The 55,200-nt window shown below is 62.6% G+C and carries 54 protein-coding genes and 3 tRNA genes (1 of these 57 only partly in view); 31 read left to right on the top strand and 26 right to left on the bottom strand.

Features of this window, described 5'->3' with window-relative positions; all coding sequences use genetic code 11:
- Together panC and panB are read right to left on the bottom strand one after the other, a co-directional pair.
- On the bottom strand, positions 1–114 hold the 5' end (the start) of the coding sequence (gene panC, locus ACSQ3Z_RS36745; protein WP_436175948.1) for a pantoate--beta-alanine ligase. The gene continues 738 nt to the left of window position 1, outside the view; the window shows 114 of its 852 coding nt (coding positions 1–114); its start codon is at positions 112–114; the stop codon falls past the left edge of the window.
- A complete protein-coding gene (gene panB / locus ACSQ3Z_RS36740; protein WP_436175947.1) occupies positions 111–938 on the bottom strand; it encodes a 3-methyl-2-oxobutanoate hydroxymethyltransferase in 828 nt (275 codons plus the stop codon). Before panB ends, panC begins: the two co-directional genes overlap by 4 nt.
- Positions 939–1,176: 238 nt before the next feature.
- Between panB and ACSQ3Z_RS36735 the strand changes: the two genes are divergently transcribed.
- The 3 genes from ACSQ3Z_RS36735 to ACSQ3Z_RS36725 all read left to right on the top strand — a co-directional run bounded on the left by ACSQ3Z_RS36735 (position 1,177) and on the right by ACSQ3Z_RS36725 (position 2,698).
- Positions 1,177–1,575 carry an NADH:ubiquinone oxidoreductase subunit NDUFA12 gene (locus ACSQ3Z_RS36735; protein WP_120015177.1) on the top strand — a complete coding sequence of 133 codons (399 nt, stop codon included), beginning with the start codon at positions 1,177–1,179 and terminating at the stop codon, positions 1,573–1,575.
- A gap of 123 nt (positions 1,576–1,698) precedes the next feature.
- A complete protein-coding gene (locus tag ACSQ3Z_RS36730) occupies positions 1,699–2,235 on the top strand; it encodes a DUF2155 domain-containing protein (RefSeq protein WP_436175946.1) in 537 nt (178 codons plus the stop codon).
- A 79-nt stretch (positions 2,236–2,314) separates the two neighbouring features.
- A complete protein-coding gene (locus tag ACSQ3Z_RS36725; RefSeq protein ID WP_436175945.1) occupies positions 2,315–2,698 on the top strand; it encodes a hypothetical protein in 384 nt (127 codons plus the stop codon).
- Between the two features lie 12 nt (positions 2,699–2,710).
- Here ACSQ3Z_RS36725 and aat read toward each other — a convergent pair whose 3' ends face one another.
- From aat to ACSQ3Z_RS36695, 6 genes are all read right to left on the bottom strand, one after another.
- Complete coding sequence (aat, locus tag ACSQ3Z_RS36720) at positions 2,711–3,328, bottom strand: leucyl/phenylalanyl-tRNA--protein transferase (RefSeq protein ID WP_436175944.1); 618 nt, start codon at positions 3,326–3,328, stop codon at positions 2,711–2,713.
- Between the two features lie 14 nt (positions 3,329–3,342).
- Entirely contained in the window at positions 3,343–4,701 is a 1,359-nt protein-coding gene (accC, locus tag ACSQ3Z_RS36715) for an acetyl-CoA carboxylase biotin carboxylase subunit (RefSeq protein ID WP_120015180.1), read from the bottom strand.
- Between the two features lie 18 nt (positions 4,702–4,719).
- Positions 4,720–5,178 (bottom strand): acetyl-CoA carboxylase biotin carboxyl carrier protein, encoded by a 459-nt coding sequence (gene accB / locus ACSQ3Z_RS36710; protein ID WP_436175943.1) that lies wholly within the window; start codon positions 5,176–5,178, stop codon positions 4,720–4,722.
- Positions 5,179–5,204: 26 nt separating this feature from the next.
- A complete protein-coding gene (gene aroQ / locus ACSQ3Z_RS36705; RefSeq protein WP_404279272.1) occupies positions 5,205–5,639 on the bottom strand; it encodes a type II 3-dehydroquinate dehydratase in 435 nt (144 codons plus the stop codon).
- A gap of 136 nt (positions 5,640–5,775) precedes the next feature.
- The gene (locus tag ACSQ3Z_RS36700) at positions 5,776–6,579 is read right to left on the bottom strand and encodes a DsbA family protein (protein WP_436175999.1); all 804 of its coding nucleotides are present in this window, start codon (positions 6,577–6,579) and stop codon (positions 5,776–5,778) included.
- 58 nt (positions 6,580–6,637) lie between these two features.
- On the bottom strand, positions 6,638–8,029 hold the full coding sequence (locus ACSQ3Z_RS36695; protein WP_436175942.1) for a M48 family metalloprotease: 1,392 nt from the start codon (positions 8,027–8,029) through the stop codon (positions 6,638–6,640).
- A gap of 172 nt (positions 8,030–8,201) precedes the next feature.
- Between ACSQ3Z_RS36695 and ACSQ3Z_RS36690 the strand changes: the two genes are divergently transcribed.
- Entirely contained in the window at positions 8,202–9,350 is a 1,149-nt protein-coding gene (locus ACSQ3Z_RS36690) for a pyridoxal phosphate-dependent aminotransferase (RefSeq protein ID WP_436175941.1), read from the top strand.
- Positions 9,351–9,360: 10 nt separating this feature from the next.
- Positions 9,361–10,290 carry a glutaminase gene (locus ACSQ3Z_RS36685; protein WP_436175940.1) on the top strand — a complete coding sequence of 310 codons (930 nt, stop codon included), beginning with the start codon at positions 9,361–9,363 and terminating at the stop codon, positions 10,288–10,290.
- 336 nt (positions 10,291–10,626) lie between these two features.
- On the opposite strand, the gene ACSQ3Z_RS36680 is transcribed toward ACSQ3Z_RS36685, so the two are convergent.
- Entirely contained in the window at positions 10,627–13,554 is a 2,928-nt protein-coding gene (locus tag ACSQ3Z_RS36680; RefSeq protein WP_436175939.1) for an Rne/Rng family ribonuclease, read from the bottom strand.
- Positions 13,555–14,204: 650 nt separating this feature from the next.
- On the opposite strand from ACSQ3Z_RS36680, the gene ACSQ3Z_RS36675 reads away from it, so the two are divergent.
- The 7 genes from ACSQ3Z_RS36675 (at position 14,205) to ACSQ3Z_RS36645 (ending at position 22,008) form a co-directional block, all read left to right on the top strand.
- Positions 14,205–15,461 carry an N-acetylmuramoyl-L-alanine amidase gene (locus ACSQ3Z_RS36675; RefSeq protein ID WP_436175938.1) on the top strand — a complete coding sequence of 419 codons (1,257 nt, stop codon included), beginning with the start codon at positions 14,205–14,207 and terminating at the stop codon, positions 15,459–15,461.
- 211 nt (positions 15,462–15,672) lie between these two features.
- Complete coding sequence (locus tag ACSQ3Z_RS36670) at positions 15,673–18,129, top strand: penicillin-binding protein 1A (RefSeq protein WP_436175937.1); 2,457 nt, start codon at positions 15,673–15,675, stop codon at positions 18,127–18,129.
- Positions 18,130–18,254: 125 nt separating this feature from the next.
- Positions 18,255–19,386 (top strand): peptide chain release factor 2 gene (gene prfB, locus ACSQ3Z_RS36665; RefSeq protein ID WP_436175936.1). Its coding sequence is split into 2 segments (ribosomal slippage): positions 18,255–18,320 and positions 18,322–19,386, totalling 1,131 coding nucleotides; the frame shifts between segments, so codons are not numbered across the junction.
- A 166-nt stretch (positions 19,387–19,552) separates the two neighbouring features.
- Entirely contained in the window at positions 19,553–19,954 is a 402-nt protein-coding gene (locus ACSQ3Z_RS36660; protein WP_436175935.1) for a GFA family protein, read from the top strand.
- 340 nt (positions 19,955–20,294) lie between these two features.
- Positions 20,295–20,672: a hypothetical protein gene (locus ACSQ3Z_RS36655; protein ID WP_436175934.1), complete on the top strand. Its 378-nt coding sequence runs from the start codon at positions 20,295–20,297 to the stop codon at positions 20,670–20,672.
- A 155-nt stretch (positions 20,673–20,827) separates the two neighbouring features.
- A complete protein-coding gene (locus tag ACSQ3Z_RS36650; protein ID WP_192177521.1) occupies positions 20,828–21,196 on the top strand; it encodes a GFA family protein in 369 nt (122 codons plus the stop codon).
- Positions 21,197–21,357: 161 nt separating this feature from the next.
- Positions 21,358–22,008 (top strand): OmpA family protein, encoded by a 651-nt coding sequence (locus tag ACSQ3Z_RS36645; protein WP_436175933.1) that lies wholly within the window; start codon positions 21,358–21,360, stop codon positions 22,006–22,008.
- A 107-nt stretch (positions 22,009–22,115) separates the two neighbouring features.
- Here ACSQ3Z_RS36645 and ACSQ3Z_RS36640 read toward each other — a convergent pair whose 3' ends face one another.
- Together ACSQ3Z_RS36640 and ACSQ3Z_RS36635 are read right to left on the bottom strand one after the other, a co-directional pair.
- Entirely contained in the window at positions 22,116–23,681 is a 1,566-nt protein-coding gene (locus tag ACSQ3Z_RS36640) for a DEAD/DEAH box helicase (RefSeq protein WP_436175932.1), read from the bottom strand.
- A 191-nt stretch (positions 23,682–23,872) separates the two neighbouring features.
- Entirely contained in the window at positions 23,873–24,646 is a 774-nt protein-coding gene (locus tag ACSQ3Z_RS36635; RefSeq protein WP_436175931.1) for an NAD kinase, read from the bottom strand.
- 270 nt (positions 24,647–24,916) lie between these two features.
- Between ACSQ3Z_RS36635 and ACSQ3Z_RS36630 the strand changes: the two genes are divergently transcribed.
- A complete protein-coding gene (locus tag ACSQ3Z_RS36630) occupies positions 24,917–25,066 on the top strand; it encodes a hypothetical protein (RefSeq protein WP_436175930.1) in 150 nt (49 codons plus the stop codon).
- 148 nt (positions 25,067–25,214) lie between these two features.
- On the opposite strand, the gene ACSQ3Z_RS36625 is transcribed toward ACSQ3Z_RS36630, so the two are convergent.
- From ACSQ3Z_RS36625 to ACSQ3Z_RS36605, 5 genes are all read right to left on the bottom strand, one after another.
- Entirely contained in the window at positions 25,215–25,979 is a 765-nt protein-coding gene (locus ACSQ3Z_RS36625; RefSeq protein ID WP_436175929.1) for an O-methyltransferase, read from the bottom strand.
- 86 nt (positions 25,980–26,065) lie between these two features.
- On the bottom strand, positions 26,066–26,656 hold the full coding sequence (locus ACSQ3Z_RS36620) for a CatB-related O-acetyltransferase (RefSeq protein WP_436175928.1): 591 nt from the start codon (positions 26,654–26,656) through the stop codon (positions 26,066–26,068).
- A 127-nt stretch (positions 26,657–26,783) separates the two neighbouring features.
- Complete coding sequence (locus ACSQ3Z_RS36615; protein ID WP_436175927.1) at positions 26,784–27,563, bottom strand: glycosyltransferase family 25 protein; 780 nt, start codon at positions 27,561–27,563, stop codon at positions 26,784–26,786.
- 39 nt (positions 27,564–27,602) lie between these two features.
- Positions 27,603–28,541 (bottom strand): hypothetical protein, encoded by a 939-nt coding sequence (locus ACSQ3Z_RS36610; RefSeq protein ID WP_436175926.1) that lies wholly within the window; start codon positions 28,539–28,541, stop codon positions 27,603–27,605.
- A gap of 144 nt (positions 28,542–28,685) precedes the next feature.
- Positions 28,686–31,670 carry a caspase family protein gene (locus ACSQ3Z_RS36605; protein WP_436175925.1) on the bottom strand — a complete coding sequence of 995 codons (2,985 nt, stop codon included), beginning with the start codon at positions 31,668–31,670 and terminating at the stop codon, positions 28,686–28,688.
- Positions 31,671–31,977: 307 nt separating this feature from the next.
- Between ACSQ3Z_RS36605 and ACSQ3Z_RS36600 the strand changes: the two genes are divergently transcribed.
- The 6 genes from ACSQ3Z_RS36600 (at position 31,978) to ACSQ3Z_RS36575 (ending at position 38,127) form a co-directional block, all read left to right on the top strand.
- Positions 31,978–33,069 (top strand): ABC transporter ATP-binding protein, encoded by a 1,092-nt coding sequence (locus tag ACSQ3Z_RS36600; RefSeq protein ID WP_436175924.1) that lies wholly within the window; start codon positions 31,978–31,980, stop codon positions 33,067–33,069.
- 5 nt (positions 33,070–33,074) lie between these two features.
- On the top strand, positions 33,075–33,995 hold the full coding sequence (locus ACSQ3Z_RS36595; protein ID WP_436175923.1) for an ABC transporter permease: 921 nt from the start codon (positions 33,075–33,077) through the stop codon (positions 33,993–33,995).
- Positions 33,988–34,788, top strand: coding sequence for an ABC transporter permease (locus tag ACSQ3Z_RS36590; protein WP_436175922.1), 801 nt, complete (start codon positions 33,988–33,990; stop codon positions 34,786–34,788). Before ACSQ3Z_RS36595 ends, ACSQ3Z_RS36590 begins: the two co-directional genes overlap by 8 nt.
- Before the next feature lie 40 nt (positions 34,789–34,828).
- Positions 34,829–35,863 (top strand): ABC transporter substrate-binding protein, encoded by a 1,035-nt coding sequence (locus tag ACSQ3Z_RS36585; RefSeq protein WP_436175921.1) that lies wholly within the window; start codon positions 34,829–34,831, stop codon positions 35,861–35,863.
- Positions 35,864–35,956: 93 nt separating this feature from the next.
- A complete protein-coding gene (locus ACSQ3Z_RS36580; protein WP_436175920.1) occupies positions 35,957–37,384 on the top strand; it encodes an amidase in 1,428 nt (475 codons plus the stop codon).
- A 41-nt stretch (positions 37,385–37,425) separates the two neighbouring features.
- Entirely contained in the window at positions 37,426–38,127 is a 702-nt protein-coding gene (locus ACSQ3Z_RS36575) for a TetR/AcrR family transcriptional regulator (protein ID WP_436175919.1), read from the top strand.
- A gap of 19 nt (positions 38,128–38,146) precedes the next feature.
- Here the strand turns inward: ACSQ3Z_RS36575 and ACSQ3Z_RS36570 are convergent, their stop codons facing one another.
- Entirely contained in the window at positions 38,147–38,908 is a 762-nt protein-coding gene (locus ACSQ3Z_RS36570; protein WP_436175918.1) for an MBL fold metallo-hydrolase, read from the bottom strand.
- Positions 38,909–39,079: 171 nt separating this feature from the next.
- Here ACSQ3Z_RS36570 and ACSQ3Z_RS36565 point away from each other — a divergent pair, with 171 nt between their 5' ends.
- Positions 39,080–39,694: a TetR/AcrR family transcriptional regulator gene (locus ACSQ3Z_RS36565; RefSeq protein ID WP_436175917.1), complete on the top strand. Its 615-nt coding sequence runs from the start codon at positions 39,080–39,082 to the stop codon at positions 39,692–39,694.
- 260 nt (positions 39,695–39,954) lie between these two features.
- On the opposite strand, the gene ACSQ3Z_RS36560 is transcribed toward ACSQ3Z_RS36565, so the two are convergent.
- Positions 39,955–41,304, bottom strand: a complete 1,350-nt coding sequence (locus tag ACSQ3Z_RS36560; RefSeq protein WP_436175916.1) for a hypothetical protein — start codon at positions 41,302–41,304, stop codon at positions 39,955–39,957.
- Between the two features lie 127 nt (positions 41,305–41,431).
- Here ACSQ3Z_RS36560 and ACSQ3Z_RS36555 point away from each other — a divergent pair, with 127 nt between their 5' ends.
- Positions 41,432–41,776 carry a hypothetical protein gene (locus tag ACSQ3Z_RS36555; RefSeq protein WP_436175915.1) on the top strand — a complete coding sequence of 115 codons (345 nt, stop codon included), beginning with the start codon at positions 41,432–41,434 and terminating at the stop codon, positions 41,774–41,776.
- Between the two features lie 686 nt (positions 41,777–42,462).
- Here the strand turns inward: ACSQ3Z_RS36555 and ACSQ3Z_RS36550 are convergent.
- From ACSQ3Z_RS36550 to ACSQ3Z_RS36535, 4 genes are all read right to left on the bottom strand, one after another.
- The gene (locus ACSQ3Z_RS36550; protein WP_436175914.1) at positions 42,463–43,062 is read right to left on the bottom strand and encodes a cupin domain-containing protein; all 600 of its coding nucleotides are present in this window, start codon (positions 43,060–43,062) and stop codon (positions 42,463–42,465) included.
- A 274-nt stretch (positions 43,063–43,336) separates the two neighbouring features.
- Positions 43,337–44,026: a gamma-glutamylcyclotransferase gene (locus ACSQ3Z_RS36545; protein WP_436175913.1), complete on the bottom strand. Its 690-nt coding sequence runs from the start codon at positions 44,024–44,026 to the stop codon at positions 43,337–43,339.
- Positions 44,027–44,322: 296 nt separating this feature from the next.
- Positions 44,323–44,610: a hypothetical protein gene (locus ACSQ3Z_RS36540; protein WP_436175912.1), complete on the bottom strand. Its 288-nt coding sequence runs from the start codon at positions 44,608–44,610 to the stop codon at positions 44,323–44,325.
- A 99-nt stretch (positions 44,611–44,709) separates the two neighbouring features.
- A tRNA-Thr gene (locus tag ACSQ3Z_RS36535) sits at positions 44,710–44,785 on the bottom strand.
- A 157-nt stretch (positions 44,786–44,942) separates the two neighbouring features.
- On the opposite strand from ACSQ3Z_RS36535, the gene ACSQ3Z_RS36530 reads away from it, so the two are divergent.
- From ACSQ3Z_RS36530 to ACSQ3Z_RS36520, 3 genes are all read left to right on the top strand, one after another.
- Positions 44,943–45,110, top strand: coding sequence for a hypothetical protein (locus ACSQ3Z_RS36530; RefSeq protein WP_436175911.1), 168 nt, complete (start codon positions 44,943–44,945; stop codon positions 45,108–45,110).
- 231 nt (positions 45,111–45,341) lie between these two features.
- On the top strand, positions 45,342–45,650 hold the full coding sequence (locus tag ACSQ3Z_RS36525) for a BA14K family protein (protein ID WP_436175910.1): 309 nt from the start codon (positions 45,342–45,344) through the stop codon (positions 45,648–45,650).
- A gap of 171 nt (positions 45,651–45,821) precedes the next feature.
- Positions 45,822–46,178 carry a hypothetical protein gene (locus ACSQ3Z_RS36520; protein WP_436175909.1) on the top strand — a complete coding sequence of 119 codons (357 nt, stop codon included), beginning with the start codon at positions 45,822–45,824 and terminating at the stop codon, positions 46,176–46,178.
- Positions 46,179–46,261: 83 nt separating this feature from the next.
- Here ACSQ3Z_RS36520 and ACSQ3Z_RS36515 read toward each other — a convergent pair whose 3' ends face one another.
- Both ACSQ3Z_RS36515 and bhcR read right to left on the bottom strand, forming a co-directional pair.
- Positions 46,262–46,747, bottom strand: a complete 486-nt coding sequence (locus ACSQ3Z_RS36515) for a YbaK/EbsC family protein (RefSeq protein ID WP_436175908.1) — start codon at positions 46,745–46,747, stop codon at positions 46,262–46,264.
- A 65-nt stretch (positions 46,748–46,812) separates the two neighbouring features.
- Positions 46,813–47,697: an HTH-type transcriptional regulator BhcR gene (bhcR, locus tag ACSQ3Z_RS36510; protein WP_436175907.1), complete on the bottom strand. Its 885-nt coding sequence runs from the start codon at positions 47,695–47,697 to the stop codon at positions 46,813–46,815.
- 204 nt (positions 47,698–47,901) lie between these two features.
- Between bhcR and gcl the strand changes: the two genes are divergently transcribed.
- Genes gcl through ACSQ3Z_RS36495 form a run of 3 tightly spaced genes read left to right on the top strand, consistent with a single transcriptional unit; the run spans position 47,902 to position 51,451 of the window.
- On the top strand, positions 47,902–49,683 hold the full coding sequence (gene gcl, locus ACSQ3Z_RS36505) for a glyoxylate carboligase (RefSeq protein WP_436175906.1): 1,782 nt from the start codon (positions 47,902–47,904) through the stop codon (positions 49,681–49,683).
- A 27-nt stretch (positions 49,684–49,710) separates the two neighbouring features.
- Positions 49,711–50,508, top strand: a complete 798-nt coding sequence (gene hyi / locus ACSQ3Z_RS36500; RefSeq protein WP_436175905.1) for a hydroxypyruvate isomerase — start codon at positions 49,711–49,713, stop codon at positions 50,506–50,508.
- Between the two features lie 55 nt (positions 50,509–50,563).
- Entirely contained in the window at positions 50,564–51,451 is an 888-nt protein-coding gene (locus ACSQ3Z_RS36495) for a 2-hydroxy-3-oxopropionate reductase (RefSeq protein ID WP_436175904.1), read from the top strand.
- Between the two features lie 33 nt (positions 51,452–51,484).
- Here the strand turns inward: ACSQ3Z_RS36495 and ACSQ3Z_RS36490 are convergent, their stop codons facing one another.
- Positions 51,485–52,342, bottom strand: a complete 858-nt coding sequence (locus ACSQ3Z_RS36490; protein ID WP_436175903.1) for a TrmH family RNA methyltransferase — start codon at positions 52,340–52,342, stop codon at positions 51,485–51,487.
- Positions 52,343–52,553: 211 nt separating this feature from the next.
- Between ACSQ3Z_RS36490 and ACSQ3Z_RS36485 the strand changes: the two genes are divergently transcribed.
- The 3 genes from ACSQ3Z_RS36485 to ACSQ3Z_RS36475 all read left to right on the top strand — a co-directional run bounded on the left by ACSQ3Z_RS36485 (position 52,554) and on the right by ACSQ3Z_RS36475 (position 53,896).
- Positions 52,554–52,638 (top strand) — tRNA-Tyr (locus ACSQ3Z_RS36485).
- 27 nt (positions 52,639–52,665) lie between these two features.
- Positions 52,666–52,739 (top strand) — tRNA-Gly (locus ACSQ3Z_RS36480).
- A 350-nt stretch (positions 52,740–53,089) separates the two neighbouring features.
- Positions 53,090–53,896: a sulfotransferase family 2 domain-containing protein gene (locus ACSQ3Z_RS36475; RefSeq protein WP_436175902.1), complete on the top strand. Its 807-nt coding sequence runs from the start codon at positions 53,090–53,092 to the stop codon at positions 53,894–53,896.
- A 3-nt stretch (positions 53,897–53,899) separates the two neighbouring features.
- On the opposite strand, the gene ACSQ3Z_RS36470 is transcribed toward ACSQ3Z_RS36475, so the two are convergent.
- Positions 53,900–54,787 carry a DMT family transporter gene (locus ACSQ3Z_RS36470; RefSeq protein WP_436175901.1) on the bottom strand — a complete coding sequence of 296 codons (888 nt, stop codon included), beginning with the start codon at positions 54,785–54,787 and terminating at the stop codon, positions 53,900–53,902.
- A 284-nt stretch (positions 54,788–55,071) separates the two neighbouring features.
- Here ACSQ3Z_RS36470 and ACSQ3Z_RS36465 point away from each other — a divergent pair.
- The coding region (locus tag ACSQ3Z_RS36465) for a GTP-binding protein (protein ID WP_245513479.1) at positions 55,072–55,200 on the top strand (129 nt) is incomplete at its 3' end.

Genomic DNA, 55,200 nt, shown 5'->3' with positions numbered 1-55,200 from the left:
CTCATGCAGCGCGCCCATGGTCGGCACCATGGCGATGCGCAGGCCGCCCTGTCGCCAGGCGCGGATTTGCGCGCGCAGGGCGGCGACGCTGTCGGTGACGATCGGCCGGCTCATGCCTTGTCCTTGCCTGACGTGGCGGGGAAAACGTGATCCGGGCCGGGAAATGCGCGGCTGCGCACCTCGGCGGCATAGCGTGCCGCCGCATCGGAGACGACACCGCGCAGCGCGGCATATTCCTTGACGAATTTCGGCACGCGGTCGACGGTCAGGCCGACCATGTCGTCGATGACCAGGATCTGGCCGTCGCAGTCGGCGCTGGCGCCGATGCCGATGGTTGGAATGGAGAGGCGCCGCGTGAGTTCGGCGGCGACGGTCTCGACCGTGCCCTCGATGACAACAGAAAAGGCCCCCGCTTTCTCCACCGCCTCGGCGTCGCGAAACAGGGCCGTCACATTCTCCTCGGTCCGGCCCTTGATCTTGTAGCCGCCGTCCTTTTCCACCGATTGCGGCTGCAGGCCGATATGGCCCATGACAGGAATGCCGGCCGCGACAATTGCCGCGATCTGTTCGGCGATATCGGTGCCACCTTCCAGCTTGACCGCCTGGCAGCCGGTCTCGTCGACGACCTGTCGTGCCGAGGCCAAGGCCTGCGCGGCGGAGGTCTCATAGCTGCCGGCCGGCATGTCGACGACCACGCAGGCTTTGGCCGAGCCGCGCATCACGGCTTGTCCATGGGCGATCATCATCTCCAGCGAAGCGCCGAGCGTGGTTTTGTGGCCATGCAGCACCATGGCGACGCTGTCGCCGACCAGGAGCAGGTCGACATGGTCGTCGAGCAGGCGGGCGACGGGGTAGGTATAGGCGGTCAGGCAGACGATCGGCACGCCGCCCTTGCGGCGGCGAATGTCGTCAGGGCCGATCCGGACATCGGCGGACATTTCTGGGGCCAATCCTCACCTCCCTCAGCCGGCACCGGGCCGGCCGCCCGCTGCCGGGCGAGCCGAGCTTTAGAAAGACAAGCGGTGCTTGGCAAGCCGGGCTTCCGCCAACCGTTCGGCTGCATCGATTTAGCGCACGGACCATTTGCGTCGCGCGCGCCGCAAAACCCTTGCCTTCGCGAAGGCCGGACGCCATAAGCAGGAAACAGGCGCCGCCGCTGCCGCCGCGAGGATCTGGATGAAAACTTTCCTTCTGCAGTTTTTCACCTGGTGGAACAGCCAGACGCTCGGAACCCGTTTCCACACCTGGCGTCACGGCAAGCAGGTCGGACAGGACGAGGCCGGCAACGTTTATTACGAGGGCGGTGTCGATTCGGAAGGCCGCACCCGCCGCTGGGTCATCTACCGCGACTATTCGGAAGCTTCGGCCATCCCGCCGGGCTGGCACGGCTGGATCCATCACCGCGTCGATACCGCGCCGCCGAGCGAAGACTACCGGCCGCGCGAGTGGCAGAAACCGCATCAGCCGAACCTCACCGGCAGTGCCGCGGCCTACAGGCCGAAGGGTTCGGTGCTGACCAATCAGCATCGCCCGCAAGTGACCGGCGACTACGACGCCTGGACGCCCGGTTCGTAATCGGCCATCACCGCCGCTCGGTCCTTTGTCGCCACAATTGACGTTTAGCTGCTTGCTGATCTGAAAACGGCGACTAGCCTTGGCGATTGAGAATCACCCGGGCGCAACCACCGGTATCCCTGCATGAGCATCTTCAGCCGAATCTCGATGGCCGGACTGGCGGCGGCCGCTCTTGCCGCCAGCACGACGTTTGCCTCGGCGCAGACGCCGGCAGCGCCGGCAGCGCCTGCGGTGGCCGAGCGCATCACCAATCCCGTCGCCGAATTCGCCGGCATCGACAAGATCACCGGCCGCATCATCACTTTCGATGTCTATATCGACGAGACGGTGCAGTTCGGCGCACTGCAGGTGACGCCGCGCATCTGCTATTCGCAGCCGGAGACCGAAGAGCCGAAGACCGATTCCTTCGTCGAGGTCGACGAGATCACGCTCGACCGCAAGATCCGCCGTATCTTCACCGGCTGGATGTTCGCCGAAAGCCCCGGCCTGAACGCCGTGGAGCACGCCGTCTATGACGTCTGGCTGAAAGCCTGCAAGCAGAAGTCGGACGTACCGCCACCCGACGCCGCCAAGAGCGGTGCGCCACAGGTCGATACGTCCAAGCCCAAGGCCGCCGCTGCTCCGGCCACGACCGAGTCGGGCACCGACAGCGCCAACTGATCTCCAATACCCTAACTGATCTCTGGGAACCGCTGCGCTCGCCACACGTTGGCAAAGAACGCGCATGGAGGATCCCGCGATGTCAGCAACCAAGCATATGACGGTCAACAAGAAGGAATTGCTTGACCTTGAGAAGGGGTTTTGGACCGGCGATGCGGCCTACTATGCCGCCAATGCCGATGCCGAATGCCTCGTCGCCTTTCCTGAGATGGCGCAGGCGATCAGCAACGCCGATCTCGCCAAAACCGCCAGCAAACCAAACCGCTGGCGCGATCTTGACATCGACGTCAAGGGGATGGTCGAACCGGGCAGCGACATCGTCATGCTCACCTATGAGGCCCACGCCACAAGAGAGAACGGCGAAGCCTATGCGGCCTTGGTCAGCACCGGCTACGTGCATCGCAGCAATGGCTGGAAGATGATGTTCCATTCGCAGACGCCGATGGAGACTGCGAAAGGCTGACGAAACAGCCCATCACGGAAAAAAGGTCGCCTCGCCCTTCAGCGCGTCGGCCAGCATCTTTTCGTACTTGCCGCGCGGCACGTCAACGGCGCCGAAGCGCTTGAGGTGTTCGGTGGTGAATTGCGTATCAAGCAGCGCAAAACCGCGCGCCTTCAACCGCTCAACGAGATAGAAAAGGCAGGTCTTGGACGCATCCGTCTCCCTGGCGAACATGCTCTCGCCGAAGAACACGCGGCCCAGCGAGACGCCGTAGAGGCCGCCGACCAGCCGCTCCTCGCGCCATGCCTCAACCGAATGGCAATGGCCCAGCCGATGCAGTTCGACATAGGCTTCGCGGATCGGCGCGTTGATCCAGGTCGAGCGGCGCTCCTCCCGCTTCTCCGCGCAGCCGTCGATCGTCGCCTCGAAATCGAAGTCGAAGCGGATGTCGAACGGGTGCTTGCGGATCGTCTTCTTCAGGCTCTTCGGCGTGTGGAAGCCGTCGAGCGGGATGATGCCACGTGTCTCCGGCCGCACCCAGAACACTTCGGGGTCGCTGGCGCTTTCGGCCATCGGAAACACGCCGGACGCATAGGCCTTCAGCAAAAGGTCGGTCGGGATGCGATAGCCGGGCGCGTAAGGGCGGGTCATCGCCGCATTATAGCTTACGAGTTCGCGACCTCATCACCCTTGGCCAGGTATTTCTCCAGCCAGTGGATGTCGTAGTCGCCATTGGCGATGTCGGCATTGCCGACCAGGTCGCGGAACAGCGGCAGCGTCGTCTTGATGCCGTCGACGACGAATTCGTCGAGGGCGCGGCGCAGCCGCATCATGCATTCGACGCGGTTGCGGCCGTGCACGATCAGCTTGCCGATCAGGCTGTCGTAGTAGGGCGGGATCTTGTAGCCCGAGTAGACGCCGGAATCGACACGGATGCCGAGCCCGCCCGGCGTGTGGAAATGGGTGATCGTGCCGGGCGAGGGCGTGAAGGTGCGCGGGTCCTCGGCATTGATGCGGCATTCGATGGCGTGGCCGTTGAACTTGATGTCCTCCTGGCGCACCGAAAGCCCGCCGCCCGAGGCGACGCGGATCTGCTCATGCACGAGGTCGATGCCGGTAATCGCCTCGGTCACCGGATGCTCGACCTGCAGGCGCGTGTTCATCTCGATGAAATAGAACTCGCCGTTCTCGTAAAGGAATTCGATGGTGCCGGCGCCGGAATAGCCGAGATCGGCGACGGCGCTGGCGCAGATACCGCCGATGCGTGCGCGCTCCTCGGCATTGAGCGCCGGCGAATTGGCTTCTTCCCAGACCTTCTGATGGCGGCGCTGCAAGGAACAGTCGCGCTCGCCGAAATGCACGCCGCGGCCGGCGCCGTCGCCGAACACCTGCAATTCGATATGGCGCGGCTTTTCCAGGTATTTCTCGATGTATACGGCGTCGTCGCCGAAGGCAGCACCGGCTTCCGAGCGCGCCGTCTGCAGCGCAACTTCCAGGTCGGCCTCGGTACGCGCCACCTTCATGCCGCGACCGCCGCCGCCGGCCGACGCCTTGATGATCACGGGATAGCCGATCCCTGCGGCAATGCGCTTGGCTTCCTTCTCTTCCGTGACTGCGCCGTCAGAGCCGGGCACGACCGGGATGCCGAGACGCTTGGCGGTGCGCTTGGCCTCGATCTTGTCGCCCATGATGCGGATATGGTCGCCCGACGGGCCGATGAAGGTGATGTTGTGGGCGGCGAGTATGTCGGCGAACTTGGCGTTCTCCGACAGGAAGCCGTAGCCCGGATGCACCGCATCGGCGCCGGTGATCTCGCACGCGGCGACGATCTGATGGATGTTGAGATAGCTGTCGCGCGACGGCGGCGGGCCGATGCAGACGCTCTCGTCGGCGAGCCTGACATGCATGGCGTCGGCGTCAGCGGTCGAATGCACCACCACCGTCTGGATGCCGAGCTCCTTGCAGGCGCGCAGCACCCGGAGGGCGATTTCGCCGCGATTGGCGATGAGGATCTTCTGGAACATTTTTGGCTGTTCCCGGCTCTACTCGATCACGACGAGCGGCATGCCGTATTCGACCGGCTGGGCGTCTTCGAACAGGATCGCCGTCACCGTGCCGGCGCGGGGCGAAGGGATCTGGTTCATCGTCTTCATCGCCTCGATGATCAAAAGCGTCTGGCCTTCCTTGACCTTCTGGCCGATCTCGATGAACGCCTTGGCGTCGGGCGAGGGCGCCAAGTAGGCGGTGCCGACCATGGGAGAGGGTACAGCGTTCTTGGAGATTTCGGCCGCAGCCGGTGCGGCGCTGGCCGCCGGCTGTGCTGCCGCCGGGGCATAGCTGGGCTGGGGTGCAGCGATCGCATGGACGGCGGGTGCCTGCCGCGACACGCGCACCTTCAGATCGCCCAGCTCGACCTCGATCTCGGTGAGGTTGGTGTCGTTCAGTATGCCCGCCAGGTCGCGGATCAGCTGCTGGTCAACACCGGTCTTCTTTATCGACATTTTCGAGCCTTCTGTTTGTTGGCCGGTCACAGGCGTGCCGCCAGCGCCTGCAGCGCGAGCGTGTAGCCGAGCGGCCCGAATCCGCAGATCATGCCGACGGCGACCGGCGAGACCATGGAGACGTGGCGGAACGGTTCCCGCGCGTGGATGTTGGAAAGATGCACTTCGGCGACCGGCAGCGGCGCGATGGAGCGGATGGCGTCGTGGATGGCAATCGAGGTATGGCTGTAGGCGCCCGGATTGATGACGATGCCGGCTGCCTTGTCGCCAGCTTCCTGGATCCAGTCGACGAGGTCGCCCTCATGGTTCGACTGACGGAAATCGATCTCGAGCCCAAGTGCTGCACCGGCCTGCTTGCAGTCGTCGGCGATGGCGGCAAGCGTCTTTCCGCCATAGATCCCCGGCTCGCGCTTGCCGAGCGCGTTGAGATTGGGACCGTTCAGAACGAAAACCGTTTTCAAGAATGCCGACCTTTCCCGGCGCCGGCCTCAGCCGGCGCGCTGGGCCCCTCTATAATGGGCATAGACGCCTGCGAAAAGAGCGCAAGTGCGTTCTTTTGCTGTCCACAGCAGGCGGGAAACCGCCTGCCGCCATGGATCAGAGCGCGGCCTTCGCCGCCTCGATCTTTTCGGCCAGAACGTCCTGCCCGAGTGCCCCGAACACAACCTCGTTGCCGACCACATACGAAGGCGTGCCGGTGATCGCCAGCTTGGTGGCGAGATCGTAGGTCTTGGAGATCGCCTCGTGGATGCTCGGGTCCTTCATCTTCTCGCGCAGCGCAGCCTCGTCGGCACCGAGCGACAGCGCAACCTTGATGGCCGCGGCCTCGGTGGCGCGACCCGGGCCGCCGAGCAGGGCGTTGTGGAATTCGCCGTACTTCTCCGGCTTCATCAGGTGGAAGGCCATGGAGACGACGCTGGCCTTCTGCGAATCCGGACCCAGGATCGGGAATTCCTTGAGCACGAAGCGCAGGTCCGGGTCGGCTTTCGTCAGCGCTTGCATGTCGTCGATGGCGCGTTTGCAGAAGCCGCAATTGTAATCGTAGAACTCGACGATCGTGACCTTGCCGTTCGGATTGCCGACGACGCCGTCGAAGGTGGAGTTGAAGATCTCGTCCTTGGCATTCTTGATGACGCCGAGCGCGGCGATCCGCTGTTCTTCCTTCTGCTTGGCTTCGAGCGCGTCCTGCACTTCGAGCAGAACCTCAGGGTTCTTCAGCAGATAGTCGCGGATGATGCCCTCGACCTCGGCCCGGTCGATCTTGGTGTCCGAGGACGCTACCTGCACGACCTGCGCCGCATCGGCCTTGGCCGCCTGCGGGCTGCCGGCGACGAAGCCGAAAGCCAGCATGGCGAGAGCGGCTGCCACTCCCGTCGTGCCGAGCAGAATTGCCTTGTTCATCATCCCTTATCCTCTTGCCTGTTCCGTCCGCTTTTGTCGCAGTATGCCGCCGGAAGGTTCACTTCTTGATTTTGCCTGATGGCGTGTAGTTTATGATATCCTGAGCGCGAAGCCAGCCCGGCTCGCCGCGCTTCAATTTCTGCTGCGCGCGCATGGCGAAGATCTTCGCGTTCCTGTAGTCGCCGGAATAGAAATGACCTTCGGCGGTCGCGAGTTCGGCGGCCGGAATGTTGCCGAGCTCGCCATAGGCCTGGGCCAGATAGCGATACCCTTCGGCGTTTTCCTTGTCGCGCCCGAGGCCGTTGTTGATCTGCACCACCGCCTTCTTCAGCGATTCGGGTGTGCCGACCGCCATCAACGCCTGGCCATAGGAGACCGGCAGCAGCCCGGACCGCGCCGGATCGAGGCTGACCGCCCTGGCGTAGGCGTCCGCTGCATCCTTCGGCTTGTTCGCCTTCATCAGGATGTCGCCGCGCAGTTCCTGGAAATAGGGGTTTTTCGGCTGTTCCTTGATCAGCGCGTTGGTCTTGGCGAGGCTTGCGGCCAGATTGCCGTAGAGATAGGCGAGCTGCGCCTCGCCATAGCGCGAGGCAAGACTGCCCGGATTCTTGCGCATCAGCCGCGTTGCGGCGGCCTGACCGCCCATATAGGCGGCGATCTTGACGCGCATCATGTCGTGGCGCTGCTGCAGCGCCGGCGTATCGACCTTGTCGACATAGGGGCTCTGCTTGACCAGCACTTCGAGATTGGCGATGCGCTCCTGCGGCATCGGATGGCTGATCCGGTAGGGATCGACTTGCGCGCCGGACAGGGACAGCGCGCTCTGGAAGCGGCCGAAGGTCTTCAGCATGCCCATGCCGGACTGGCCGGTGGCGTTGAGATAGGTGATCGCCGAGCGGTCGGCGGTCGTCTCTTCGGTGCGCTGATAGGCGAGGATGCTGCGCTGCGCCATCTCGCCGCCGCCCGCGGCAACACCCATGCCGGCGCCGGCGAGGCCGCGGCTGTTGGTGGTGGCGCCGGCCACGATGGCGCCGGCGCCAAGCAGGGTGGCGATGATCGCCATCGTCTTGGCGCGCTCGAGCTGCTCGCGCAATTTCTGCTGGTGGCCGCCGGCGATATGGCCGGCCTCATGGGCGATGACGCCGATGATCTCGTTGGGCGTTTCGGCCATCATCAGCGCGCCGGTATTTATGAACAGCCGGCGCCCGGTGACGAAGGCGTTGAAACTCTGATCGTTGACCAGAACGATATTGACGCCGTCATTGGCGAGACCGGCCGCCTTGAAGATCGGCCGCGCATAGTCGCGCACCAGCGCCTCGATCTCGGCATCGCGCACCACCGGTACGTTTTGCGCCAAGGCGCTGACAGAGCCGGAGACCAAGACAGCGGCGGCAAGCAAAAGCGTCGCGACTGCGCGCGTGGTCCTCCCGATGGAAGGTCTGGAAAACATCGATCTGGTTCGGCTCAACATGACAGGTCCACTGGTAGACGAGCGGGCGAAAGATGAAAAGTCGGCACCGAAAACTTCCTGCGCTTGTGATCCCCACACCAATCGGGCATTTGTGCGGCCAAAAGGGCTAGCAGCTTTGACCGGGACCGATCCCGGTGTGATGGATTTGAAGATGGTCGTTTCACTTTCGCGCCGCGGCGAGGTCGAGCCGTTCCATGCCATGGACATTCTGGCCGAGGCCAACCGGCTTAAGGCGACAGGCGTGCCGGTGGTTTCGATGGCCGTCGGGCAGCCGTCCGACCCGGCGCCTGTCGGGGTAAGAGAAGCTGCAGCGAACGCGCTGAAGCGCGGCCGCATCGGCTACACCGATGCGCTCGGTCTTGCCGACCTGCGCAAAGCGATCGCCGGGCACTACGCAGACCATTACGGGATCGATGTCCCACCCGGCCGCATCGCCGTCACCACCGGATCCTCGGCCGCCTTCAACCTGGCCTTCCTGGCGATGTTCGACCCGGGCGACCGCGTCGCCATCGCCGCGCCCGGCTATCCGGCTTACCGCAACATCATGGCCGCGCTCGGCATCGAAATCGTCGAGATCGAGCTCGGCACTGACGCCTATCTGCATGCCGAGCACCTGAAGATGGCGCACGCGGAAAAGCCGCTGAAGGGAGTGCTCTTCGCCAGCCCGGCCAATCCGACCGGCGCGGTCATTCCCGCCGACGAGATGGCAGCGCTGGTGAGAACGGCCGAAGAGCTTGGTATCGCGGTGATTTCCGACGAGATCTATCACCGGCTGGCCTATGCGGCGCCCGACACGACGGCGCTGGCCTACGGTTCGGGCGTCACGGTCATAAACTCGTTTTCGAAATACTATTGCATGACCGGCTGGCGCATCGGCTGGATGGTGCTGCCGGAAGAACTGGTGCGGCCGGTCGAGCGTATCGCCCAGAGCCTTTACATCTCGCCGCCGGAGCTGTCGCAGATCGCGGCCATCGAGGCGTTCAAGGCGACGCAGGAGCTGGAGGCGGTGAAGGCGCGCTATGCCTGGAACCGCGAGCTTCTGATGAAGCGCCTGCCGGAACTCGGTTTTCCGCTGGCGGCACCCATGGACGGCGCCTTCTACGCCTTCTGCGATGTCACCAGGCATACCAACGACAGCATGGCCTTCGCGCGGAAAATGCTGGCCGAGGCGCATGTGGCGGCAACGCCCGGCCGCGACTTCGATCCGCTCGCTGGACACCGGACCATGCGCTTTTCCTATGCCGGTAGTCACGACGAAATGGTCGAGGCGATGGCGCGTATCGAGCGCTGGCTGAAATAGCGGGGACGTCATGCCAGAACTCGAACAGGCGCTTGCGGAAGTCGCCGCCGAAATGGCGGAGCGCACGGATCGCGGCGATGTCGCCAGCTATATCCCGCAGCTCAGCAAGGTCGACCCGAAGAAGTTCGGCATTGCCGCTGTCACCAATGACGGCCGTGTGCTCGTGGCGGGCGATGCCGACGAGGCTTTTTCCATCCAGAGCATTTCCAAGGTGTTCACGCTGACGCTGGCGCTCGGCAATGTCGGCGACGCGCTGTGGCAGCGTGTCGGGCGCGAGCCGTCGGGCAATCCGTTCAATTCGATCGTCCAACTCGAGCATGAGAACGGCATTCCGCGCAATCCGTTCATCAATGCGGGCGCCATCGTCGTCTCCGACATCCTGCTCGCCGGTCACCAGCCGCGCGAGGCGATCGGCGAGATCCTGCGCTTCATCCAGTTCCTCGCCGATGACGAGACAATCATCATTGACCGCGAGGTCGCCGCCTCCGAGCGCGCCACTGGCTATCGCAACTTCGCCTTGGCCAACTACATGAAATCCTTCGGCAATCTTCATCACGCGCCAGAACTGGCGCTGGGCGTCTATTTCCACCATTGCGCCATCGCCATGAGTTGCCGGCAACTGGCGATGGCCGGGCGCTTCCTTGCCAATGGCGGCAAGAACCCGGCGACCGGACATTCGGTGGTGTCGGCCGAGCGGGCGCGCCGCATCGGCGCGATGATGCTGACCTGCGGCCATTATGACGGCTCCGGCGACTTTGCCTTCCGTGTCGGCATTCCAGGCAAGAGCGGCGTGGGCGGCGGCATATTGGGGATCGTGCCGGGCGTCGCCTCGCTCGCCGTCTGGTCGCCCGGGCTCAACGCCAATGGCAATTCCAAGCTGGGCTCGATCGCGCTGGAAAGGCTGGCGAAGATCATGAACTGGTCGATCTTCGCGCCCTAGGACTTACTGATATTCAGGTGAGGCCGGCCTGCTAATGGCGGCTTCCTGCGCTTGCCTACAGCGCCGCGCGCCCTCTTGGGCGCGCAAAGGACGCTGTAGTTCATTGATTTTGCGCATGATCCTTTCCGAAATCAATCTCGATTTCGGGGTCATGCGCGGGCTCACGTACTTGAGTACGCTCCGCTCCGGTTCTCGGAAAGCCACCGCTCTCGACTCGGCCTGACCTGAATCTCAGCAGCCCTCGGATCGGGGCTGGCGTAGATACGAAAATCCCGCGCCGTCTTTCGACGGCGCGGGATTTTTCTATCAGATAGTCAGCACAAGCGGCTGAAAAGCTTAGAAAAAGCCTTTCCGCTGCCACCAGCCGGCGCGCTTCGGCTTTTCCTCGGCCTTAGCCTCTTCGGGCACGGTCGACGAGACCACCGGTACGACCGGAGCATCGATGGCGACGGGCTTGCGCCGGGTCGGGCGGGCATTAGCAGGCGCTTCCTCCTCGGCAGCCGGGGCGGCCGGCACAGGCGCAGGCGTCGCCGCCTCGGCCGGTGTAGCATCCTCGGCAGGTTCCTCGGCTACCGTCTCGGCGGCAACCTCTGCTGCTGCCTTCTTGGACCTTGACGCGCGCTTCTTCTTCGGCTTCTCGGCGCTCGGCATATCGTCGTTGGCGGCAGAGGGAAGCTCTTCCACCGATACGGCGGCGACAGTCTCGGCCACAGGCTCGATGGCCGCGGCTTCAATTGCCGGCGCATCGGCTTCGACGCCATCGGCAGTCTCGCCTGCCTCGGCTCCGTCCTCGCCGTCCTCACGGCGATTGCGCTTGCCGCCGCGCTTGCCGCGCCGGCGCTTCTTGCCCTGACCGTCGTCCGACGCGTCCACTGCGACGGCATCGACCGGCGCTTCGCCGCCCTCGGCGGCGGCTTCATCCGTTGCGACAGCGGCGTCGACATCCGCCGGCGCCGAGACCAAGGCACCTTCCGCCGGGCCGTGCTCGCGGTCACCATGTTCGCGATCGCGATCCTTGCCGCCACGCCGCCTGCGGCGCTTGCGGCGCTTGCGGTCGCGGCCTTCGCCGTCCTCGCCGGACCTCGGCTGTTGCTGCTGGGGATGGCGCGGTTGCTCCGCCTGGGCAGGTGCCTCGTCCTCCTGCTCGACGACGATTTCGTCTTCAGGCTCTTCCGGCTCGACATAGGTCGGCAGGCTGCGCACTTCGACGAAGCCCTCCGGCTTTTCCGCCAGTGCGCCGCGGAAGATCGCATAGTGCTGCGCGCCGACCGCGTCGTCGGCCTCGATCGTGATGGTCAGGCCGAAGCGGCTTTCGAGTTCGACCAGCGTGCCACGCTTGTGGTTGAGCACGTAGAGCGCGGTCGCCGCCGGGGTCCGCACCGTGATGTGGCTGCGCGAATCCTTGAGCAGGAATTCCTCGATCGCCCGAACAACCATCAGCGCCACCGAGGAATCGGAGCGCACATGGCCGGTACCACCGCAATGCGGGCAGGGCTTCATGGTCGATTCCAGCACGCTGGCGCGGATGCGCTGGCGCGACATCTCCATCAGGCCGAAATGCGAGATGCGGCCGACCTGGATGCGGGCGCGGTCGTTCTTGAGGTGATCCTTCAGCCGCTTCTCGACGGAGCGGTTGTTGCGGTTCTCCTCCATGTCGATGAAGTCGATGACGATCAGGCCGGCGAGATCGCGCAGCCTGAGCTGCCGGGCGACTTCCTCGGCCGCTTCGAGATTGGTGTGAAGTGCCGTGTCCTCGATCGAGTGCTCCTTGGTGGAGCGGCCCGAGTTGACGTCGATGGCAACCAGCGCCTCGGTCTGGTTGATGATGATGTAGCCGCCGCTCTTCAGCGTCACCTGCGGCTGCAGCATGCGGTCGAGCTGCGCCTCGATGCCGTTGCGCACGAAGATCGGCGTCGTGTCGCGGAACGGCTGAACCACCTTGGCGTGGCTCGGCATCAGCATGCGCATGAAGTCCTTGGCCTCGCGATAGCCTTCCTCGCCGGAGACCAGGATCTCGTCGATGTCCTTGTTGTAGAGGTCGCGCACCGAGCGCTTGATCAGGCTGCCTTCCTCATAGACCAGGGCAGGGGCCGTGGACTGCAGCGTCAGGTTGCGGACGTTTTCCCAAAGCCGCATCAGATATTCGTAGTCGCGCTTGATCTCGGCCTTGGTGCGGCTCTCGCCGGCCGTGCGCAGGATGACACCCATGCCCTGCGGCACTTCGAGATCGGCGACGACTTCCTTCAGCCGCTTGCGGTCCTGCGCGTTGGTGATCTTGCGCGAAATGCCGCCGCCGCGCGCCGTATTGGGCATCAGCACCGAATAGCGGCCGGCAAGCGACAGATAGGTGGTGAGCGCCGCACCCTTGTTGCCACGCTCTTCCTTGACGACCTGCACCAGCAGGATCTGGCGGCGCTTGATGACTTCCTGGATCTTGTACTGGCGGCGCACCGGCTTGCGGCGGTTGCGCACTTCTTCCAGCGCATCCTCGGCGCCGACCGATTCGACTTCGTGATCGTCCAGATGGGAGGACTGGACCTCTTCCAACATGCCGCGATCATTGTCGCTGGACGAGGCTTCGCCGCTTGCGTCGGCGGAGGCCGATTCCGGCTGCGGGGCAGCCTCGGAAACCACATCGGCTTCGACAATTGCGGCGATCGACGTGGGGCCGTTTCCGGACTTGTCTTCGGACGCTTCCGCTTCGCCGTGATCGGCGGCTTCGTCGTTGTGCCCGGCCGTTTCGGGCGGGGTGTCGGCATTTTCTGCTGTGAAATCGGCTTCGGCGGCGGAGTCTTCGGCAATTGCATCGCCGCCCGTGTCGCCATGTTCGCCACTTTCATCGGACTCGGCGGCACCGGCGTCGCGCTTGTGTTCGCCGCGCTCGCGGCCTTTGCCGCCGCGCCGGCGTCCGCGCCGGCCGCGATCGCGGCCCTGGCGATCCTCGCCTTCATTGTCCTCGTCCTCTTCGTCCTGGGCTTCCTGCGCTTCGGCGCGCAGCAGGGCCTGACGATCGGCGACCGGGATCTGGTAGTAGTCGGGGTGTATTTCACTGAAGGCGAGGAAACCGTGACGGTTGCCGCCATATTCGACAAAGGCTGCCTGAAGGGAGGGTTCGACGCGCGTTACGCGGGCGAGGTAGATGTTTCCTTTGAGCTGCTTCTTGTCCTGTGATTCAAAGTCGAATTCTTCGATACGGTTACCGCGAACGACGACAACGCGTGTTTCCTCCGGGTGGGAGGCGTCTATCAGCATTTTGTTGGGCATTATTTCGTTTCCCCCCGGCAGCCGTCAGCCGCAGCTTGCGAGGCAAAGCCTGCTGCTGCGTGTCTGCAGTGTGGGTGCCGGACAATTGAACGTCCGCCGGCCGCCGCTTGAGCGCCATGGCGGTGCCGCCCGCAGCCATAATGGCGCGGTTTGATGCGGACCTTTCCATGATTGCGCTTGAAGCCATCGTCACCAGCAGAACCTTTTGAACCAAAGCCCGGAAAGACCGGACCAGCTTGTTTGCTCATACAGAGCCGGCGCGGGACAAACCCGGCCGTTTTCCTCACGCAGGCGATTCCCCCGCCACGGGCGCGCACCTGCGAAATTCGTCGCGATCACCTGAAGCCTTTTCGCTGGAAGCGAAAGGAGCCGCTTTTCATCTGACCTGTAGCAGGAAGCTGCGGAGGAAGCGGTTCCAGGATTGCAGTGATCCACTATCGCTTTTATGATTTGGCGGCATGGAAGGCAACCCCGATTTAGGATGCCGGCAAAAAGCGGTTCCCTTGGGGAAGCACAGGCTCCAAATCCTTGTCCGAGAAGGCTTGGTTAACCTTCTCTGGATACCAATCGTTAATCGAGTCCGCGGCCTAACCGGCACTTCGACGAAACGACCCGGCGCCTGGCGCCAAACCGGGAGCGACTGGAAAGAAATGGGACTGGCAGGCACCGCAAACAAGGGTCATGGCGCCGCTGGGCCTTTGCATGCCGTCCGCACTCTTTTGCTGATGGTGATTTTCCTCGCTTTTGCCACCGTTTCTGACGCCGCCGACGCGTCGCTCGGCGCCACCGGCTACAAGATGGCGGGCGATGCCACCAAGATGCGCATCGTCATGAATTTCGATCGCGAGCCCGACATCAAATGGTTCCTGCTGCGCGGCCCCAATCGTCTGGTCGTCGATTTGCCGCGCACCAGGTTCGCCATCAATGCCAGGGACGTGAAGGCCCGCGGCCTGGTCAAGTCCGTGCGCTACGGCGATCTCGGCCAGGGATCGCGGCTGATCCTCACCGGCAAGGGGCCGTTTTCGGTCGACAAGCTCGACGTGCTCAAGAACGACGACGGCAACGGCTACCGAATCGCCATCGACATGTCGGCGGCCTCGGCGCGGGAATTCGACGCCGCGCTCGCCAATCAGGCGCTGACCACCGGTTCGACGGTCTCGACCGACAAGGGCTCCAGGGTCGGCACCGGGCCGATCTCCAATCCGGGCCACCGCTTCACGGTCGTCATCGATCCCGGCCATGGCGGTATCGACGGTGGGGCCGAGGGGCTCCACGGCACCATCGAGAAGAACGTCACGCTCGCCTTCGCCACCGAATTACGCGAAAGGCTTTCCGCGGTCGGCAGCTACGACGTGTTCATGACGCGCGAGAAGGACGAGTTCCTGCGGCTGGACGACCGGGTGCGCATCGCCCGCCAGCATGAGGCCGACCTGTTGATCTCGATCCATGCCGACACGATCAGCGTCAAGGGCATTCGGGGTGCCACAGTCTACACCGTATCCGACAAGGCATCCGATCCAGAGGCGCAGGCGTTGGCCGATCGCGAAAACCTCTCCGATCAGTTCGCCGGCATGGAGATCAAGGACGACAACAAGGAAGTCACCGACATCCTGATCGACCTGATCCGCCGCGAGACGCATAATTTCTCGATGAGCTTTGCCCACACGCTCGTCGGCCAGCTCTCCACCAGTGTCGGGCTCATCAACAATCCGCAGCGTTCCGCCGGCTTCAAGGTGCTGAAGGCACCCGACGTGCCTTCGGTGCTGGTCGAGCTCGGCTACCTGTCGAACGCCAAGGACGAGGCGCAATTGCTGGATGCCGACTGGCGCAGCAAGGCGGCGCAGAGCATCACCAATGCCGTCGCGCTGTTCGCCTCGGCCAAGATGGGGACGGGAGCCGGAGGCTGATATGGCGGCCGCCTGCAACCACAGGCAGCGTTGCACGACGACAACACCCGGCGCTATTATTTCCCGCACGGGAAGCCGAAGTCCCAGCGTTGCCGTATTTTGTCCACATGGTGGCGACATGGGTTTTCCATTGCGGATTGGGACCGTCCCGGAAGCTTGCGCGGAAGGCGGCTTCGTTTAGGAAATTCCCGGACCACGGACTGGAGCGGGCATGATTCGTCTCATCGGCTATTTCTTTGGCATCGGCACGACGCTGGCCCTTCTGGTGGCGGCGGGCGTGGCGATCTATATCGGCCATCTGTCGAAGGACCTGCCCGACTACGAAGTGCTGGCCAAATACGAGCCGCCGGTGACGACGCGCATCCATGCGTCCGACGGATCTCTGATGGCCGAATATGCACGCGAGCGGCGCCTCTATCTGCCGATCCAGGCGGTTCCGGATCGCGTCAAGGCGGCCTTCCTGTCGGCCGAGGACAAGAATTTCTACAACCATCCCGGTATCGACGTGACCGGCCTCGGCCGCGCGGTCATCGTCAATTTGCAGAACGCCGGCTCGGGCAGGCGCCAGGTCGGTGCCTCGACGATCACCCAGCAGGTGGCGAAGAACTTCCTGCTCACCTCGGACCAGACCTACGAGCGCAAGATCAAGGAGATGATCCTGGCCTTCCGCATCGAGCAGGCCTATTCGAAAGACCGCATTCTCGAGCTCTATCTCAACGAGATCTTCTTCGGCTTCGGCGCTTATGGCGTCGCTGGTGCCGCGCTCACCTATTTCGACAAGTCGGTGAACGAGCTGACGGTTGCGGAAGCGGCCTATCTGGCCTCGCTGCCGAAGGGCCCCAACAACTACCATCCCTTCAAGCACGCCGACCGCGCGCTCGAGCGCCGCAACTGGGTCATCGATCAGATGGTCGAGAACGGCTATGTGACGCGCGAAGAGGGCGACAAGGCCAAGGCCGAGCCGCTCGGTGTCACGCCGCGCCGCAACGGCACCTATCTGTTCGCCGGCGAGTACTTCACCGAGGAAGTGCGCCGCCAGATCATCTCCCGCTACGGCGAGAATGCGCTTTACGAAGGCGGTCTGTCCGTCCGCACGACGCTCGATCCGAAGATCCAGCTCATCGCCCGCAAGGCGATGCAGAACGGGTTGCTGAAATACGACACGCTGCGCGGCTATCGCGGCCCGGTGAAGAACATCGACGTCTCCGGCGACTGGGGCGTGCCGCTCGGCAACGTCAAGGGCCTGGAAGACGTGCCGGAATGGTCTTTGGCCGTCGTGCTCGACAGTTCCGAGGCCGGCCTCACCATCGGCCTGCAACCGGCGCGCCAGGTTTCCGGCGACATCGTCAAGGAGCGGGTCGAAGGCACGATCAGCAAGGAAGACATGGGCTTTGCCATGCGCCATGTGGTCGACGGCAAGACGGTCAAGGCCAAGTCGCCGGCCGACGTGCTCCAACCCGGCGACGTCATCTACGTGCAGAAGAACGAAGGTTCCGACAGCGCCTACAGCCTGCGCCAGGTTCCGGAAGTGGAAGGCGGCCTGGTCGCCATGGATCCGCACACCGGCCGCGTGCTGGCCATGGTCGGTGGCTTCTCCTATGCGCAGTCGGAGTTCAACCGGGCGACGCAGGCGATGCGCCAGCCGGGCTCCTCGTTCAAGCCGATCGTCTATTCGGCGGCGCTCGACAATGGCTACACGCCGGCCTCGGTGATCATGGACGGCCCGATCACCATCCAGAGCGGCAACACGACCTGGACGCCGAAGAACTATGACGGCACCGTGGCTGGTCCGGCGACCCTGCGTTCCGGCATCGAAAAATCGCGTAACCTGATGACGGTGCGGCTCGCCAACGACATGGGCATGAAGCTGGTCGTGGAATATGCCGAGCGCTTCGGTGTCTATGACCATCTGGCGCCGTATCTGCCGATGGCACTGGGTTCCGGCGAGACGACGGTGATGCGCATGGTGTCGGCCTATTCGATCATGGCCAATGGCGGCAAGTCGATCAAACCCTCGCTTATCGACCGCATCCAGGACCGCTACGGCAAGACGGTGTTCAAGCAGGACGAGCGCGGCTGCGAAGGTTGCAACGCCAACGAATGGAAGAACCAGCCCGAGCCGGAACTGGTCGACAATGCCGAGCAGGTGCTCGATCCGATGACCGCCTACCAGATCACCTCGATGATGGAAGGTGTCGTGCAGCGCGGTACCGGCGCCACCATCGCCGAGCTCGGCCGTCATATCGCCGGAAAGACCGGCACGACGAACGACGAGAAGGACGCCTGGTTCATAGGCTATACGCCAAACCTCGTTGTCGGCCTTTATATGGGCTACGACACGCCGCGCGGCCTTGGCAAGGGTGCGACCGGTGGCGGTCTGGCGGCGCCGATCTTCAAGGACTTCATGCGCGTGGCGCTGGACGGCACGCCCAATGTCGACTTCCAGGTTCCGGAAGGCATGAAGCTGATTGCCATCAACCGCAAGACGGGCATGCAGGCAGGTGAAGGCGAGGCGGGTACGATCATCGAAGCTTTCAAGCCCGGCACCGGCCCGGCCGACAGCTATTGGGTGATCGGCATGGGTGCCGACGGTTCCAACGGCGCCGGCGGCGCGCTGTCGCCGCAGGCCACGCAGGCCATCCAGTCGGGCGGCGGCGGCCTTTACTGACGAACAGCCTGCAGAGCCTGGGCCGGCTTACGAGCCGGTCCATTTCGCTTTACAGGCGGCGGTGCCGTCCCTATGTATCGCGCCGACCAAGCGCCATTTTCAGCAACAGGATCAGACTTTCAGCCATGCGCGCGGAAACGCAGAACATTGTCGACGAGATCAGGCAGGCGATAACCCTGCTGAGGAGGCATCTTTGACTGGGACCAGGCCATAAAGCGGCTTGAGTACCTGAATGTGCGGGCCGAGGATTCCAGCCTCTGGAACGAGCCGTTGGAAGCGCAGAAGCTGATGCGCGAGCGCCAGGGCCTCGACGAAGGCATCGCGGCGGTCAAGGGCCTGACCCAGGCGCTGGAAGACAATATCGGGCTTATCGAACTCGGTGAGGAAGAGGGCGACGAGGGCGTCATCGCCGAGGCCGAAGCAGCGATCCGCTCGATGCAGGGGGAGGCCAAGGCCCGCCAGGTCGAGACGCTGCTGTCGGGCGAGGCGGACGCCAACGACACCTATCTCGAAATCCACGCCGGCGCCGGCGGCACGGAGAGCCAGGACTGGGCCTCGATGCTTTTGCGCATGTACACGCGCTGGGCGGAACGGCGCCGCTTCAAGGTCGAAGTGCTGGAAGTCCACGACGGCGAAGAGGCCGGCATCAAGTCCGCCACGCTGCTGATCAAGGGCCACAACGCCTATGGCTGGATGAAGACGGAATCCGGCGTCCACCGCCTGGTGCGCATTTCGCCCTATGACAGCAATGCGCGCCGCCATACCTCCTTCGCCAGCGTCTGGGTCTATCCGGTCATCGACGACACGATCGAGATCGACGTTTCCGAATCCGATGTCCGCATCGATACCTATCGCTCGTCCGGCTCGGGCGGCCAGCACGTCAACACCACCGATTCGGCGGTCCGCATCACCCATCTTGCGACCGGCATCGCGGTCGCCTGCCAGGCCGAACGCTCGCAGCACAAGAACAAGGCCAAGGCCTGGGAGATGCTGCGCTCGCGCCTCTACGAGGAAGAGTTGAAGAAGCGCGAAGCGGTGGCCAACGCCACCGAGGCGTCGAAGAGCGACATCGGCTGGGGCCACCAGATCCGCTCCTATGTGCTGCAGCCCTACCAGTTGGTGAAGGATCTGCGCACCGGTGTCGAGAGCACCAGCCCGTCGAGCGTGCTCGACGGCGATCTCGACGATTTCATGGAGGCCTCGCTGTCGCAGCGCATCGAGGGTGGGGCGGGTGAAGCCGTGGCGGACCTCGACTAGGATATGTCCATATCCAGGTGAGGCCGGCCTGCGAACGGCGGTTTCCTGCGCTTCCGGTGCTCACGTACTTTAAGTACGCTCCGCTCCGGTTCTCGGAAACCACCACTCTCGGCTCGGCCTGACCTGAATCTGAACATATCCCAAGCGTTGGGCGAAGGAGGAGCCGGTGACTCGTACGCTAGCCGGAAAATGCTTTTGCGGCGCTGTTCACTACGAGGTGGCGGATGAGTTCGTCTATGCCGCGAACTGCCATTGCTCGAACTGCCGGCGCACCACGGGCTCGGCCTTCAAGCCCTTTGCCGGCATCGAGCGCGAGAAGTTCCGCCTGACAGCAGGCGACGACAGACTGCTTGTCTTCGGCGAGGAAAGCGGCCACGACGCACATTGCGGGCACTGCGGCTCGCTGCTCTATTCGGTGGTGCGCGACGGCGCTTTCGTCCACGTCGCCATGGGCACTTTGGTGGACGACCCGAGCATCCGCCCGACGGCCCACATCTTCGTCGGTTCCAAGGCGAAATGGTTCACAGTCACCGACGACCTGCCGCAGTATAAGGGGCATGTGACCTAAACTTCCGCGGGCGGATGGCTCGGCTTCCGCAGGCGCGTAGGTGGAACCAGCGGCTCGTACTTCGTTGAGTGCAATCCCTGGCCGCAGGCTGCGTTAACTGCTCGTTAACCAAGCCGGCGCACCATTTCGGATGGCAGATGTCGGCGTGCGGGCTGCGGCACTGTGCGCGCAGCAACTCCTTGCGCCGACCAAGGAATCAGCCCAGCATTCGGGCTGAGGGACCAAAAGCATTTATGGCCGGACGCGGCATATCTGCGACCTGACGATCCGGCCACTGGGAAGACACGTTCTGGGAACGGGCAAGCGAAACGCTTGGGGCTCGTTTGAAAGGAACATTTCCATGCCTGCTGCCACAATCCGATCGGCCGCTGCCGTTCAACCGGCTGGCCGACTTCTATGTTCCCTGTTCGCAACCGCCGTGATCGCAGTGCTGACGGCACCTGCTCTCGCGCACGATGCCAAGCCCACCGCAGCGCTGCCGCAGGGCTGGAGCTATCCGTTCGCCTGCTGCGCCAACTACGATTGCCGTACCACGCATACGGGCGAAGTGTTGGAAAGGCCCGAGGGCTATGTGATCGCCGGCACGGGTGAGGTTGTCCCCATGAGCGACAAGCGCGTCAAGGATAGCCCTGACGGCGATTTCCACTGGTGTGCGCACCAGGCTGGGCTCGACGCTGGCAAGACGATCTGCCTGTTCGTGCCGCCACGCTCATATTGAGGCAATCGCGTCCCGGGATCGGCGCGAGGAATTGGCTTTGAGGTTCGGCTTGGGTGCGGCAGGTATGTAAAGCCTGCCGACAGGTGGTTGTCAGGAGCGCTTCTTTATGTTGCCTTTTGCCGCGGGGGCGGCGGGCAACGGAGAGGAGCTCGTTCATGACCATCAAGGGAAGCTGCCACTGCAAGGCGACGACATTCGAGGTTTCGCAAGCGCCTGAAACCGTAACGCAGTGCACATGCTCCTTCTGCTCGAAGCGCGGCTCGCTCTGGGCCTACTACGTTCCCTCGCAATTCAAGCTCACCAGCCCGCCTGAAAACGTCTCTTTCTACCGCTGGGGGTCAAAAACCATAAAGCACGGGTTTTGCGCTACGTGCGGTTGCGGCACCTTCACCGAAACGCCGGACTGGTCGAGCGGCGAGCCCGATTTCGACAATCCGAAGATCAGCGTGAATTCGCGCCTGTTCGACGATTTCGACCTCGACAAGGTCGAGGTGGTCGTCATCGACGGCAGGAACCTCTGGTAAACCGTCTCGAACAGCTTGGCGCAGCGGCCCGCGATTGCGTCTGGAAAGCCTTGGCCGGCGCTTTTCCCGTTCCGCTTTTTCGCCGTATTTCATGCTACAAGTCCCGGGGAAGGGCTTATATGCGCGGCTGCAACGGCTGCGGTTTGAAGAGGGACGATCCTATGAAAAAGACTGTGCTCGTCGTCGTGGCGACGGCTGTGCTCGTGAGCGCTTGCACCACAACCGATCCGTACACCGGGGAGCAAAAGGTCTCCAACACGGCAGCCGGCGCCGGCCTCGGCGCGCTGGCCGGTGCGGGCATCGGCCTGCTTGCCGGCGGCAACGACCGCCGCAACGCGCTGATTGGCGCCGGCATCGGCGCGCTTGCCGGCGGCGCCATCGGCGCCACCATGGACCAGAACGAGGCGGAACTGCGCCGCCAGCTCCAGGGCACCGGCGTCAGCGTCACGCGCACCGGCGACCAGATCATCCTCAACATGCCGTCCGACATCACCTTCAATGTCGACCAGGACGCGGTGAAGCCGGGCTTCTATCAGGTGCTGAATTCGGTGGCGCTGGTGCTGAACAAGTTCCGCCAGACCACGGTCGATGTGTTCGGCCACACCGATTCGACCGGCGGCGACGAGCACAATTTCGATCTGTCGCAGCGCCGCGCGCTGGCGGTCGCCAACTATCTGTCCGGGCAGGGCGTCGATTCGCGCCGTTTCGCCGTCACCGGCTTCGGCAAGACCCGCCCGATCGCGTCCAACGCGACAACGGCCGGCCGCGCCCAGAACCGGCGCGTCGAGATCCAGCTCTCGCCGCTCACCTGAGCAAGGGCAGCACCAAATATGCGAACGGCCCTGCGAGGGGCCGTTTTCTTATGGCAATGCAGGAATGCCCCAGCGCGTGGCGAACGCGGTGTGAGACCTTGGCGGCGTCAGACTTTGGCGACGATCCGCATGAAGGCCGGCATGTCGTCGCCGAAGCCGACGGTGGCGTCGTTGTCTTCCTGGCGGTGACGGGCAGGGCGATTGTTGTCGCGCTGCGGCCTCGAATCGCCGCGCTCCGGCGTACGGCTCTCGTTGCGATCGGCCTTGCGCTCGGTGTTTTCCGAACGGATCGCTTCCTTGCGCGCGCGCCGCTCGCCGATGTCGGCGACCGTGGCCTCGGCCGGCTGCTCCGCGGTCACCGTTTCCGGCGCTGCGTCTTCCGCGTGCCTGGCGTGACGTTCGCGTGGCTTGCGCTCGCCCTTTTCCTTGCGGTCGTCGTCCTTGCGGCCGGCGCGGCGCGGCGCGCCGCGGCCACGGCGCGGCGTTTCGTCCTCGCTGGCGACCACCGTCGACAGGTCGCCGTCATGCCACTCGATCTTGTTGCCGATCAGCCGCTCGATGGCGTCGATGTATTTGGTGTCCGACTTGGTGGCGATGGTGAAGGATTTGCCAGAGCGTCCGGCACGGCCGGTGCGGCCGATCCGGTGGACATAGTCCTCGGCATGGATCGGCACGTCGTAGTTGAAGACGTGGCTGACATCCGGGATGTCGAGGCCGCGCGCGGCGACGTCAGAAGCGACGAGGTAGCGCAGCTTGCCGTCACGGAAATTGGCCAGCATCTGCATGCGCGCGCGCTGGTCCATGTCGCCATGCAGGGCGCCGGCGTCGAAATCATACTTCAGCAGCGAGCGGAACAGTTCCGACACTTCGACCTTGCGGTTGCAGAAGATGATGGCGTTCTTCAGCTCGGCGTCTTCGGCCTTCATCAAATTGCGCAGCGTCTCGCGCTTGTCCCAGGGTTTTGAGCCGGACTTCACCAGGCGCTGGATGATGCTGGTGGCAGTTGAGGCTGCCTTGGAAACCTCGACGCGCACCGGTGCGTGCAGGAATTTTTCGGTGAGCTTGGTGATCTCGGGCGGCATCGTCGCCGAGAAGAACAGCGTCTGCCGGGTGAACGGGATCATCTCGCAGATGCGCTCGATGTCGGGGATGAAGCCCATGTCGAGCATGCGGTCGGCCTCGTCGATGACGAGGATCTCGACGCCGTTGAGCAAGAGCTTGCCGCGCTCGCGGTGGTCGAGCAGGCGGCCGGGCGTCGCGATCAGCACGTCGGCGCCGCGCTCCAGCTTCTTGTCCTGCTCGTCGAAGGAGACGCCGCCGATCAAGAGCGCGATGTTGAGCTTATGGTTCTTGCCGTATCTGATGAAGTTTTCCTCGACCTGCGCGGCGAGTTCGCGCGTCGGCTCGAGGATCAGCGTGCGCGGCATACGAGCGCGGGCGCGGCCCTTTTCCAGCCGGGTCAGCATCGGCAGCACGAAGGATGCCGTCTTGCCGGTGCCGGTCTGGGCAATGCCCAAAATATCCTTGCCGAGCAAGGCGTGCGGAATGGCGCCGGCCTGGATCGGAGTCGGCTGCGTGTAGCCGGCGTCGGTGACTGCGGAAAGGACCTTCGGCGACAGGCCGAGGTCCGAAAAAGTCAACGCTTCTTGAGCGGTCTGAGTGTCTGAGGACAAGTCTTGCTGTCTTTGGCTGGTTCGGGGAAGCGCAACGGCATCCGTCGCGGCAAGCGCTGCGCGCCTGCAAGATCGGTAATGCGATTAGGCGCAAGCCCGCGATTTGTCAACAGAAACGGGCCGGAATGCTACGATTGTGAAATCGTAAGCTTAATCGCGATGCTTAATCGAGGCCCTGTCGTTGCGCCGGCTCAATAGCGGAACTGCTCCGCCAGGATGCGCTCGTTCCACGAATGATTGGGGTCAAACAGCAACGTTGCTGTCGCCGTCGTCGATTCCCGCACCGTGACCGAGGCCACCGCCTTCACCTCGGTATGGTCGGCGGCGGCGTTCACCGGCCGCTTTTCCGGCTCCAGAATGTCGAAGCGAACCGTCGCCTTGTTGGAGAGCAACGCGCCACGCCAGCGGCGCGGGCGGAACGGGCTGACCGGGGTCAACGCCAGCAGCGGCGCATCGAGCGGCAGGATCGGCCCGTGCGCGGACAGATTGTAGGCGGTCGAGCCGGCGGGCGTCGCGATCATGACGCCGTCGCAGTTCAATTCCTCCAGCCGCACCTGCTCGTCGACGGTGATGCGGATCTTGGCCGTCTGGTAGGATTGCCGCCACAGCGCGACCTCGTTGATGGCGAGAGCCGAAACCGTTTCGCCCGCATGCGTGAGCGCCAGCATCTCCAGCGGACGGATGGTCTCGGCGACGGCCGCCGTGATGCGCTCGACGAGGCCGCCAGTGCGGTATTCGTTCATCAGGAAGCCGATGGTGCCACGGTTCATGCCGTAGACCTTCTTTCCCGTACTCATCGTGTCGCGCAGGGTCTGCAGCAGGAAACCGTCGCCGCCAAGTGCCACGACAATCTCGGCGTCTTCGACTGAAGACTGGCCATAGCGCGCCGACAGGTTTTCCAGCGCTGCCTTGGCGTCGGCTGTGTCGGAGGAAACGAAGGCGAGACGGCTGGCGGCTTTGCTCATGGTTCCCCGATGACGACCGATTGGCGGCGACCGGTTTGCCGGGCCGCGCCTGCGCCGGGGTAGCATGGGCCACCCGCATCTGCAAAGGGAGGCCGGGCCTCGATACGGCACCGGGGGCATGGCCGCTCGCGCATCTTGTCGCAGAACAAGGGAATGTGATGGTTAAGACGGGACTTAAGCTCTCGTAAAGCCGGATCGATCATGTTAGCCGGCAGTGATGGGCGGCGTGGGGGCCAGCCAGTCGAGACCTGTCTATTGCCTGTGACCCGAATGATCATCGTCTTCCTGATGCTGGGAAGCTTTGCCCTCCTCTTTTCCGAATTGGTGCGCCAGTCCGAAGAAATGAGCATCCGGCCGCAGCCCACCGCCTCGCGCTGCGGCGATGCAGCCGGCATGCCCTGTCCGCAAAAGGCGCTGTAGGTTCGCAAATCCGGTGATCATTGACGCCAGATAAGCGGCCGACTCCGAGATTGGAGTCTGTGCTTTCGTCCTCTCGGGTGTCACGATTGGCCACTGCGCAGGGCACGCCGCAGGAAGCAATGTGACGAAAGACGTTCCGCCTTGCACCTTATTCGGCGGCGAGACTTTTCTTGGCGCCCGCTTTTCCATTCCAGTCCACCAGACCAGTCCCGCTCCAGTGGCCAAACGATGTTATGTCCAGCTTCGGTCGCTTCAACTGACGCCATATATGGATCATGTTCAGGACCCGGGTGTCGTCGAACATGACGATTGGGTCCTTCGGCAAGGTTAGAGCACCCAAAGTGTCGATGAAATTCTGTTCGGTGACGCCGTCTTTCGGGGCATCTATAAAAATGAAATCGGCCTCTGCAAAAAGGCTTCGATAGGGCGCCATCCCCTCGGGCGTTGTAACGTCAGCCAGATGCTGAACTATGCGCCCATCTGCGAAATCAGCTTGGCGAAACCAGGATCGCTTAAGGCTATTCCATGGCACGATGTCGAAAGTAACAACCCTACCGCCTGGCGGGAGCGCGGAGGCGATCGACAGCGTTCCCATGCCCGTCCAGGTTCCAATCTCGATAACGGTCAAGGCTTCCAGATCAGCCACCAACGCGGCGAGAAGCCGGTAGTGTTCTCCTGGCCAAGTGCGGTACCAGCGCCGCTCCTTGGCTTTTCGACTGTCGAGGTCGGGAAAAGAAATATCGGCAGCGCGACTCGCCGCTCTAATGGCTAGATCAACCAGGCGTCGCGTTGGCTGCCACGCCTCGTCGTCGGAGCTTAAAATTATCGACTCCAGCTTATGTCTCGCCGGAGTGCGCAGCAAAGCCTGTTCCATGGGAGCAAGCTCGGGACGCTTTTTTCTAAAATTGAACATGGCTGATACCTCGCTTGAGCCGCACATACTGGCTCCTCTCAGGTCCCACAAGCCCAAGAGTGGTCGAAAGAGAAACAAGAGAATTGTTATCGGGGTGCAGTCTGAAAATGCTTCGCAACAAAGATTTCTATCGGGCCGGTTAGCGTGTCGGCCTCTTGTTTGATCTTGTTGTCATCCCATTCCCACCAGCGGATTGCGAGCAACTTTGAGATAATCTCGTCGGCGAAGCGGAACCGGATAATTCTCGCAGGGTTCCCAGCGACAATTGCATAGGGTGGCACATCTTTGGTGACCACTGCGCCCGCGCCGACGACGGCACCATGACCGATGCTTACGCCAGGCAATATGGTCGCTCTGAAACCGACCCAGACGTCGTTGCCAATATTCACGCCGGCTCGCTTTCCGCCATTGTCGACCGGCGAAGGCCCTTTCAGCAGCTGCATGTGGACCGGGAACGATGTCGCGCAGTCCATCGAGTGATTGCCGGAGCACATGATGACGACTTGGCCGGCGATCGAGCAAAAAGAGCCGACATTCAAGGGTGCCTCTGCGGACTGCATGGAAACCGTGTGCTTCGTTATGCCATAGGTGTGGCGTCCAACAGTTACGTGCGCTGCCAACGGGTGCCTTGCTCCGAGGATGCGATGCTGGCGCAACCAGTTGGATAGTTTCGACAAAGGGAATCTCCAAAAAACAAACGACTATAAGTTTGGCGCCGCAGAGCGGTATCCAGCGTTGGTGCTGATACTATTCGGAATCCCAAAGGAATGGCCATGACGAGCGCAATCCTGCTCAGGCACGCACTTAGTCGCGCGCGTTGTGACCGAAGAAACGCCGGCTGGCCTTTTTCCAACTCCAGCTGATCCGTTTCAGCCAAAGGTGACGAGCCGAGCCTGCGACCGAGCTTTGGAACGCACCGTTCTGGCTTCCCTGTTCAACGATCGGCCGCTCGAACCAGAGCATTTCTATGCCCAACTTCTCATCGATATGTTCAATCTGATGGTCGATCGGCTTTGACAGCTTGTGCTCGGCCAACCAATCGAGCCTAGCTTTGGCGACCGGGCGCGTGATCAGGTATGAATCGGCGCAGCGCGCATGGAGCCCCGGATAGAGTCTCTGGCCCTTCCGCAACTTCCATCGAGGCACATAATAATTGCTGCCGCTGCCGAGATAGACGACAGCCTTCCGGTCTGGACTGCCGAACTCGGCAATGCACTCGCCCAGTTTGACAACGAAGTCGGCGTCAAGGAACACATCGTCCTCGAACACCAGGCAAAACGGCTTGTCCGTTTCGAGAAACTCCCGCCATATGCCGACCTGCTTCAGGGCAAGCGAGACTTCGGACGGCCGCAATTTGTCCGATCCGACAAAGGACGTGCGGACTTCCTCCGTGATATCCGCAACGTCCCAGTCGAGAAAGAAATGGACTGGCACGCCGCGCCGGCCGAACTCCTTCAGAATATGACGCTCCCGGTCCTCGTAGCCTTGTTTGACGTGGCATACGCGGACAAAGACCTTGCCGGTTGGGAACTCTTGCATTGTGCGTCTGTAATGTTGCAGGTCTCGAAAATCCAGAGGCGCCATCTATGCATTGCACCCGCGGCAGTCGATACCGGTGGCGGATCAGGAATCGCTGGCAATCCGCTCCTGGGCGCCGCCGAGGTAGGTTTCCCAAACATAGTCGCGCAACAATTCGCGATGCTGCGGTGTGCGGTGATGGCGGGTTTTTTGGTCGGCGTAGGAGGAGCCTCCGACATGAAAGAAAGCGGCGTCAAACATCTGATGATGCTCACTGCGTTCGCCAGCCAGCACGACAGCAGCGGGTTCTTCGACCGCAGCTGAAATGTCTGCTTTTGCCAGGCGCGAATAGAGCGGCAGCCAGTTGCCGCCGCCGGTGTCCAGGCCGAGTTCCATGCGCGGCCCGAAATCCAGATCCAGTCCCTCGACGGCCGCGAAGCGGAAGAAGCAGAAGCCTCCCCAAAGATGCCATTTGGGATCGTCTTTGCTTGGCTTGTAGCGGAAATTCTCGTTGGCAGGCAGCTTAAGACCATAAACGACCTTTCCTTCCATCCGCGCGGGAATGTCGAAGGGGGCGACCGGGAAGCAATCGTGATCGATGTATCCAAAGAATTCCGGCCGAAGGTGCCTGACGATGTTGTCAAACACCCAGGTCAGGGCCGTCCCATGCGAACGCGACCAATGGCGCTCACGACGGTTGGGCAAGCCGAGGTAAGGTACGCCTCTTGCCGAGCAGATGCGTTCAATCGATTTTCTCGCTGCATCGCTGGACGAATTGTCCACGACCACGAGCGACAATCCCGGCGCATAGATCTGCCATGCCTTGGTCAATGCATCGATGACCCAAGGCGTGTTGAAAGCGATGGTGAAGCAAACCCTGGACAATCCGGATTTTTGCAAATGGCGCGCGAATTCCCGCCCGCGGCTGGCTCCCTTGGCCTGATAGATTCGATAGGATAGTTGGTCGCGGATCGATTTCGCCTTGCCGACGAAGCTGCTGGCGTTGATCGCATCGACGGTTCTCTTCAGAATTTTTCGTGCCATCACCTATCCTCATTTCCGAAGCGGGCGCATCCGGTCGAGCCACGTTGCCGACCGCTTCCGGAATTCCAGTCGCTTGTAAAGCGTTTGATGTTGCTATGGGCATGCGTCAAACGTTCACGGCGCGTCGCCCGTGGTCAATCATGTCTAGTGCGTCACGACCTGAAGGTTGGCGTTACCGTAGAATGTGTAGGCGAGGTAGGTCGGGTCGCCGGTCTCGTAGAAGCGTTTGCGCACCGTCGCCAGCACTTCGGCCAGATAGACCGGCCCGTGCTCGAGCCGGCCGGTGATGCCGCTGTAAAAATCGGTCGAGAAATCGGCGGCCGCGCGATCGGTCAGCGGCCACATGCCGCCGATGAAGCCGGACGCGCCACCGGCCAACACCGCCGGACCCCAGCCCTGGACGAAGCCGCCGAGCATCTGCGAGCGCCCGGTGTCGCAGGCGTTGAAGAAATAGAACGGGTTACCCTTGCCGTGCGCGCCAGCGACCAGCGCGCGCCAGGTGTCAGGGTCGAGCGCCTGGTCGACGAGGTCGATGGCAAAGACCGGCCGGCCGCTACTTGGCTGGTTGACCTCGCCATGGCCGGAAAAATGGATGAATCCGGTCGAGACCTCCCCGACCAGTTTTCCAAAGGAGACGAAATCGCCGTCGAAGCGACGGTAGCCGGCGAGCTTGCTCAGCGCTGCGATCTCGACCTGCTGGAACCGCAGCGACTGCTTGTCGACATAGGAGGGAGCGATAGCCGCGACACCGGTGAAGGCCATCCGGTCGAGCGGATTGTCGACCTGCGAGGACGTGCTGCGTGGCGCCCAGCGCGCCAGCCGGTAGCTCATGCCGAGGAAGCCGTCTCTGCTTGCGTCCCCCTCCCTCTGAGGGCGGATCAATTCCCAGGGCAGGGTGGGGCTGTTCGAGGTGATCTGGATCGAATGCAGTTTGCTGTTGTCGCGCAGCGACCAATACACGTCCTTGAACGCCTTCGGCACATAGTTCCGGTAGAGGGTGTCGCCAAAGCCTTCGGCGGCGAGCGTGACAAAACGCTTTTGCGCGTCCGGGTCGCTGCTTGCGGCTGGTTGTTGCAGCGAGGTCGCACCGCGCAGGCTCAATCCGAGCTGCAGCAGGCGGTGGTATTCGGAGTCCAGCCATGCCGCCATTTCCGGTGGGGTCGAGAACGTATCGGTCACCGGGCCAGCCAGGTGCGGCGAATGGATGATGATCTGGCCTGCGCCCAGCCCACTCGGGTCGTCATAGAGGACGGTTACGTCGAGATCGGGAACGTCACCGGTTCTGGTGGGGCCGAGTTCGACACTGCCGGTCACGGCCGACTGCGGTAGCGTAGAGACCAGCAACATGGCCGGGGCTGTGTCGGCGGTCGCTTCGACAGACGGTGCGGCCGGCTGCGATCGCTTGATGGTGACGGGCCGCGACGCGGAGCCGAGAAAGCGGCCGGCGGTGTAGATGCGGGCGATGAACTGGCTGGGCTTGCTATCTCTGGCGATCGGCCGCGCCTTCAGGTTGAAGCGGACAAAATCGCTATCGCCCTGGCGATAGAGCGTCGTCTGCCGGCTCCACTTGCCGCCATCGGTGAGATCGAAACCGGTGGCGAAGAGATCGATGTCGATCGGCCAAGCGTCGGCTCCAGCCGGCATTGCCATGGCCAGCGCGCCGTCCGCCGTGACCGACGAGCCGGGGGCGGCTTTCACCTTTACCTCCGGCGACAATTGCTCCTCGGTCAGCGCGATGGAAACGGTCACCGTCTCGCCGGCGATGATTTCGTCCGGCGCATCGATGGTCGGATGGCGCACCACTTCGACCTCACCGCTGTCGGCGGGCTGGGAAACTGCGCCGGGAGGTGCATCAAGCGGCGGCACAGAAGGCGCGTCGGCAGTCGTCGGCAAATCGGGTAGCGGGGAAGGCGGCTCGATGGCAGGCAATGGGGCGGGCTTCGGCATCGGGGCAGGCGGTGGTGCCGGCTCTGTGCCGCTGGCCTGGCCGTCCTGCTGATAGGCGCCGCCGAGATTGTTCTGCGCCGCGGCGGCAGCCTTGGCAGCTTCTTCCGCGTATCGTTGTCGAGCTAACTCCTCTTGCCGCTGGCGCTCCTGTTCCTGGCGCCCCTGTTCCTGGCGCTTGTATTCCTCGTAGGCTGCGGCCTCTTCAGCGTCGCCTTTCATCCAGGCTTCCGAGTTGCCAGGGGCAACGTCCATCGGATAGGGCTCCTGCCCGCCGCCATCGAAACTGCCGGAGCCATGGTCGCTGCCGTCGCCGCCCCAGCCGCCACCCCCGGAATCGTAGCTGCCACCGCCGCTGCCGAAGCCTGCTATCGGTGGCGGAACGGGTTCGGGTGCAGCCGCTTCCGGTGGGGCTTCGACGGGCGCCGGTGCGGCAGCGGCCGGCACATTCGGTATCAGCACAAAATTGCCGTCCGCCGAAAGGCCATATGCCACCCACGGCCGCTGAGCACCGAGTGTCTTGTCCGCAACGGTTTGCGTGACCGAAGCGAGCATGGCGCGGATGTTCGTGCCCCGCCCGGTCAGCGCGGCCGTGAGCGCATCGGCAAATGCCGTGACTGGCCTGTTTTCGTTCAGGGCGACGGCTCCCGGCTGGGCGGAAAAGGCGACGATGGCATTGGACGGCGGAGTGACTGCCGCCAGACCTCGCGTGACGGCCGCCGTCGGATTGTGTCCGTCGCCAGGATTGTCCAGCAAGACCAATTTGAAGGTCGGTGTGGCCTCTAGCGCCTGCATGAACAGATCGAGGGGCAATGCCGTCTCGTCGGTCGCTTCCTTTGAATTGGTCCGCGCGCCGCGCGTCAGCAGATAGTTCCTGTCATTGGCCTGAGCCGTGTGGCCGACATAGTAGAAGACGCCGACGGAATCGGCGGCACTCAGCGACTTGGCGAAATCGTACATGGCGTGCGCCACATCGGCGCGATCGCCGTCGGCCACTTGCCTCACGGTGAAGCCAAGCGACCGCAGGCATGCTGCAACGAGTTCGGCGCTCATCTCGGCGTTGGCGATGGCCGGGGTATTGTCATAGGCCGGGTTGGCGATAACCAGCGCGATACGCTCCTCGCCGCGCGCGGCGGAGGAGAGCGCTATAGTCAGCAGCAGCACGGCCGCCAGAAGAAGGCGCATGATCCTGATCCAAGCCTTTAGGCCGCGACGATCACGCCGCCCCAATTTATCAATGGCCCCGTCCTTGAGCATATCATGACGGGTTGGCCGGCGCATCGAGTGCTTCGGGTTGCGGTCATGGCGGCAACGAGGTGCCCTCGGGGCGCGCACGTCCCGGCTAAGGACCCACGTCATCTAGGATTGCGCACAGGCGCATACTTCAAAAAGATATTGACTGTATGTTTAGTCATAGTTATCCCTAACGGTGAGAACTGAGTTGGCCAGCCGGCGTCCGCCGGTGAATGGCCACCAAGAAAAGGGGAACATCTTGGTAGCCATCCGGCCCGCCGTGGAGGCGAAGGGCGTCAGCAGGATTTTTCAGGGAACCGGCCAGGACGCGGTCAAGGCGCTCGACGATGTCTCCGTCTCGATCCGCGAAAACGAGTTCTTCACGCTGCTTGGGCCGTCGGGCTGCGGAAAGACGACGCTTCTGAGGCTGATCGCCGGCTTCGACTTTCCGAGCGAAGGCGAGATCCTGCTCTACGGCGAGGACATCGCGCCGCTGCCGCCGTTCAAGCGGCCGGTCAACACGGTCTTCCAATCCTACGCTTTGTTCCCACACATGACGGTGGCCGAGAACATCGGCTTCGGCCTCAAGATGCTCGGCAAGTCGAAGGTGGAGATCGCTGCCCGTGTCGATGCGATGCTGAAACTCGTCCACATGCAGGAGCAGAAGAACCGCCGCACCAGCCAGATCTCCGGCGGCCAGCAGCAGCGCGTGGCGCTGGCCCGCGCTCTTGCGCCGCAGCCGAAGGTGCTGTTGCTCGACGAGCCGCTCTCGGCGCTCGACAGCAAGCTGCGCAAGGAGATGCAGATCGAACTGAAGCGGCTGCAACACGAGACCGGCATCACCTTCATCTTCGTCACCCACGACCAGGAAGAAGCACTGACGATGTCGGACCGCATCGCGGTGATGTCGTCGGGCAACATCCTGCAGGTCGGCACGCCCTGGGACATCTACGACCGCCCGGCGGAACGTTTCGTCGCCGACTTCATCGGCGAGACGAATTTTTTGACCGGCACGGTTGAATGCGCCGAGGGCGGCAAGGCGAAGGTCGCTCTTCGCTCGGGGGCAAAGATCCTTGCGACCGCCGCCAGGGATTTCCAACCGGGCAGCCAGGCAACACTGATGGTGCGGCCGGAGCATGCCAGGCTCGTCAAGGGCACTGGCGATCTGGCCGGCACAATCGAGACCGTCGTCTATTTCGGCACCGACACGCACATCCATGTCCGGCTGGACGGTGGCGAAGCCTTCATCGTGCGTCAGCAGAATTCGCGCTGCGCCAGTTGCGGCTTCGAGCGAGGCGACAAGGTTGGCATTTCGATCGGCGACGACGCCGCGCAACTGCTGAAGGATTAGGGCCGATGGCGAGCGCGAAAGAGATCGCCGACAAGGCCGAGCGCGACGATATCAGGTCACGCTGGCTGCTTTCGGCCCCGGCGCTGCTGATCGTCTTCCTCGCGGCCCTTGGGCCGCTGCTGATCGTGGTCGTTCATTCCTTCCTGACCCCCGGCAATTACGGCGACGTGAAGTGGCAGTTCTCGACCGACGCCTGGGTGAGCGTGCTGCTCGAGCGTGACGTCTTCGACGACACGTTGTCGCTCGCCAGCGCGCATCTGTCGATCTTCTGGCGCTCGGTGTCGCTGTCGGCGATGACCACCATCCTGACCCTGATCTTCGGTTTCCCGACCGCCTACTTCATCGCGACGCGGCCCGAACACCGGCGCGACATCTGGCTGTTCCTGATCACCATTCCGTTCTGGACGAACCTTCTGATCCGCACCTTCGCCATGCAGGAGGTGCTGCGCAATGACGGCATCATCAATTCGGTGCTGCAATTGCTTGGCATCTCCGATCACTCCGTCCAGCTCATGTACACCAACTTCGCCGTCCTCCTCGGCATGGTCTATGTGTTCCTGCCGCTGATGGTGCTGCCGCTCTATGCCAGCATGGAGAAGATCGACTTCCGCCTGGTCGAGGCGGGCTATGACCTCTATGCGACGCGGCTGCAGGTGCTGAGGCGCATCATCATCCCGCTGGTCACGCCGGGCATCGTCGCCGGCTCGATCCTCGTCTTCATTCCCTCGCTTGGCGCTTATGTGACGCCACGCGTCTTGGGCGGCGGCACCAATCTGATGATCGGCAATCTGATCGAGCTGCAATTCGGCCAGGGCCGGAACTGGCCGCTCGGCGCGGCACTGTCGATTGCGCTGATGGCGATCGTGATGATCGCGCTGCTGTTCTACGTCCGCAACACAACCAGATCGGATGGCAGCCATGGCTGACCGCTTCGATGTCCGGCGGCAGACCGGTTTCGTCACCATGGCGATGCTGTGTTTCTTCCTGCTCTATCTGCCGATCGCCACACTTGTCGTCTACGCCTTCAACGACAACGACTCGCTCGCGATCTGGAAAGGCTTTTCGCTGCGCTGGTTCCACGCCGCCTGGAACAATTCGCTGGTGATCGAGTCGTCGATCCGCTCGTTCCAGATCGCCGCCATCGCCGCCGTGCTGGCGACGATCTCGGCAACGATGGCTGCACTGGCGACGACCCGGACCAAGCCTTACCGGGGACTGACGTTCAAATACGCCTTCATCAACCAGCCGCTGATGGTGCCGGAGATCGTCACCGCGGTGGCGCTGCTGATCGTGTTCTCGCGCATCAAGATCTGGACCGGCTATTCGGGCCTGGGCTACCTGATCTCGGCCCACACCGCCTTCTGCGTGCCGTTCGCCTATCTGCCGATCCGGGCGCGGCTCGAAAGCATGGATCTGTCGCTCGAGACGGCAGCGGCCGATCTCTATGCAACGAAGTGGAAGACCTTCCGCCATGTGACCTTGCCGCTGCTCTGGCCGGGCATCCTCGCCGGGCTGATGCTCGCCTTCGTCGTCTCGCTGGATGACGTGGTCATCACCGAGTTCGTCAAATCGGGCGGCCAGGACACGCTGCCGACCTTCATGCTCGGCCAAATCCGCCGCGGCGTGACACCCGAGATCAACGCGATCTCGACCGTCTTCCTGGCGCTGTCGATCGGCATCGTCACGGCTTTCTTCTTCATCAGCAGGAAACGGACCTGAGGCCGCATTGCCGACGGTCCCAACAATGGGAGCAAGAAGCATGAACTGGAAACTGACCGCGACGGCCGTCGGGCTGTCGCTGCTGACTGCCACGGGCGTGGCCCGCGCCGACGGCGAGCTCAACATCTACAATTGGGGCAATTACACCAGCCCCGACCTGATCAAGAAATTCGAGGCGACCTACAAGGTCAAGGTCACCGTCACCGACTTCGATTCCAACGACACCGCGCTGGCCAAGATCCGCCAGGGCGGCGCCGGTTTCGACATCGTCGTGCCGTCGGCAAGCGTCGTTCCGATCTGGATCAGCGAAGGTCTGCTGCTGGAGACCGATCCCAACACAATGGAGAATTTCAAGAACGTCGATCCGAAGTGGGTCGACGTGCCGTTCGATCCGGGCCGCAAATACACCGTGCCGTGGCAGTGGGGCACGACCGGCATGTCGGTGAACAAGTCGGTCTATTCCGGCGATCCGAACACATCGGCGATCTTCCTGGATCCACCCGCCGAGCTCGTCGGCAAGATCAATGTCGTGCCGGAGATGGGCGATATCATGTACCTCGCCATCTCCTATGAAGGCGGCGACTACTGCACCGACGACAAGCAGGTGCTGAAGAAGGTGCGCGACAAGCTGGTCGAGGCCAAGGCGAAATGGCTCTCCTTCGACTATGGCGCCGTCGACGGGCTGGGTAAGGGCGACATCGCGGCCGGTGTCAACTGGAACGGCATTTCGCTGCGCCAGCGGCTGCAGAACGACAAGATCGTCTACGGCTATCCCAAGGAGGGCTATCCGATCTGGATGGACAATGTCGCGGTTCTCAAAGACGCCAAGAATGTCGAGAACGCAAAGCTGTTCCAGAACTTCATCATGGATCCCGAGAATGCCGCTTTGATTTCGGCTTTCGCCCGCTACGCCAACGGCATCAAGGGGTCGGAAGCCTTCATGCCGGCCGACATGAAGGGCGCGCCGGAGGTGGATGTTCCGGCCGAATTCGCCGCCAAGGGCAAGTTCATGCCGACCTGTTCGCCGGATGTGCAGGCGCTCTACACGAAGATCTGGACCGACCTGCAGAAATAGCCGTCCCGGAATCTGGCCGCGCCGCGAGATGCGGCGCGGCCATCTCCCGACCATCAAGCCAAAAGGCGATCCTGGCGATCGCAGGAGACTTTCATGACCGATCTCGACCTTTGCTACATGCCGGCCAGCGAGGCATTGCGGCAGTTCAAGGCGAAGACACTCTCGCCCGTCGAGCTGATGCGGGCGACCATCGATCGCGCCGAGGCGACGAAGGCAACGATCAACTGCTTCACCTTCACGCATTTCGACGAGGCGATGGATCTGGCCAGGAAGGCCGAAGCAAAATACGCCAGGGGCGCCAGGACCGGCACGCTCGAGGGCCTGCCGATCGGCATCAAGGACGAGAGCTACATCAAGGGCAAGCCGACATCGCATGGCTCGCTGCTGACCAAGGACGCCATCGGCGGGCATACGTCGACGATGAACGAGCGTGTCATCAAGGCGGGCGGCATCGTGCACGCCCGCACGGCGACGCCCGAGTTCAGCTGCGCCGGAGTTACCTGGTCGAGGCGATGGGGCGTCACGCGCAATCCGTGGAATCCGGACTTCACGCCGGGCGGTTCGTCCGGAGGTGCCGCGGCAACGCTGGCCTCGGGCACATCCTCGATCGCCACCGGCTCGGACATTGCCGGGTCGATCCGCATTCCGGCGTCGGCCTGCGGTCTCGTCGGCTTCAAGCCGCCTTACGGGCGCAATCCGGACGAGCCACCGTTCAATCTCGATTTCTACTGCCACACCGGGCCGCTGGCGCGAAACGTCAGGGATGCGAGCCTGCTGCAGAACGTCATGGCGGGGCCGAGCCCGCTCGACATCGCCACGCTGCGCCCGAAATTGCGCCTGCCGCTCGACTACAAGCCGATCAAGGGCTGGAAGATCGGTTTCTCGATGGACCTCGGTTCTTTCGAAGTGGATGCCGATGTGCGCAGGAACACGCTTGCCGCATGCGATGTGTTCCGGTCGCTGGGTGCCACTGTCGAGGAAGTCGATCTGGGCTGGGGCGACGAGGTGCTGAAGGCCGGCATCGCCTATCTCGAGCATCTGTTCGGCGCCTCGTTGGCGCAACTGCTCGAGGAGCACGGCAAGGACATGACCAGCTATGCGCGGCAGTTCGCCGTGGACGGTCAACAATCGAAAGCCGCGGATTTTGTCGGAACCCTGGAGGTCGCCGCCAGGATGTACCAGACACTGGGCCCGTTGCTGGAAAAGTACGATGTGCTGATCTGCCCGACGAACGCCATTCCCGCGGTGCCGGCGGAGTTCGACCACACCAAAGACACCGTCGAGATCAACGGCAAGCAAGTGAACCCGTCGCTTGGCTGGGTGATGACCACCCCGTTCAACATGATGAGCCGTTGTCCGGTTCTCTCCATCCCTTCGGGCAGGGCCGCGAATGGCGTGCCGACGGGCATCCAGATTGTCGGTCGCACCTATTGCGATGCCGACGTGTTCCGGGCGGCGCTCGCCTATGAAACGGCGCAGGGACAATGGTATGAGAGTGCCGAGACACGCCCGTCGCTTTGATATCTGACGCGGGGCCGCAAGTTCGAAAAGGCCGAATGAGAATGGCAGAACGCAAGGCGACCGCGGCAGCGGAGAAGCGCAAGATTGCGATGGCTGAGGGCAGGGGATCGGCGAACGATGCCGCCCCGAAAGACCGCCGGCGCGAGCGTGGCGAGGCGAGCGTCCAGCGCATCATCGACGCCACCATCGACCTTATCGCCGAGGAAGGCCTGGCCAGCGTCACCATGCAGCGCATCGCCGAACATGTCGGCTCGTCCAATGCGCTGGTGGTGTTCCATTTTCGCAGCAAGGAGAATTTGTTTCGGGCCGTGCTGCAGTATCTCAGCGACCGGTACGACGAACTTTGGGCGACGCTGGTGCGCGCGCCGAACCTGTCGCCGGTCGAGCGGCTGATGGGCGCGGTCGAATGCGCGCAGCGCTTCGCCAGGCAGCATCCGAAATGGGTTTCGGTTTTTGTCGTGTTCTCCAGCGATCGCAAGAGCATGCAGATCTACAACGAGATCGGCCTGCCCAGCGATCTCAGCTACAATGCCGAGGCGCGCGATTTGCTGATCGAAATCAAGCGCAGCGGCGGCTACACCGATGTCGACCCCGACACACTGGCGGAAAGCCTCAACTATCTCGTGCATGGCGCATGGTTCTGGGACCACCTCAACCCACCGGCGGGCAAATCCGATGTGCTGCGCAAGACGATGCTGATGCTGCTGCATCAGGCGTTTCCGCGCCATTTCGATCTGGAGTGACGGATCGGGTTGCAGCCACCTATCGGGCCTGCAGCAGGTGGCAGCCGGCCTGGCGCTTTTGCGCCAGATACTCGTCGATGAGCTGGCGGTAGCGCACCTTGCCGAAGCTCGGGAAATGGCCACCATGGACGACCGAGACGTCGAGGTCGCGCATGCGAAGCAGCGTCGCCACATAGTCATCGACCAGCGAATGATAGACATCGTCGATCAGCGGGCCGTCATAGATGATGTCGCCGGAGAGCAGGATGCCGGTCTTCTTCTCGTAGAGCGCGATGCCGCCGGGCGAATGGCCGGGCGTGTGGATGACCTCGAAGGCGCGGTCGCCGAGATCGACAACATCACCCTGTTCGAGAAGACGGCTGGCAGGCGCCGGCAGGATGTTGTAGCGCGCCGCATCCCAGCCTTGCGGCGTGCCATCGAACATCGCGTCGGTGGCGTAGCGGTCGGCGACCGTCCATTCGTTGCGCGGATCGGCGAGGATTTTTGCTTCGGCCCAATGCACGCAGCGGTCCGGGAACTCATGATGGCAGCCGATATGGTCGAAATGGGTGTGGCTGGCGACGCAAATTAGCTTGCGCTCCGTCACCAGCGGCACGTGGCGCCTGAGGCTGAAGTGGCCGAGGCCGGTGTCGAACAGCAGATCGCGATCGCGGCCGCGCACATGCCAGATGTTGCAGCGGAAGAGTGGTTTTATCCACGGCTCGTGGATCAGCGTCACGCCGTCGCTCATGCGGATCGTTTCGTACCAGTCGGGGGCGTCGATGACCGCAAGTGTGTCCATGCTCAGTCCGTCAGCAGGATGATGTCGCAACGGTGACGACAGCCATCAGGATGATCGATAGCGCCGACGCCAGCGGACATTGAGTGTTCTCCCTTGCCTTTGTGGCTTCCTGCAAAAAATTGAGCCAATTCTAAAATTGAGTCAATTCTGTTTTTATGGCAAGAGGCTTTCATGAGCGGATTGCGGGCAAGGCAAAAGGCGGATCGGCACCGCCGCATCATCGAGGCGGCGGCGGCACTTTTCCGCGAGGCCGGCTATGAGGGCGCCAAGATCGAGGCCATCGCCGCGCAGGCCGAAGTGTCGATCGGCACGATCTACAATTATTACCAGAACAAGGGCGATATCCTCGGCGCCATCGTCTCGATGGAGGTCAACGAGGTGCTAAACGCCGGGAGCGACGTGGTCGCCAACCCGCCGGCCAATGTCGGCGATGCGCTGGATACGCTGCTCGGCATCTATGTCGAGCATTCGCTGCACTATCTCAGCAAGGAGATGTGGCGGCAGGCGATGGCGATCTCGACGCAGCTGCCCGACAGCCCGTTCGGTCAGGCCTATACCGGGCTCGACAGGTCGCTGACCGAGCAGATTTGCGCGCTGATCGCGCGGCTGCAGGAGATCGGCCTGGTGCGCGCCGACATCGACGGACCGGCGCTGGGCGAACTGATCTTCAACAACATGAACATGATGTTCATCGAGTTCGTGAAGCGCGATGAGGCGAAGATACCGGAACTGCGCGCGGCGATCCGGCGGCAAAACCGGATATTGGTGGCGGCGATTGCGGTGTGAGAGTCAGGAGCAGAGAGGAGAAATCTATGACTTCTCCAGCGAACTGGTTGACACAGGAATGTTGAAGACCGCCATGAGGTTCCGCGCGATCTTGCCGAAGAGACATGGCACCGGATCGGCCATAGTGGACGAATTCCACATCGGTTACAGACCGCCAGAGCGACCTGTTCGGACGGAACGGGAATTCGGGCCACCACACGCAAGGCGTCGTCGTGCGACGCGCTCGCGCTTCGTAGTGCCATGTGCGATCGCATGAGCGATCATATGATGAACACGTCGTGAAAGCTCAGGGCCGCCCCGGCCACCAGTTGGGCGATTTGCACCTGGGCGGTCGAATTCGAGCCATCGGGGTCATAGTACAGAATGCCCGTGCTCTGGTTGTAGAGCAGGTAATCGTTGCTGCTGGTGGCGTGTTCGCGCAACTCGAAATACGACGAGTTCACCCGCGTCGGGCTGGATAGGGAACCGGGGCCGAGTTTGGTGAAAACGGCATTGTCGAGATAAAGCGCGTCATCAGCCGCGTGGAAGTCGGTGAGTGTATCGACATTGCCGGGGCCATAGGCCGTGTCAAACACGAAGGTGTCCTCGCCGGCGCCACCGGTCAGCACGTCGTTGCCACCCCCACCCCACAGTATGTCGTCGCCAGCCAGGGCATCATAGTTATCGGCCGCGCCAGTGCCGACAAAAGTGTCGTTCCCAGTGGTCCCCTTGGCCGGGTCGGTCGGCAGTGTCGGCGGTGACGGTGGCGGGTCGGTCCCGTCATGGGCAGCATGCCAGACTGCCTTGGCGTTGGCCCAGTAATCGCGGGCCGCCTGGCCTTCTAAGACCGTCCAGCCGGCGGGCGGCATTGGGTAATCGGAGGGCAGCGGCGTGTCAGAGAGGTTGAGGTAGTAATTGCCGTGCGACTCGACCGTCTTGTCCCAGGCCCGCTGCAGCCGCTCCATGCCGTTGTGGTTGACGTCGGTGATCGCCACCACACAATCGATAAAGTGCAGGCTGGGCACGACATCGTCAGAGCCTGTGCCCTTGTCGAGTTTGAACGGCGAGCCGTGGGTCATCTCGCCTTTGCGAAGGTACTCTTTCATGCCCAGAAGCATGCCCTCCATGATGACCGTGTTGTCAGACCCATCCATGTCACCGTCACCAAGGCTCACTCCGGAAAACACGTTGTCGAACAGGGAATCCCGGATGGTGCCGCCGATGACGTCGTCGTCCTCGACCGCGTCGTCTCGGGAGTAGCCGACATAGCAATCGTCGATGAGGAAGGTGCCAGTGCCGCCGACACGGATGCCATCCCAGGGCTTGGTGATTGTCCAGTCGTCGATGACAAAGCTGTAGGCTGAATTTACACGGACTGCGGCGGAGTTGACGTAAATGCTCTCCCAGTCGCCGGTTTGGGAAACCGTGCCGTTGATCGTGCCGCCCAAAACTAGGAGGTTGTCGCCGGGGCCGGTGACCGAAAAGGGATAGCGGTTGGTGGGACTTCCCTGATTGGCGACGATCCACGAGGCGTTAGTGGCATCGATAATGGTGTCGGCGGCCAGACTGGATGGTTTATAGCTGCTGTAGCCATAGTCGCCGCTCAAGAAAATGGTGCTTGTAAGGGCCATGCTTGGCCACCTTTCACACCCCCGCCGTTTCCGCCCAAATGCCTGAAGCCAGAAAGGCCTGCACCCACCAAAGCCCCGTTGGGGGTATCGCGCAAATCACAAAATCTAACAAAATACAAAATATCGGATGGTGCTCGGCATCTATGTCGAGCACTCGCTGCATTGTCTCAGCAAGGAGATGTGGCGGCAGGCGATGGCGATCTCGACGCAGCTGCCCGACAGCCCGTTCGGTCAGGCCTACACCGGGCTCGACCGGGCGCTGACCGAGCAGATCCGCGCGCTGATCGCCCGACTGCAGGAGATCGGCCTGGTGCGCGCCGACATCGACGGACCGGCGTTGGGCGAACTGATCTTCAACAACATGAACATGATGTTCATCGAGTTCGTGAAGCGCGACGAGGCGAAGATACCGGAATTGCGCGCGGCGATCCGGCGGCAGAACCGGATATTGGTAACGGCGATTGGGGTGTGAATCACGTCGACCATGACCGGCGACAAGTGGCCAAAGCATGCTCTCACCTGGCTTTCGCTAATATATGGGAGCAGCAAGGCTCAGCGAACGTCTGCAAAGCAGGCTAGATCGAAGTGCGATGGCGCCGAACAGCGCTCGCACGTCCCTGCCGGGCCGCACTACGGCTTTTTGCTTAGGAACTGTGCCTGAGTGCGGCGTTTTCGGCGGGGTAAAATATGATCAAGATGCTCTTTTATAGTCGGCAATCTTGCGGGAGGGCGCCATGGAAATACTTCGACCACGACCCAAGCCCAGAAGGGGCTACCCAAATAGCGACCGTTTCGAAGAAAACGGCCGGATTGCCGCGATCTTGCTCGTCATTGCTGCCGCGACTGTCGCAATCTCCGTCATACGCATGTTACCCCTTTAGATCGTCTCGCAGCAGGCCGCGATAGAGACGGGCGGCGCGCTCAATACGGTGGATGACACCAGAAAGCCTCGGCTTCCTCTTCAGGCGCCGTCGGACGAAACTCCCATGAGTCCGTTCTCGTTTCCAAACGGGCCTACCTGCTGCCGCGTTGATGCCTTCGTGCCAGTCGGTAAACCCCATCAGTGGGGAACCGTACTTGTCGGATCGATCGAAGCCGCAGTGCCGCCGAGCGCATCGGAAGGCCCCTACTTCAGGGTCGTGAATTCCGATATATCTGTCAGCGCTCCGCCACCAAAGCGAGGATTTCGGGGGCCGGGGTGATATGTGCGTGGGGTCTGCAGAGATCAGGGTCGATCGCCCGATATCCGAGCAGACTGGCGAGTGGCGCCAGGATTGCGAGCGCCACCCGCTGAATTGCTGGTGGAGGCTGCGTGAAGACAATCACGTCGGCAAATTCCCTGGCGATGACTGCCGCCTGAAGCAGGAAAGGTTTTCCTTTCTTGTCCACCCGACCGGCATTGGCGAGGCCGAAGAGGATGCCGATCAGCAGCTCGAAGCGGTTCGGATCGATGTGGTCCGCGCCGCGCGCGCGTTCGATTTCGATGAGGACGTGCGCCTCGTCGGTCTTGCTGCTGTTCCACCAATCGTGCACCACGCCGGCTTCCACCGTTGCGGATTGGCTGGGTCCCAGAGAAAATGTCTTCCCGGCTATGGAGGCGTCGAGCCGGCCTTTGAAGACGGTAAACCGTTCAATCATGTTCGGATGGAAGTGCTCGCTCACGACAGCTGCTCCCGGCCGAGCGGTCAAATGAACGATGCCTGGTCCCTGGCCGCGGTCTTCGGTGCCACGCAGGATCACGGCAAATTCGCCGGTCACCTTGTTCTCGTAGACGTCTCCACAACGTGACATGGATCATCTCGTATTTCAGGAATGCCGGCACATCGAAAACAAGAGATTGACGTTCTAGCTGCGAACTGGTGCCCCCGGACGGCGCTAAAGGCCAAATCCAACTGGAGCGTTCCACCCGAACTTCCGAAGAAAAATCAAGGGGATAGAAGGGGCTCTTCCCCCGAAGCGGTTAAGCTCGGTGTACCTCTTTGTGCCCGAGCGGTGTACCTTCTGTCAACTGTTATAGGCCGCCAGAGGCCTGTCACGGATGCAATGAAACAAGCTTGTCTGCGACAAGCGACTGCAAGTGCCACAAGTTGCGATCCCGAATGCCTAAAGCCTCCAATTGCGAGATTGTGTTGTAAAGATATTCTGCGCACGACCCTCCATGGCCACATGCGTTGGCCAAAATACCCGCAGTCTCATCCGGCGTAAGGCCTCCCGCATAGTTGACCCCATTTCGATTGACGATGAAGGCAAGTGCTCGAAAGCGCCCTTGGGTCGTATGTACATGCACCCATCGCGAGGTTTGGGTGATCGGCTTGCTGGAGGGTCTCACGGGCATTTCGCGCCGGACAAGTTTTCCGAGCTGGGCCTCAACGGTACCCTCGGCCAGCCGCAAAACCATCCCCCCGCACTGCCCACCCCTGTCGAGCCCCATCATGAGGCCTGGCTGGTCGACGGTTCCGCGCCAATCTTTCATGCGAATGCAGAACGAACGGTGCCAACCCGGCACGACGCCCGGACGCTCCTCCACGTGCTCCACAGCCGGCTTCCAGAGAAGTGAGCCATAAGCGAAGATCCACACATCCTGTCCTGCAGGACGCGACGCTAGCATCTCCCGAACGGTGGTGTTCCACTCGGTTTCGGTATTACGAACCATATCCGGGGCCGGGCCGGTGTTCTCAATCGCCCGATAGGCGCGCTCGACCAAATCTGCAGTCAGCGCCATTCGGCGTCGCGCTTTGGACATACGTCACCTCTCGAAACCCATGTCATGTTAACAGACATGCACTCCATGTTCTCCGTATTTGCATGGTGGAAGCGCGGAAGGGTCCGCATGGTGGATTGTGCCGGGGATGGGCGGCAGCCGGCGCCCTCAAGTAGCCGCCAAATCTGTTTGAGGTCATCGGCAGTCCATCACTCGCGCCCGCGCCGCTTCCAACTGATCAGGCGAGAACGGAAGCCTCTTCCGCTTGTCCGGCTCGCGTCCGCTATCGGCAACGTCCAGTTTCTCAAACTGGTTCTTTACACGGACGAGGTCGAACTCTCGAATGCCATTGTCGCTTGGTCAAACAGTTCGGGCGCTGTGAGCTTCGCTGCCGGTGCCTTCACCCCGCGCAGCTCGTCCCACGCCTGGGCAAAGATTTGCTCTGCCTTGGCGTGTGTGGCGTCATACTGCTTGCGTACCTCGGCGTCGGTCTTGCCGAGGCGAAGGACCATCTCCTTCTTGCCGAGAATGCCTTGAAGTGCCTTGGGCACCTTCCGTCGATAGACCCTGCGATTGCCGCGCGGCTGGACATGCTCCAGTGCCATTTTCATCCTCGGTGGACCCCTCGGTGTACCTTTTGGTGTACCTCGGGGGACGTTGAAACCCTTGGGTTCCTTGATTTATGGGGATTGTCGGGTGGAAACTGGTGCCCCCGGACGGAATCGAACCGCCGACCTTCGGTTTACAAAACCGCTGCTCTACCAGCTGAGCTACAAGGGCACGGCGCTCCGGTAGCATATTTCGTGCGCCAGTAAAGTCAAAACTCCATTGTTGGTTGCCAATGAACCCTGTCGAGGCGGGAGGGCAGGCATGCTGAAAACCGCCATCCCGTTTCCTACATATGATGGAGGTGCAATCGCCTTAGCGAGGGTGTCGCATGATCAGATTCGTCATCATTCTTCCGCTTGTCGTGGTGGCATTTCTTCTCCTCGTGAGGCTCGTCAAGGATGTGAAGAACGCCAACATCGACTGGACCGGCGTCACCACGATCATCGGATTCATCGCTCTGGCCTTCTGGCTGCGCCATATCACCGGCATGGGGTAGAATAGGGGTGTAGTGGAATAGTCGGTAGTGAACCGCAGCCTGTCGTGCGCGGTGTCACTAAATCGCTGACATCTGCGCCGGCAGGTCGACAGGCGGTCCATCGACGGCCCAAAGAACGCCTGCGTCCCCTTGGCGAAAAAATCGAAAATCCGTCGAACCTTTTTCCGGCTCGCTGCGACTGACGATCAAGGGGCGGATGGATCGCCTCTCCAACGAAACCAGGAGATCGTCATGTTCAAGCGCACACTCGTTTCCGGCCTGATCGCCACCACTGTCGCCGCCGCTACGCTGGCTGGCACCATCCAGCCCTCGGCCGCCCACGGCCATCATCACCACCGCGAAATCGGCATCGGCATCGCCGCCGGCGTCGGCGGGTTTGTCCTTGGCAGCCTGCTCTCCCAGCAGCCGCGCCCGGTCTATGTCGAGGACTATGGCGACTCGCGGCACGTCCGCCGCTGCCTCGCCCGCTATGCCAGCTACGACCCGTACTCCGACACCTATGTCGGCTATGACGGCTATCGCCATTACTGCCGGCTCTGAGAGGAGGTGAACCGCTTCAGGCAAACGGAAGAAGGGGCTCCTCCGTGGCCCCTTTTTCCGCTGTTGTTGAATTGGTCGACTGCCAATGTCGGCGCCGCCTGCGACCGGCGGTATACAGCGATTTTCCGAACGTCTAATCTCCCCTCCACGGCCAACGGAGAGGAGGGACCCTTGGACGAACAGGATCCGAAGGAGGACCTGATCGAGCCCGTTTTTCGCAACGGCACGGTCACCACCGTCGGCATCCTGCTGGCGTTTTCGCTGGGCTTCATCACCCATTGGGCCGCCAACCCGATCCCTTGGCAAACCTACCATCTGCTCGCCGTCGTGCCGATCCTGATCGGCATCGCATTGCAGATGCGGGCACTGTCCATACTGCTCGATGTCCAGTCGCTGCAAAGGCGCATCTACGAGCGCGCCAACCGCATCTTCATTGCGGGTCTCATCTTCACCGCAAGCGGCGTCGGGCTGGCGATCCTGCTCGATGTCTTCGAGGTTGCGGGCAAAAGCGCGCTGCCGAGTGGCTAAAGCGCGTCGCGCTTTAGCTCCTTGTTTTTTGTGCATGTCGTTGTCCCAAAACCGCTGCGCACTTTTGGGCGACATGCACTAGTCTAGCCGGCCGCCGCGGCCTCTGGGGCATCCTGGCAGATGTCGCACCATTCGGCGCCGACCAGTCCGGCCATGCGCTCGACGCCTATTCTCACCGCCGCATTGGTCGCGCCGGCTGCCGGCACGACCTCTTCGAAGGTGCGCAGCGATACGTCGCAATAGACCGGCAGCGGCGAGGCGAGGCCGAAAGGGCAGACGCCACCGACCGGGTGGCCGGTGATGTCAGCCACCTGTTCGGCATCGAGCATGCGCGGCTTGCCGCCGAAGGCATCGCGCGACTTTCGGTTGTCGATGCGCGCATCGCCACGGGCGACGACGAGCAGAACCCGGTCGCCGACGCGCATGCAGATGGTCTTGGCGATCTGCCCCGGCTCGACTCCGTGCGCCGCGGCCGCGAGGGTCACGGTCGCCGAGCTTGTCGGCGTTTCGATCACCTCGATGTCGGGGGCATGTTCGGCGAAGAAGGCTTTGACGGACTGGAGGCTCATTCTCTTCAGGTGGGGACTGTCGGCTTTGGAAGGTTGGCGCAGACTTGGCCGTCGCCGGCCGCGTGTCAAGGCGAGCGCGCGGCGGTGATGTCGAAGAGTGATCCCGATGCATCGGTGCTGCCTTGTGAGGAAGGGTTCGAAAGGCCGCCGATCATCCTGGTGATTTCCGTCGCGGCCTCGCGCACCAACGGCCCAATCTCGGCCAGCCGCTCCTGCGTCACCCGCACCGTCGGCCCCGACACCGAGACGCCGCCGATCGGCTCGCCGAACTCGTTGAAGATGGCGGCGGCGACGCAGCGCATGCCGGGATGCCGCTCCTCGTCATCGACCGACCAGCCGCGCAGCTTGATCCTCACCAAATCGTGGGCCAGCGCCGAGATGTCGGACAGCGTGTTTTCGGTAAAGCGCTCCAGCCCCGCCTTGCGCAGGATGGCGCCGACGCGCTCGGGTTCCAGATGCGCCAGCACCGCCTTGCCGATGCCCGAGGCATGGAAGGAGCTGCGCGTGCCCGGCCGGAAGAAGGCGCGGATCGCCTGATGCGTCTCGACCTGGCTGACGAAAACCACGCAATCGTCCTCGGCGACGCCGAGATTGGCAGTCTCGCCGGTCTTTTCCATCAATTCCTGCATGACGATGCGGGCGCGGTCGACAAGCTTGCGGCGGCGCAGGAACGCCGCGCCCATGCGATAGGTCTCGACGCCGATCGACCACAGTTGATCGGTGCTCTCGAACTCGACCATGCCGTGGTTCTGCAGCGTCGTCAGCATACGGTAGGCGGTGGAAGCAGCGAGGCCGCTCTGCGCGGCGATCTCGCTCAGTGACAGGCCGCTGCCTTCGGCAACGATGGCCAGGATGCGAAGCGCCCGGTCGAGCGACTGCACCGAAGCGGCCTCGGAGGGGCCGTTGAAGGCGCGGGGACGGCCGCGCTGGCGTTTTTCGGTCGTTTCCATGGCGTCATTCTTGCCGATTTCGCCAAACAAGCAATGAAAAAGTTTTTCACTCTTTTTGTGTGGCCAGATTCTGGAAAACGGAAAACTCAATGAAATCAGTTCACAATCGCCGCTTTCTAGAAATGAAAAAATATTCTGAAAAAATTGAAAAATGGCAAGAACGCTGCCATCCTTGGGCCATCAACACATTTGCGGAGGCTGGACATGGCCAGGATGCGCGCTGTCGACGCAGCGGTTCTCGTTCTCGAAAAGGAAGGCATTTCCTGCGCCTTCGGCGTGCCGGGCGCGGCGATCAACCCGTTCTACTCGGCGTTGAAGGCGAGGGGCACAGTCCGCCATATCCTGGCACGCCATGTCGAGGCCGCCTCGCACATGGCCGAAGGCTATACGCGGACCAAGGCCGGCAATATCGGCCTGTGCATCGGCACTTCGGGGCCGGCCGGCACCGATATGATCACCGGGCTCTATTCGGCGGCCGCGGACTCTATCCCGATCCTGTGCATCACCGGCCAGGCGCCGCGTGCCAGGCTGAACAAGGAGGATTTCCAGGCCGTCGACATCGCCGCGATCGCAGCACCTGTCGCCAAATGGGCGGTTACCGTCATGGAACCCTATCTGGTGCCGATGGCGCTGCAAAAGGCGTTCCATTTGATGCGCTCGTCGCGGCCGGGCCCGGTGCTGATCGACCTGCCGGTCGACGTGCAATTGGCCGAGATCGAGTTCGACATCGACGCCTATGAGCCGCTTGCCCCGTTCAAGCCAGCGATGACGCGCGCCCAGGCCGAAAAGGCGCTGGCGATGCTCAATGCGGCCGAGAAGCCGCTGGTCGTCGCCGGCGGTGGCATCATCAATGCCGACGCGTCCGATCTCTTGATCGAATTCGCCGAGATCACCGGCGTGCCGGTCATCCCGACGCTGATGGGCTGGGGTGCGATCCCTGACGACCACCGGCTGATGGCCGGCATGTGCGGGCTGCAGACCTCGCACCGTTACGGCAATGCGACGATGCTGGAGGCCGATTTCGTCTTCGGCATCGGCAACCGCTGGGCCAACCGCCACACCGGTTCGGTCGACGTCTACACCAAGGGCAAGAAGTTCATCCATGTCGATATCGAGCCTACCCAGATAGGCCGTGTCTTCGCGCCGGACCTGGGCGTGGTCTCCGATGCGGGTGCCGCGCTGAAGATCTTGCTCGATGTCGCCACCGAGTGGCGGACGGCGGGCAAGCTGCGCGACTGGTCCGGCTGGGCGAAGGAATGCCAGCAGCGCAAGAAGACGATGAAGCGCAAGACGCATTTCGAGCAGGTGCCGCTGAAGCCGCAGCGCGTCTATGAGGAGATGAACAAGGCGTTCGGCCGCGACACAACCTATGTCACCACGATCGGGCTATCGCAGATCGCCGGGGCGCAGTTCCTGCATGTCTACAAGCCGCGCAACTGGATCAATTGCGGCCAGGCCGGCCCGCTTGGCTGGACGCTGCCGGCGGCGCTCGGCGTGCGCGCCGCCGATCCCGACCGCACCATCGTGGCGCTGTCCGGCGACTACGACTTCCAGTTCATGATCGAGGAACTGGCGGTCGGCGCGCAGCACAAATTGCCCTACATCCATGTCGTGGTGAACAATGCCTATCTCGGCCTGATCCGCCAGGCGCAGCGCGGTTTTTCGATGGATTTCGAGGTCAGCCTCGCCTTCGAGAACGTCAACCGTGCCGGCGATCCGGAAGCCGGCTACGGTGTCGACCATGTGGCGGTTGCCGAGGCGATGGGCTGCAAGGCGGTCAGGGTGAGGAAGCCCGAAGAGTTCGCCGGCGCCTTCAAGCAGGCGCAACGGCTGATGAAGGAACATCAGGTGCCGGTCGTGCTCGAATTCATCCTCGAGCGTGTCACCAACATTTCCATGGGCACGGAAATCGACAAGATCACCGAATTCGAGGAGCTTGCCGAAAGCCATGAGGATGCGCCGACGGCCATCGTGATGCTTGATTAGGCTCGGGCGGGAACAAGGAGAAAAAGAATGCCGCGTTTTTCAGCCAATCTGTCGATGCTCTTTGGCGAGCATGATTTCCTCGACCGCTTCGATGCGGCCGCCCGCGCCGGCTTCAAGGGGGTCGAATATATCGGCCCCTATGACCATGCGCCCGAGGTGGTCGCCGCGCGGCTGAAGAAGAACGGCCTGACGCAGGTGTTGTTCAACCTGCCGGCGGGCGACTGGGGCAAGGGGGAGCGCGGCATCGCCGTGTTGCCGGACCGCGTGCCGGAATTCCGCCAGGGCGTCGCCAAGGCGATCAGCTATGCGCATGCGCTTGGCTGCGAGCAGATCAACTGCCTCGCCGGCATCGCGCCGCAAGGTGCGGATCGCTCCGTGCTGGAGAACGTCCTTGCCGAGAATCTGGCCTTCGCGGCCGAGAAGCTGGAACAGGCCGGCATCCGGCTGCTGATCGAGCCGATCAACACGCGCGATATTCCCGGCTTCTTCCTCACCAATTCCGACCAGGCGCTGGCGCTGATCGAACGCATCGGCTCAAAAAACCTGTTCCTGCAATACGACATCTATCACATGCAGATCATGGAGGGGGATCTCGCCCGTACCATCGAGGCAAACCTTGGCCGCATCGCGCATATCCAGCTTGCGGACAATCCCGGCCGTCACGAGCCGGGGACGGGCGAGATCAACTATCCCTTCCTCTACGAGCATATCGACCGCATCGGCTATTCCGGCTGGATCGGCGCCGAATACAAGCCGAAGGCCGGGACCGAGGCTGGGCTGGCGTGGTTTCGCGATCTGGCCGGGCAGGGGAGCGCGGCGGCGTAGCGGTTGCAATTGAGCCGCGTTCCTTCGCGACTCTGGCAAAATACGGAGAACAACAATGGACACCATCGGCTTCATCGGCCTCGGCATCATGGGCGCACCGATGGCGGGGCACCTCTTGGATGCCGGCTACAAAGTCATCGCCAGCGACCATCGCTCGAAGCCGCCGGCCGATCTCGTCAACCAGGGGCTGAAAACCGTCACCGGCCATGACGCCGTGGCGAAAGAGGTCGATATTGTCATCCTGATGGTCCCCGATACACCGCAGGTGGCCGATGTGCTGTTCGGCGACAACGGCGTTGCATCCGGCCTGAGCAAGGGCAAGCTGGTCATCGACATGAGCTCGATCTCGCCGATCGAGACCAAGACGTTTGCCAAGAAGATCAACGATCTCGGCTGCGACTATCTCGACGCGCCGGTGTCGGGTGGCGAGGTTGGCGCCAAGGCGGCGTCGCTGACCATCATGGTTGGCGGCGAGGAGAAGGCCTTCGAGCGCGCGAAACCCGTGTTCGAAAAGATGGGCAAGAACATCACCTTGGTCGGGCCGAACGGCGTGGGGCAGACGACCAAGGTCGCCAACCAGATCGTTGTCGCGCTGACCATTGAAGCCGTCGCCGAAGCGCTTGTTTTTGCATCAAAAGCCGGCGCCGACCCGGCCAAGGTCAGGCAGGCGCTGATGGGCGGGCTGGCGGCCTCGCGCATCCTCGAAGTGCATGGCGAGCGCATGGTCAAGCGCACCTTCGCGCCAGGTTTTCGGATCGAACTGCACCAGAAGGATCTCAACCTCGCGCTGGAAGGCGCCAAGGCGCTCGGCGTGGCGCTGCCCAACACCTCGACGACGCAGCAGCTGTTCAACTCCTGCGCGGCCAATGGCGGGGCGAAGGAAGACCATTCGGCACTGGTCAGGGCGCTGGAGCGGATGGCGGGGCATGAAGTTAGTGAGTAGTGAATGGTGAGTAGTCGCAATTTTCACTACTCACTACTCACTACTCACTAAGAACTTCCTCGCCGCATAAAGGCTGACTGCGGCTGCGTTCGACACGTTGAGCGATCTGATCGCGCCAGGCATGTCGAGGCGGGCCAGCGTCGTCACCGTCTCGCGCGTCTTCTGGCGCAGGCCCTTGCCTTCGGCGCCCAGCACCAGCGCGATCTTGTCGCCGGCAAAACTGTTTTCGAGCTCCGCCGGCCCGTCCGAATCGAGGCCGATGGTGTGGAAGCCGGCTTCGTGCAGTTGTCCCAGCGCGTCGGCGAGGTTCTTCACTTCGATCTGGTCGATATGCTCAAGCGCGCCGGAGGCCGATTTCGCCAGCACGCCCGATTCCTGTGGGCTGTGGCGCGCCGTGGTGATCAGCGCGCCGGCGCCGAAGGCGACCGCCGAGCGCAGGATCGCGCCGACATTGTGCGGGTCGGTGACCTGGTCGAGCACGAGCACCAGTTTTGTGTCGCCAAGCGCGTCGAGACGCTTCGGCTTCAGCGGCTCGGCCTCGATGAGCACGCCCTGATGCACGGCGTCCGAACCGGTGACCCTGTCGATCTCCTTCGGTTCGACCAGTTCGGCCTTGAACGGCAGGGCGGCGAGATCGGCGATCGCCAACCGCTCGGCGGCGTTGCGCGTCACCAGCATCTTTCTGATCTTGCGTCGCGGGTTGTCGAGAGCCGCCCGCACCGTATGCAGGCCGTAGAGCCGCACCAGCCCGTCGGCCGCGTTCTCGCCGGGCGGCACCGGCTGGCGCGGCCGGAAGGCCGGGGCGCCACCTGCCTTCTCGTCGCGGTGGGCGCGGCGCAGCTTGGCGTAATGGGTATCTTTCGGGGTCTTGGGCTTGTTGTCGTTGCTCATGGCCGGCTTCTATAGCCGTGTCGCCGGGCCATGGATACTGGCAGAAAACCGGCTTGCCGGGCAGGCTGTCAAATTCAGCGCATTTTGCCGAGAGGTTGCGGTTGACACCCACTGGCCTTGCCGCCATAAGGCGCTTCGCTGATTTCGGACAAGACCTAGGTTTCGACCTGATCGGCGAGAATGCCTCGTTGCAAGGCTTCGACGGCAGGCTGGAGAGGTGCCCGAGTGGTTAAAGGGGACGGACTGTAAATCCGTTGGCTTAGCCTACGTTGGTTCGAATCCAACCCTCTCCACCACTGCCAGCCCGTGAGCCTTGAGACGATGCGGGTATAGCTCAGTGGTAGAGCAGCAGCCTTCCAAGCTGAATATGCGGGTTCGATTCCCGCTACCCGCTCCAAGCATGCTGTTGAAGTCACTATCAAAATCGCTTCCTTGAAAAATGCGCCGTGTCACGGCCGTGTCACGACCGCAGTTTGGCCCTCGCGTCGGCGACCTTGCGATTGTTGTCGAGGTCGCCGTTGCGGACATGGCCCTGCGTGGTCTTGGTCGTGCTATGACCAGCCATCTTGCGCGTCGAGACCGGCGGCGAGCCCTTGGCTCTTCTAGCCGCCGCTTGAAATGCATCCCGCCCGCACTTGGCAGGTCTAGCCCTCGCCTGTAGAGGCTGCGCGACGCCGCCGCGATTGGCGGTATCATTGCAGGCCTCGGGTCGGCCGCTGGGTGCAAACAGATGCAGGGGGACCGGCAATGGCGATTGAATCGAAAGAGCTTGCGGTCACCTACTATCCGATCCCGAAAAGCGGCAGCAGCAGCGTCAAATATGCGTTGATTGCACTTGGCGGGAAGGACATCGATTTTCCCGACCCGGACAACGAAGTCCACAGCCATCTGCCGACAAATCATGTCGATCCCTTCCATCCGCTTCGCGACGCACACAGGCGCCGGTTCACCATCGTTCGCGATCCGCTGGAGCGGCTTCTCTCGGCCTATTCCAACCGGATCCGCGATGCCCGGGTTATGGCCAGGCCGTCGGCTGAGAAAGACAAGCTCGAAGGCTTCGGCATCCCGGTCGATCCGGATCTTGATACGTTCATCCTGAACATCGAAAAATACTGTGCGTGTTCGTGGGAGGTCCGGTTCCACGTCGCGTCGGTGCGCCATTTCACCGGCAGCAACCTGTTCCAGTTCGAGCGGGTCTTCAGGTTCGAGCGCATGGGCGAGGTCGGCGCGTTTTTCTCCGCTCTCGGCGGACGGGCTCTGGAACTGCCTCGGCTACAGGCGGCTGCAACGAAATTCGGGCCATCGGATATGTCACCCGAGGCGCTCGCCAAGGCAATGCGGTTCTGCCGCTACGACTATGGCTTTCTGGTCGACTATTACGACCCAGGCAGATGGGGAGGCATTCCTGAAGGCGATGCCGGCGAACCCTCGACGCTGCATGTCTACGGCGATCCGGCAGCCGGGCGCGACGGTCGCCTCATTTTCCCCAGAACGCCGCGCAACTTCCTGCTCTTCATGTCCAAGCGACCGCTGGTCGAACGCGGCTTAGTCTAGAGATCAAGCGACGACGGTCAGCCGGCGCTTGCGCTCGTCGAGCGATACGATGGCGAGGCCGCTTGCCACCACCAGCAGGATGCCGCAGACGGCAAGTGTGTTCGGAAACTGCCCGAACACCAGCAGGCCCGAGATGACCGCCCAGACGGTGAAGCAATAGTAGAACGGCGCGACCGCGCTCGTCGGCCCGACGCGGTAGGCCATGAAGATGAAGAAATGGCCGAAGATCAGGAAGAAACCGGCGCCTGCGATCAGCGCCAGGTGACGGGCCTCGGGCATCACCCATGGCTCGGAAGCCAGATGTGCTGCGCCGGCGCCGACCAGCACCACCAGGACCGCGGACATGGCGACGATCATCCCCGGCACGTCGGCGCCGACCTTGCGGCCGGCGAGATCGCGTGCGGCCGACAGCGCCGCATTGCCGAGCGCCAGCAAGGCATAGACCGATATCCCTTGCATCGTCGGCTGCGCCACCATCACCGCGCCGATGAAGCCGAGCCCGATCAGCGCCATGCGCGCGCCGCCGATCCGTTCGCCGAACAGGATCGAGGAGCCGACCAGCATCAGCAGCGGCGTGATCTGCCCGAGCGCGGTGGCATCGGCGATCTGCATGTTGGCCAGCGCCACCACGTAGCAAAGGATCGCCGCCAGTTCGAGGAGGTTTCTGCGCAACACTCTTCTGTCGAGGATCAACGGCACCTGCTTGCCATAGCCGAGCAGCAGCAACAGCGGCATCCCCCACAAGGTGGCGGCCATGCCGCGCAGGAACAGCACCTCGTAGGACGGCAGCCCCGACGTCGCGAGCTTCATCATCGTGTCGTTGACCAGGTAGGACCCGGTGGCAACGATCATGAACAACGGGCCGCGAATGTTTGTGGGAATGAACTGCATCGGCCGAACAAATCAGAGCGATGCCGTGGCGGCAATGGGCCAGGCTGGCGCTGCACATCCGGCAAGAGCAGGGGGATTGCGCCCCTGACGGGCCGGGCTCCCGCCCTATTTCATTTCCAGGCCGGCGTTCCTATATCGGGACCATATCCCCCGAAAATCGGATCGCAGGTTCGGACCGACTGAGAGAGCGCTCAGCCACAAGGCACTTGTGTTTTTCAGCCGTAGTCGCTAATCGCCCCGCATTCGACTGAACTGAAGGTCCAGGCCGTCCAAGGAAAGAGACTATGGCAAAAGGTAAATTCGAGCGCACTAAGCCTCATGTGAACATCGGCACGATCGGCCACGTCGATCATGGCAAGACGTCGCTGACGGCGGCGATCACGAAGTATTTTGGCGAGTACAAGCGCTATGAT

Origin of the sequence: Mesorhizobium sp. LjNodule214 (assembly GCF_964252735.1) — a bacterium.
Taxonomy (GTDB): Bacteria; Pseudomonadota; Alphaproteobacteria; order Rhizobiales; family Rhizobiaceae; genus Mesorhizobium.
This window is presented reverse-complemented; position numbering and strand designations above follow the sequence as displayed.

What these genes read in the sequence shown, in the direction of transcription:
- ACSQ3Z_RS36690 (WP_436175941.1), top strand. Translation starts at nt 8,202, where the DNA reads ATGGTCGTTTCACTTTCGCGCCGCGGCGAGGTCGAGCCGTTCCATGCC.
- ACSQ3Z_RS36735 (WP_120015177.1), top strand. Translation starts at nt 1,177, where the DNA reads ATGAAAACTTTCCTTCTGCAGTTTTTCACCTGGTGGAACAGCCAGACG.
- ACSQ3Z_RS36655 (WP_436175934.1), top strand. Translation starts at nt 20,295, where the DNA reads ATGCCTGCTGCCACAATCCGATCGGCCGCTGCCGTTCAACCGGCTGGC.
- ACSQ3Z_RS36695 (WP_436175942.1), bottom strand. Translation starts at nt 8,029, where the DNA reads ATGTTTTCCAGACCTTCCATCGGGAGGACCACGCGCGCAGTCGCGACG.
- ACSQ3Z_RS36730 (WP_436175946.1), top strand. Translation starts at nt 1,699, where the DNA reads ATGAGCATCTTCAGCCGAATCTCGATGGCCGGACTGGCGGCGGCCGCT.
- ACSQ3Z_RS36470 (WP_436175901.1), bottom strand. Translation starts at nt 54,787, where the DNA reads ATGCAGTTCATTCCCACAAACATTCGCGGCCCGTTGTTCATGATCGTT.
- ACSQ3Z_RS36635 (WP_436175931.1), bottom strand. Translation starts at nt 24,646, where the DNA reads ATGAGCAAAGCCGCCAGCCGTCTCGCCTTCGTTTCCTCCGACACAGCC.
- ACSQ3Z_RS36610 (WP_436175926.1), bottom strand. Translation starts at nt 28,541, where the DNA reads ATGGCACGAAAAATTCTGAAGAGAACCGTCGATGCGATCAACGCCAGC.
- ACSQ3Z_RS36685 (WP_436175940.1), top strand. Translation starts at nt 9,361, where the DNA reads ATGCCAGAACTCGAACAGGCGCTTGCGGAAGTCGCCGCCGAAATGGCG.
- accB (WP_436175943.1), bottom strand. Translation starts at nt 5,178, where the DNA reads ATGTCGATAAAGAAGACCGGTGTTGACCAGCAGCTGATCCGCGACCTG.
- gcl (WP_436175906.1), top strand. Translation starts at nt 47,902, where the DNA reads ATGGCCAGGATGCGCGCTGTCGACGCAGCGGTTCTCGTTCTCGAAAAG.
- ACSQ3Z_RS36670 (WP_436175937.1), top strand. Translation starts at nt 15,673, where the DNA reads ATGATTCGTCTCATCGGCTATTTCTTTGGCATCGGCACGACGCTGGCC.
- ACSQ3Z_RS36680 (WP_436175939.1), bottom strand. Translation starts at nt 13,554, where the DNA reads ATGCCCAACAAAATGCTGATAGACGCCTCCCACCCGGAGGAAACACGC.
- ACSQ3Z_RS36625 (WP_436175929.1), bottom strand. Translation starts at nt 25,979, where the DNA reads ATGTTCAATTTTAGAAAAAAGCGTCCCGAGCTTGCTCCCATGGAACAG.
- panB (WP_436175947.1), bottom strand. Translation starts at nt 938, where the DNA reads ATGTCCGCCGATGTCCGGATCGGCCCTGACGACATTCGCCGCCGCAAG.
- ACSQ3Z_RS36615 (WP_436175927.1), bottom strand. Translation starts at nt 27,563, where the DNA reads ATGGCGCCTCTGGATTTTCGAGACCTGCAACATTACAGACGCACAATG.
- aat (WP_436175944.1), bottom strand. Translation starts at nt 3,328, where the DNA reads ATGACCCGCCCTTACGCGCCCGGCTATCGCATCCCGACCGACCTTTTG.
- ACSQ3Z_RS36575 (WP_436175919.1), top strand. Translation starts at nt 37,426, where the DNA reads ATGGCAGAACGCAAGGCGACCGCGGCAGCGGAGAAGCGCAAGATTGCG.
- ACSQ3Z_RS36580 (WP_436175920.1), top strand. Translation starts at nt 35,957, where the DNA reads ATGACCGATCTCGACCTTTGCTACATGCCGGCCAGCGAGGCATTGCGG.
- ACSQ3Z_RS36475 (WP_436175902.1), top strand. Translation starts at nt 53,090, where the DNA reads ATGGCGATTGAATCGAAAGAGCTTGCGGTCACCTACTATCCGATCCCG.
- ACSQ3Z_RS36560 (WP_436175916.1), bottom strand. Translation starts at nt 41,304, where the DNA reads ATGGCCCTTACAAGCACCATTTTCTTGAGCGGCGACTATGGCTACAGC.
- ACSQ3Z_RS36495 (WP_436175904.1), top strand. Translation starts at nt 50,564, where the DNA reads ATGGACACCATCGGCTTCATCGGCCTCGGCATCATGGGCGCACCGATG.
- ACSQ3Z_RS36650 (WP_192177521.1), top strand. Translation starts at nt 20,828, where the DNA reads ATGACCATCAAGGGAAGCTGCCACTGCAAGGCGACGACATTCGAGGTT.
- ACSQ3Z_RS36540 (WP_436175912.1), bottom strand. Translation starts at nt 44,610, where the DNA reads ATGGCACTGGAGCATGTCCAGCCGCGCGGCAATCGCAGGGTCTATCGA.
- ACSQ3Z_RS36545 (WP_436175913.1), bottom strand. Translation starts at nt 44,026, where the DNA reads ATGGCGCTGACTGCAGATTTGGTCGAGCGCGCCTATCGGGCGATTGAG.
- ACSQ3Z_RS36490 (WP_436175903.1), bottom strand. Translation starts at nt 52,342, where the DNA reads ATGAGCAACGACAACAAGCCCAAGACCCCGAAAGATACCCATTACGCC.
- ACSQ3Z_RS36675 (WP_436175938.1), top strand. Translation starts at nt 14,205, where the DNA reads ATGGGACTGGCAGGCACCGCAAACAAGGGTCATGGCGCCGCTGGGCCT.
- ACSQ3Z_RS36555 (WP_436175915.1), top strand. Translation starts at nt 41,432, where the DNA reads ATGGTGCTCGGCATCTATGTCGAGCACTCGCTGCATTGTCTCAGCAAG.
- ACSQ3Z_RS36605 (WP_436175925.1), bottom strand. Translation starts at nt 31,670, where the DNA reads ATGCGCCTTCTTCTGGCGGCCGTGCTGCTGCTGACTATAGCGCTCTCC.
- ACSQ3Z_RS36630 (WP_436175930.1), top strand. Translation starts at nt 24,917, where the DNA reads ATGATCATCGTCTTCCTGATGCTGGGAAGCTTTGCCCTCCTCTTTTCC.
- bhcR (WP_436175907.1), bottom strand. Translation starts at nt 47,697, where the DNA reads ATGGAAACGACCGAAAAACGCCAGCGCGGCCGTCCCCGCGCCTTCAAC.
- ACSQ3Z_RS36595 (WP_436175923.1), top strand. Translation starts at nt 33,075, where the DNA reads ATGGCGAGCGCGAAAGAGATCGCCGACAAGGCCGAGCGCGACGATATC.
- ACSQ3Z_RS36645 (WP_436175933.1), top strand. Translation starts at nt 21,358, where the DNA reads ATGAAAAAGACTGTGCTCGTCGTCGTGGCGACGGCTGTGCTCGTGAGC.
- hyi (WP_436175905.1), top strand. Translation starts at nt 49,711, where the DNA reads ATGCCGCGTTTTTCAGCCAATCTGTCGATGCTCTTTGGCGAGCATGAT.
- ACSQ3Z_RS36585 (WP_436175921.1), top strand. Translation starts at nt 34,829, where the DNA reads ATGAACTGGAAACTGACCGCGACGGCCGTCGGGCTGTCGCTGCTGACT.
- ACSQ3Z_RS36570 (WP_436175918.1), bottom strand. Translation starts at nt 38,908, where the DNA reads ATGGACACACTTGCGGTCATCGACGCCCCCGACTGGTACGAAACGATC.
- ACSQ3Z_RS36590 (WP_436175922.1), top strand. Translation starts at nt 33,988, where the DNA reads ATGGCTGACCGCTTCGATGTCCGGCGGCAGACCGGTTTCGTCACCATG.
- ACSQ3Z_RS36530 (WP_436175911.1), top strand. Translation starts at nt 44,943, where the DNA reads ATGATCAGATTCGTCATCATTCTTCCGCTTGTCGTGGTGGCATTTCTT.
- ACSQ3Z_RS36700 (WP_436175999.1), bottom strand. Translation starts at nt 6,579, where the DNA reads ATGAACAAGGCAATTCTGCTCGGCACGACGGGAGTGGCAGCCGCTCTC.
- accC (WP_120015180.1), bottom strand. Translation starts at nt 4,701, where the DNA reads ATGTTCCAGAAGATCCTCATCGCCAATCGCGGCGAAATCGCCCTCCGG.
- ACSQ3Z_RS36725 (WP_436175945.1), top strand. Translation starts at nt 2,315, where the DNA reads ATGTCAGCAACCAAGCATATGACGGTCAACAAGAAGGAATTGCTTGAC.
- ACSQ3Z_RS36515 (WP_436175908.1), bottom strand. Translation starts at nt 46,747, where the DNA reads ATGAGCCTCCAGTCCGTCAAAGCCTTCTTCGCCGAACATGCCCCCGAC.
- ACSQ3Z_RS36565 (WP_436175917.1), top strand. Translation starts at nt 39,080, where the DNA reads ATGAGCGGATTGCGGGCAAGGCAAAAGGCGGATCGGCACCGCCGCATC.
- ACSQ3Z_RS36525 (WP_436175910.1), top strand. Translation starts at nt 45,342, where the DNA reads ATGTTCAAGCGCACACTCGTTTCCGGCCTGATCGCCACCACTGTCGCC.